This window comes from Streptomyces sp. NPDC047981, from assembly GCF_040653315.1.
GTDB lineage: Bacteria > Actinomycetota > Actinomycetes > Streptomycetales > Streptomycetaceae > Streptomyces.
Window position 1 is genome coordinate 1 of sequence record NZ_JBEZNQ010000047.1, and the last position, 55601, is coordinate 55601.

The 55601-nt window shown below is 71.1% G+C and carries 55 protein-coding genes and 1 tRNA gene (1 of these 56 running past the window's edge); 29 read left to right on the top strand and 27 right to left on the bottom strand.

Translation table 11 applies throughout. The features are described from left to right. Positions 1-105: 105 nt before the first annotated feature. Entirely contained in the window at positions 106-933 is an 828-nt protein-coding gene (locus AB0E14_RS25370; protein WP_362422384.1) for a serine hydrolase domain-containing protein, read from the bottom strand. Positions 934-985: 52 nt separating this feature from the next. On the opposite strand from AB0E14_RS25370, the gene AB0E14_RS25375 reads away from it, so the two are divergent. Together AB0E14_RS25375 and AB0E14_RS25380 are read left to right on the top strand one after the other, a co-directional pair. Then, a complete protein-coding gene (locus tag AB0E14_RS25375) occupies positions 986-1381 on the top strand; it encodes a MerR family transcriptional regulator (RefSeq protein ID WP_362422387.1) in 396 nt (131 codons plus the stop codon). Next, entirely contained in the window at positions 1378-2397 is a 1020-nt protein-coding gene (locus AB0E14_RS25380; RefSeq protein ID WP_362422390.1) for an aldo/keto reductase, read from the top strand. Before AB0E14_RS25375 ends, AB0E14_RS25380 begins: the two co-directional genes overlap by 4 nt. Positions 2398-2411: 14 nt before the next feature. Here AB0E14_RS25380 and AB0E14_RS25385 read toward each other — a convergent pair whose 3' ends face one another. From AB0E14_RS25385 to AB0E14_RS25415, 7 genes are all read right to left on the bottom strand, one after another. Beyond that, positions 2412-3608, bottom strand: coding sequence for an acyltransferase (locus AB0E14_RS25385; RefSeq protein ID WP_362422393.1), 1197 nt, complete (start codon positions 3606-3608; stop codon positions 2412-2414). After that, positions 3605-4585 (bottom strand): alpha/beta hydrolase, encoded by a 981-nt coding sequence (locus AB0E14_RS25390; protein ID WP_362422395.1) that lies wholly within the window; start codon positions 4583-4585, stop codon positions 3605-3607. The genes AB0E14_RS25385 and AB0E14_RS25390 overlap by 4 nt, the downstream gene beginning before the upstream one ends. A 217-nt stretch (positions 4586-4802) precedes the next feature. Continuing rightward, positions 4803-5489, bottom strand: a complete 687-nt coding sequence (locus AB0E14_RS25395) for a response regulator transcription factor (protein ID WP_362422398.1) — start codon at positions 5487-5489, stop codon at positions 4803-4805. Next, positions 5486-6772: a sensor histidine kinase gene (locus AB0E14_RS25400; protein ID WP_362422401.1), complete on the bottom strand. Its 1287-nt coding sequence runs from the start codon at positions 6770-6772 to the stop codon at positions 5486-5488. The genes AB0E14_RS25395 and AB0E14_RS25400 overlap by 4 nt, the downstream gene beginning before the upstream one ends. A 214-nt stretch (positions 6773-6986) precedes the next feature. Then, a complete protein-coding gene (locus tag AB0E14_RS25405; protein WP_362422404.1) occupies positions 6987-7862 on the bottom strand; it encodes a DUF4429 domain-containing protein in 876 nt (291 codons plus the stop codon). Positions 7863-7963: 101 nt separating this feature from the next. Continuing rightward, on the bottom strand, positions 7964-9175 hold the full coding sequence (locus AB0E14_RS25410) for an alpha/beta hydrolase (protein WP_362422407.1): 1212 nt from the start codon (positions 9173-9175) through the stop codon (positions 7964-7966). 302 nt (positions 9176-9477) lie between these two features. Further along, on the bottom strand, positions 9478-10107 hold the full coding sequence (locus tag AB0E14_RS25415) for a TetR family transcriptional regulator (protein ID WP_362422410.1): 630 nt from the start codon (positions 10105-10107) through the stop codon (positions 9478-9480). 126 nt (positions 10108-10233) lie between these two features. Here AB0E14_RS25415 and AB0E14_RS25420 point away from each other — a divergent pair, with 126 nt between their 5' ends. Both AB0E14_RS25420 and AB0E14_RS25425 read left to right on the top strand, forming a co-directional pair. Then, a complete protein-coding gene (locus AB0E14_RS25420) occupies positions 10234-11856 on the top strand; it encodes an MFS transporter (protein WP_362422413.1) in 1623 nt (540 codons plus the stop codon). Positions 11857-12031: 175 nt separating this feature from the next. Beyond that, a complete protein-coding gene (locus AB0E14_RS25425; protein ID WP_362422415.1) occupies positions 12032-12430 on the top strand; it encodes a peptidase inhibitor family I36 protein in 399 nt (132 codons plus the stop codon). On the opposite strand, the gene AB0E14_RS25430 is transcribed toward AB0E14_RS25425, so the two are convergent. Beyond that, positions 12411-13202, bottom strand: a complete 792-nt coding sequence (locus tag AB0E14_RS25430) for a potassium channel family protein (protein ID WP_362422418.1) — start codon at positions 13200-13202, stop codon at positions 12411-12413. The two genes, AB0E14_RS25425 and AB0E14_RS25430, sit on opposite strands and share 20 nt — an antisense overlap. A gap of 66 nt (positions 13203-13268) precedes the next feature. Beyond that, positions 13269-16001 (bottom strand): pyruvate dehydrogenase (acetyl-transferring), homodimeric type, encoded by a 2733-nt coding sequence (gene aceE / locus AB0E14_RS25435; RefSeq protein WP_362422421.1) that lies wholly within the window; start codon positions 15999-16001, stop codon positions 13269-13271. A 410-nt stretch (positions 16002-16411) separates the two neighbouring features. On the opposite strand from aceE, the gene AB0E14_RS25440 reads away from it, so the two are divergent. The 6 genes from AB0E14_RS25440 (at position 16412) to AB0E14_RS25465 (ending at position 20879) form a co-directional block, all read left to right on the top strand. Beyond that, positions 16412-16834, top strand: a complete 423-nt coding sequence (locus AB0E14_RS25440) for a DUF3052 domain-containing protein (RefSeq protein WP_362422424.1) — start codon at positions 16412-16414, stop codon at positions 16832-16834. A 122-nt stretch (positions 16835-16956) separates the two neighbouring features. Continuing rightward, positions 16957-17415, top strand: a complete 459-nt coding sequence (locus tag AB0E14_RS25445; protein WP_362422427.1) for a peroxiredoxin — start codon at positions 16957-16959, stop codon at positions 17413-17415. Between the two features lie 150 nt (positions 17416-17565). Further along, positions 17566-18141: a TerD family protein gene (locus tag AB0E14_RS25450; protein ID WP_158986948.1), complete on the top strand. Its 576-nt coding sequence runs from the start codon at positions 17566-17568 to the stop codon at positions 18139-18141. 153 nt (positions 18142-18294) lie between these two features. Further along, positions 18295-18870, top strand: coding sequence for a TerD family protein (locus AB0E14_RS25455; protein WP_362422546.1), 576 nt, complete (start codon positions 18295-18297; stop codon positions 18868-18870). A gap of 30 nt (positions 18871-18900) precedes the next feature. Then, a complete protein-coding gene (locus AB0E14_RS25460) occupies positions 18901-20043 on the top strand; it encodes a DUF475 domain-containing protein (RefSeq protein WP_362422432.1) in 1143 nt (380 codons plus the stop codon). A gap of 95 nt (positions 20044-20138) precedes the next feature. Then, positions 20139-20879, top strand: coding sequence for a Tellurium resistance (locus AB0E14_RS25465; RefSeq protein WP_362422435.1), 741 nt, complete (start codon positions 20139-20141; stop codon positions 20877-20879). Between the two features lie 9 nt (positions 20880-20888). On the opposite strand, the gene AB0E14_RS25470 is transcribed toward AB0E14_RS25465, so the two are convergent. Continuing rightward, positions 20889-21797, bottom strand: coding sequence for a TerD family protein (locus AB0E14_RS25470; protein WP_362422438.1), 909 nt, complete (start codon positions 21795-21797; stop codon positions 20889-20891). Positions 21798-21998: 201 nt separating this feature from the next. Here AB0E14_RS25470 and AB0E14_RS25475 point away from each other — a divergent pair, with 201 nt between their 5' ends. Genes AB0E14_RS25475 through AB0E14_RS25485 form a run of 3 tightly spaced genes read left to right on the top strand, consistent with a single transcriptional unit; the run spans position 21999 to position 26647 of the window. Further along, entirely contained in the window at positions 21999-23177 is a 1179-nt protein-coding gene (locus tag AB0E14_RS25475) for an HpcH/HpaI aldolase/citrate lyase family protein (RefSeq protein WP_362422440.1), read from the top strand. 33 nt (positions 23178-23210) lie between these two features. Then, positions 23211-25757, top strand: a complete 2547-nt coding sequence (locus AB0E14_RS25480; RefSeq protein WP_362422549.1) for a phosphoribosyltransferase — start codon at positions 23211-23213, stop codon at positions 25755-25757. 20 nt (positions 25758-25777) lie between these two features. Next, a complete protein-coding gene (locus AB0E14_RS25485) occupies positions 25778-26647 on the top strand; it encodes an HAD family hydrolase (RefSeq protein ID WP_362422552.1) in 870 nt (289 codons plus the stop codon). Here AB0E14_RS25485 and AB0E14_RS25490 read toward each other — a convergent pair. After that, positions 26610-27227 carry a DedA family protein gene (locus AB0E14_RS25490; protein ID WP_362422443.1) on the bottom strand — a complete coding sequence of 206 codons (618 nt, stop codon included), beginning with the start codon at positions 27225-27227 and terminating at the stop codon, positions 26610-26612. The two genes, AB0E14_RS25485 and AB0E14_RS25490, sit on opposite strands and share 38 nt — an antisense overlap. 318 nt (positions 27228-27545) lie before the next feature. Between AB0E14_RS25490 and AB0E14_RS25495 the strand changes: the two genes are divergently transcribed. Then, positions 27546-28724: a sensor histidine kinase gene (locus AB0E14_RS25495; protein ID WP_362422555.1), complete on the top strand. Its 1179-nt coding sequence runs from the start codon at positions 27546-27548 to the stop codon at positions 28722-28724. Then, positions 28715-29362 carry a response regulator transcription factor gene (locus tag AB0E14_RS25500; RefSeq protein ID WP_362422446.1) on the top strand — a complete coding sequence of 216 codons (648 nt, stop codon included), beginning with the start codon at positions 28715-28717 and terminating at the stop codon, positions 29360-29362. Before AB0E14_RS25495 ends, AB0E14_RS25500 begins: the two co-directional genes overlap by 10 nt. Positions 29363-29410: 48 nt before the next feature. Here AB0E14_RS25500 and AB0E14_RS25505 read toward each other — a convergent pair whose 3' ends face one another. The 3 genes from AB0E14_RS25505 to AB0E14_RS25515 all read right to left on the bottom strand — a co-directional run bounded on the left by AB0E14_RS25505 (position 29411) and on the right by AB0E14_RS25515 (position 31795). Next, the gene (locus AB0E14_RS25505; RefSeq protein ID WP_362422449.1) at positions 29411-29629 is read right to left on the bottom strand and encodes a zinc ribbon domain-containing protein; all 219 of its coding nucleotides are present in this window, start codon (positions 29627-29629) and stop codon (positions 29411-29413) included. Between the two features lie 10 nt (positions 29630-29639). Continuing rightward, positions 29640-30995 carry a hypothetical protein gene (locus tag AB0E14_RS25510; protein ID WP_362422452.1) on the bottom strand — a complete coding sequence of 452 codons (1356 nt, stop codon included), beginning with the start codon at positions 30993-30995 and terminating at the stop codon, positions 29640-29642. Between the two features lie 119 nt (positions 30996-31114). Next, positions 31115-31795 (bottom strand): DUF4097 family beta strand repeat-containing protein, encoded by a 681-nt coding sequence (locus AB0E14_RS25515; protein WP_362422455.1) that lies wholly within the window; start codon positions 31793-31795, stop codon positions 31115-31117. Between the two features lie 245 nt (positions 31796-32040). Between AB0E14_RS25515 and AB0E14_RS25520 the strand changes: the two genes are divergently transcribed. Continuing rightward, positions 32041-32115: transfer RNA gene (locus AB0E14_RS25520), tRNA-Val, on the top strand. 164 nt (positions 32116-32279) lie between these two features. Here AB0E14_RS25520 and AB0E14_RS25525 read toward each other — a convergent pair. Both AB0E14_RS25525 and AB0E14_RS25530 read right to left on the bottom strand, forming a co-directional pair. Next, a complete protein-coding gene (locus AB0E14_RS25525) occupies positions 32280-32708 on the bottom strand; it encodes a hypothetical protein (RefSeq protein ID WP_362422458.1) in 429 nt (142 codons plus the stop codon). An 8-nt stretch (positions 32709-32716) separates the two neighbouring features. Continuing rightward, entirely contained in the window at positions 32717-33430 is a 714-nt protein-coding gene (locus AB0E14_RS25530; protein ID WP_362422460.1) for a hypothetical protein, read from the bottom strand. A gap of 295 nt (positions 33431-33725) precedes the next feature. Between AB0E14_RS25530 and AB0E14_RS25535 the strand changes: the two genes are divergently transcribed. Then, the gene (locus tag AB0E14_RS25535) at positions 33726-34259 is read left to right on the top strand and encodes a DUF6221 family protein (protein ID WP_362422463.1); all 534 of its coding nucleotides are present in this window, start codon (positions 33726-33728) and stop codon (positions 34257-34259) included. A 405-nt stretch (positions 34260-34664) separates the two neighbouring features. Beyond that, positions 34665-35240: a hypothetical protein gene (locus AB0E14_RS25540; RefSeq protein ID WP_362422466.1), complete on the top strand. Its 576-nt coding sequence runs from the start codon at positions 34665-34667 to the stop codon at positions 35238-35240. Positions 35241-35251: 11 nt separating this feature from the next. On the opposite strand, the gene AB0E14_RS25545 is transcribed toward AB0E14_RS25540, so the two are convergent. Then, complete coding sequence (locus AB0E14_RS25545) at positions 35252-36016, bottom strand: alpha/beta hydrolase (protein ID WP_362422468.1); 765 nt, start codon at positions 36014-36016, stop codon at positions 35252-35254. A gap of 121 nt (positions 36017-36137) precedes the next feature. Between AB0E14_RS25545 and AB0E14_RS25550 the strand changes: the two genes are divergently transcribed. Continuing rightward, entirely contained in the window at positions 36138-36623 is a 486-nt protein-coding gene (locus tag AB0E14_RS25550; RefSeq protein WP_362422471.1) for a DUF4231 domain-containing protein, read from the top strand. On the opposite strand, the gene AB0E14_RS25555 is transcribed toward AB0E14_RS25550, so the two are convergent. Next, positions 36620-37378, bottom strand: coding sequence for a GntR family transcriptional regulator (locus tag AB0E14_RS25555; protein WP_362422474.1), 759 nt, complete (start codon positions 37376-37378; stop codon positions 36620-36622). The genes AB0E14_RS25550 and AB0E14_RS25555 overlap by 4 nt on opposite strands. Before the next feature lie 223 nt (positions 37379-37601). Here AB0E14_RS25555 and AB0E14_RS25560 point away from each other — a divergent pair, with 223 nt between their 5' ends. Together AB0E14_RS25560 and AB0E14_RS25565 are read left to right on the top strand one after the other, a co-directional pair. Continuing rightward, a complete protein-coding gene (locus AB0E14_RS25560) occupies positions 37602-37817 on the top strand; it encodes a hypothetical protein (protein ID WP_362422558.1) in 216 nt (71 codons plus the stop codon). Positions 37818-37949: 132 nt separating this feature from the next. Further along, on the top strand, positions 37950-38204 hold the full coding sequence (locus tag AB0E14_RS25565; RefSeq protein ID WP_362422477.1) for a DUF2277 domain-containing protein: 255 nt from the start codon (positions 37950-37952) through the stop codon (positions 38202-38204). Here AB0E14_RS25565 and AB0E14_RS25570 read toward each other — a convergent pair. The 4 genes from AB0E14_RS25570 to AB0E14_RS25585 form a co-directional block, all read right to left on the bottom strand. Further along, positions 38158-38787, bottom strand: a complete 630-nt coding sequence (locus tag AB0E14_RS25570) for a VTT domain-containing protein (RefSeq protein ID WP_362422561.1) — start codon at positions 38785-38787, stop codon at positions 38158-38160. The two genes, AB0E14_RS25565 and AB0E14_RS25570, sit on opposite strands and share 47 nt — an antisense overlap. A gap of 212 nt (positions 38788-38999) precedes the next feature. Next, positions 39000-39422, bottom strand: coding sequence for a DoxX family protein (locus tag AB0E14_RS25575; RefSeq protein WP_362422564.1), 423 nt, complete (start codon positions 39420-39422; stop codon positions 39000-39002). A gap of 177 nt (positions 39423-39599) precedes the next feature. Then, entirely contained in the window at positions 39600-41351 is a 1752-nt protein-coding gene (locus AB0E14_RS25580) for an alkaline phosphatase D family protein (protein WP_362422480.1), read from the bottom strand. A 94-nt stretch (positions 41352-41445) separates the two neighbouring features. After that, on the bottom strand, positions 41446-42132 hold the full coding sequence (locus AB0E14_RS25585; RefSeq protein WP_362422483.1) for an HNH endonuclease family protein: 687 nt from the start codon (positions 42130-42132) through the stop codon (positions 41446-41448). A 220-nt stretch (positions 42133-42352) separates the two neighbouring features. Here AB0E14_RS25585 and AB0E14_RS25590 point away from each other — a divergent pair, with 220 nt between their 5' ends. Then, complete coding sequence (locus tag AB0E14_RS25590; RefSeq protein ID WP_362422486.1) at positions 42353-43183, top strand: ABC transporter permease; 831 nt, start codon at positions 42353-42355, stop codon at positions 43181-43183. A gap of 114 nt (positions 43184-43297) precedes the next feature. Here the strand turns inward: AB0E14_RS25590 and AB0E14_RS25595 are convergent, their stop codons facing one another. Together AB0E14_RS25595 and AB0E14_RS25600 are read right to left on the bottom strand one after the other, a co-directional pair. Then, a complete protein-coding gene (locus AB0E14_RS25595; protein ID WP_362422489.1) occupies positions 43298-43948 on the bottom strand; it encodes an HAD-IA family hydrolase in 651 nt (216 codons plus the stop codon). Positions 43949-44124: 176 nt separating this feature from the next. Then, positions 44125-45336: a peptidoglycan-binding domain-containing protein gene (locus tag AB0E14_RS25600; protein ID WP_362422492.1), complete on the bottom strand. Its 1212-nt coding sequence runs from the start codon at positions 45334-45336 to the stop codon at positions 44125-44127. Positions 45337-45574: 238 nt separating this feature from the next. Here AB0E14_RS25600 and AB0E14_RS25605 point away from each other — a divergent pair, with 238 nt between their 5' ends. Further along, positions 45575-47554: an MFS transporter gene (locus AB0E14_RS25605; RefSeq protein ID WP_362422567.1), complete on the top strand. Its 1980-nt coding sequence runs from the start codon at positions 45575-45577 to the stop codon at positions 47552-47554. A gap of 18 nt (positions 47555-47572) precedes the next feature. On the opposite strand, the gene AB0E14_RS25610 is transcribed toward AB0E14_RS25605, so the two are convergent. Together AB0E14_RS25610 and AB0E14_RS25615 are read right to left on the bottom strand one after the other, a co-directional pair. Continuing rightward, entirely contained in the window at positions 47573-48052 is a 480-nt protein-coding gene (locus tag AB0E14_RS25610; protein ID WP_362422495.1) for a GNAT family N-acetyltransferase, read from the bottom strand. Next, complete coding sequence (locus AB0E14_RS25615; protein WP_362422498.1) at positions 48049-48408, bottom strand: antibiotic biosynthesis monooxygenase; 360 nt, start codon at positions 48406-48408, stop codon at positions 48049-48051. The genes AB0E14_RS25610 and AB0E14_RS25615 overlap by 4 nt, the downstream gene beginning before the upstream one ends. 51 nt (positions 48409-48459) lie before the next feature. On the opposite strand from AB0E14_RS25615, the gene AB0E14_RS25620 reads away from it, so the two are divergent. From AB0E14_RS25620 to AB0E14_RS25645, 6 genes are all read left to right on the top strand, one after another. Beyond that, positions 48460-50154 carry a recombinase family protein gene (locus AB0E14_RS25620; protein WP_362422501.1) on the top strand — a complete coding sequence of 565 codons (1695 nt, stop codon included), beginning with the start codon at positions 48460-48462 and terminating at the stop codon, positions 50152-50154. 109 nt (positions 50155-50263) lie between these two features. Next, entirely contained in the window at positions 50264-50692 is a 429-nt protein-coding gene (locus AB0E14_RS25625; RefSeq protein ID WP_362422504.1) for a hypothetical protein, read from the top strand. A 1044-nt stretch (positions 50693-51736) separates the two neighbouring features. Further along, positions 51737-52696, top strand: a complete 960-nt coding sequence (locus tag AB0E14_RS25630; RefSeq protein ID WP_362422507.1) for a hypothetical protein — start codon at positions 51737-51739, stop codon at positions 52694-52696. Between the two features lie 187 nt (positions 52697-52883). Continuing rightward, the gene (locus AB0E14_RS25635) at positions 52884-53138 is read left to right on the top strand and encodes a hypothetical protein (RefSeq protein ID WP_362422510.1); all 255 of its coding nucleotides are present in this window, start codon (positions 52884-52886) and stop codon (positions 53136-53138) included. Positions 53139-54061: 923 nt separating this feature from the next. Then, a complete protein-coding gene (locus AB0E14_RS25640) occupies positions 54062-54322 on the top strand; it encodes a hypothetical protein (RefSeq protein WP_362422513.1) in 261 nt (86 codons plus the stop codon). Next, positions 54322-55601, top strand: partial view of a peptidoglycan DD-metalloendopeptidase family protein gene (locus AB0E14_RS25645; RefSeq protein WP_362422517.1) — the start only. 3310 nt of this gene lie beyond the right edge of the window; only the first 1280 of its 4590 coding nucleotides appear in the window; it begins with the start codon at positions 54322-54324; its stop codon lies off the right edge, out of view. Before AB0E14_RS25640 ends, AB0E14_RS25645 begins: the two co-directional genes overlap by 1 nt.

Below are 55601 nucleotides of genomic sequence, written 5' to 3' on the forward strand. Positions count from 1 at the left end.
AGCTCCGCTATCGAGACGCTCCGGCGCCTTGCGATGCACCGCACCAGACGCCGCGGCCTGTCCGGCCCTGATCCACCGGACAGGCCCTAGGGCCTCAGGTGTGGCTCAGGCCCCGGCGCGCAGCTCTGCGAGGACCGCGTCCGTGAACGGCGGCCACGCCTCGACCGCCCACGTCCCGAAGGGCCGGTCGGTCAGCGCGACGCACGCCGCCCGCGCGTCCGGGTCGATCCACAGGAACGTGCCCGACTGCCCGAAGTGCCCGAAGGTGCGCGGCGAGGACGAGGCGCCCGTCCAGTGCGGCGACTTGCCGTCCCTGATCTCGAAGCCGAGCCCCCAGTCGTTCGGCCGCTGGTGGCCGTAGCCGGGCAGGATGCCGGTCAGGCCGGGGTACGTCACCGTCATCGCGTCGAGCACCGTGCGCGGGTCGAGCAGCCGCGGCGCCTGCACCTCGGCGGCGAACCGCACCAGGTCGTCCACGGTCGAGACGCCGTCCTTGGCGGGCGAGCCCTCCAGCGTCGTCGCGCTCATGCCCAGCGGCTCCAGCACGGCCTGGTGGAGGTAGTCCGCGAACGGGATGTCGGTCGCCTTGGCGACATGGTCGCCGAGCGCCTCGAAGCCGGTGTTGGAGTAGATCCGGCGGGTGCCCGGCGCGGCCATGACCCGCTGCTCGTCGAAGGCGAGCCCGGAGGTGTGCGCCAGCAGGTGCCGGACCGTCGCCCCCTCGGGCCCTGCGGGCTCGTCGAGGTCGACCGCCCCCTCCTCGTACGCGACGAGGACGGCGTACGCCGCCAGCGGCTTGGTGACCGAGGCCAGCGGGAACCGCTGCCCGGTGGGGCCGTACGACCCGGCCAGGGTGCCGTCCGCGCGGACGACGGCGGCGGCCGCGGTGGGGACGGGCCAGTTCTCGGTCAACGCCAGGCTCTGCAACGACATGGGGCCGAGCCTACTTGCTTCGAGTGCGCTCGAAGGTCCTAGCGTGGAGGTCATGAGCGTGATCGAGAACGGCGCCGCCCACTTCACCATCAGCGAGGTCGCCGCCCTGACCGGGCTGACGGCGCACACCCTGCGCTGGTACGAGCGGATCGGTCTGATGCCGCACGTCGACCGTTCGCACACCGGGCAGCGCCGCTTCTCCCAGCGCGATCTGGACTGGCTGGCGTTCGTCGGCAAGCTCCGGCTGACCGGGATGCCGGTCGCCGGCATGGTGCGGTACGCCGAGCTGATCCGGGAGGGCGACCACACCCGCGACGAACGCCGCGAACTCCTGGAGAGCACCCGGCGGGACGTCCTCGCCCGGATCGGGGAGCTGCAGGACGCGCTGGCCGTGCTCGACATCAAGATCGGACACTACGGAACCCTTTCCGGAGGCACCACCCCATGATCACCAAGATCGACACGGTACGGCTCGGCGGCCAGGACGGGCCCGAGATCGGCGTCCAGGGCTTCGGCGCCATGGGCATCAGCGAGTTCTACGGCGACACCGACGAGGCCGCCGCCCGCGACACCCTCGACGCCGCCCTGGAGGCCGGCGTCACCCTGATCGACACCGCCGACATCTACGGCAGCGGCGCCAACGAGGAGTTCCTCGCGCCGTTCCTGGCCCGCCACCGCGACGAGGTCGTCCTCGCCACCAAGTTCGCCGTCGAGCGGCGCGCCGACGACCCGGGCCACCGGGCCGTGCGCAACGACCGCGCGTACGTCCGGCGGGCCGTGGAGGCCAGCCTGCGCCGCCTCGGCATCGAGACGATCGACCTGTACTACATGCACCGGCGCGACCCGGAGATCCCCTTCGAGGAGTCGGTCGGGGCGATGGCGGAGCTCGTGAAGGAGGGCAAGGTCAGGCAGCTCGGCCTGAGCGAGGTGACCGGCGCCGAACTCCGCGAGGCCCACGCCGTGCACCCGATCGCGGCCCTGCAGTCGGAGTGGTCGCTCTTCTCGCGCGACGTCGAGCGCAGCGCGGTCGGCGCCGCCGCCGAGCTCGGCGTGACGGTCGTGCCGTACTCGCCGCTCGGCCGGGGCTTTCTGACCGGCTCGTTCGCGGACGCCACCAAGGAGCTGTCGGACAGCGACTACCGCCGGCACCAGCCCCGGTTCAGCGGCGAGAACGCCGAACGGAACACGGCCCTCCTCGCGCCCCTCCACACGATCGCGGCCGAGCGCGGGGCCGCGGCGGCGCAGATCGCCCTGGCCTGGGTCCAGCAGCGCGCCGCCGTCCACGGCCTGACGGTCGTCCCCATCCCCGGCACCCGCAAGCGCAGCCGGCTCCTGGAGAACGCGGCGGCCACGCGGATCACGCTCACCGAGGAGGAACTCGCCGCCCTGGAGCCGATCGCGGCGCAGGTCGCGGGCGACCGCTACCCGGACATGTCCTTCACCTCGGTGACCCGGGAGAAGTAGCCCCCCGCCGGGGCTCACGCGAGCCCCAGCGCGAACATCGCGAAGCCCGCCGCGAGGAGCCCCGCCACCGTGCGGCGGGCGGGTCCTGTCCGGGTCCACGGGGACTCGAAGCGGCGCGTGTACCGGCCGATCAGGACCAGCAGGCTCGCGAAGAGCGGCATCCACGCCAGCCGGGCGAGGATCCAGCCGATCGAGTCCGGCGCGCCCACCAGGCCCGGGACCTCGCCGCCGTACGAGGCGGGGATCGCGGCGGCGAGCATCGCCGTCTGGTGCCAGCAGAGGATCGTCATCGCGGACAGGTTGATCACCACGACCGGCGCCCACAGCGCGGGCCGCTTCAGGAGCCGGCCGAGCCGGTCGCGGAGCAGGATCGCCGCGCCGCTCTGCGCGGCGGCCAGGGCGAGGACGAGCAGCGACGGCGGGTGGGAGTTGGTGCGGACCTCGCCCGGCACGCCGACCATCGACGCCGGGTAGCCGAAGGCGAGCAGCAGCGCGGCGAAGAGCGCGGCGCCGCCGAGCAGCAGCCCCCAGGCGTGGCGCCGGGTGAGCCGGCCCTCGCCCCAGGAGACGCCGAGCTGGTAGGCGAAGAGCCAGCCGGGAAGGATGTTCAGCAGGCTGAGCCAGGACGGCACGGCGTCCGCGTACGGCCCGTAGCGCAGGAAGTCGACGACGGCGACGGAGCCGAGCAGCGGCGCCGCGGCCCACACGCCCGCCCGGCGGGCCGCGCGCACGCACAGCGGGGTCAGGGCGGTGACGACCGTGTACACCCCGACGAACCAGAGCGGCTGGATCACCAGCGTGGACGCCGTCCGCAGGGTGTCGCCCGGCACGCCGAACCCGTAGTGCAGCACCGGCAGGAGCGCGGCCCACACGGCGGTGACCCCGAGCACCGGCCGGCCGAGGCGGGCGAGCCGCCCCTTGAGCCAGGCGCCGGTGGAACCCTCGTGGCGCCGGAAGGAGAGAACGGAGGCGTACCCGCCGACCAGGAAGAAGATCCCCAGCATCTGCAGGATCCAGCTGACCGGCGCGAGACCGCCGAAGGCGGCGAGCGGGCTGGCGTTGTGGATGGCCCCGTCGTCGGAGAGCGTGAACCCGCCGAGCAGCCAGTGCCCGGTCGGCACGGCGAGCAGGGCCAGGGCGCGCAGACCGTCGACCGCGCGGTCGCGATGGGCGGGCGTGCGGGCCTCGATGCGTGCGACGAGCTTGTTCATCGGACGTCCCCCTGGGCGATGGCGGCGAAGGTGCGGAGCGACTGCGTGCCGGGCGCGAAGTAGCCGTTGTGGCCCTGGGCGTCGTCGGCGGGGACCCGGCGGGCGCCGAAGGCGGGGTCGGTGGGGTCGGCGCCGTGCCCGAGCCCGGCAAACTCGACGTTCGGGATCCGGTCGATCCAGTCGGTCGGGTCCTTCGCGGCCCAGACGCGGGCGGAGGTCTTCAGCTCGCCGACGTTCGCGGCGCGCATGCCGGGGGAGCCGAAGACGACGAGGTCCTTGGCCTTGAGCCGGTCCGCGGCGAGACCGCAGACGACGGAGCCGTAGCTGTGGCAGAACAGGGACGGCTCGGGCGCACCGACCGCCGCGAGCCCGTCGGTCAGCCGGGTCAGCCGCTCGGCCCCCGCCTCGGCGAGGCCGCCGCTCGCGGCGTCGACCCCGACGCCGAGGGGCGTGGTGTACCCGGCCCAGGCGATGACGGCGGTACGGCCGTGGGTGGCGCGGCGCAGGGACTCGGCCATGTCGGTGAGGGGCCGGATGTTCCCGGCGTCGATGTCGGACCCGGGTACGACGACGGCCACGTGCTCGGCGGTGGCGAGGTCGCCGTGGACGAGGGCGATCTGGCCGCGGCCGCGCGGGTCGAAGGCGAGGACCTGCCGGCCGGCGTACGCGGCGCCGAGGGCGCGGGCGTTCGCCTCGTACCGCAGCCGCGGCGGAACGCCGTCGAGGTTGCCGACGACCGAGGGGTGCTCGCGCACCAGTTCCCGCTGCCGGGCCGGGCTCAACTCGCCGAAGAACGCGGCGATCCCGGCGGGGCTCGTCCGCTCGGGGTCGGGCAGCCCGTCCGCCCGCCAGGCCTCCGCCCCGACGGGCGCCCCGGTCACGGCCTGCTGCGCGCTCCCGGACGCCCATCCCGCGGTCCCGGCCACCACGGTGGTGACGATCGCGGCGGTGACCAGGGTCCTCGTGTAGCGACGCATGGGGCGTCCCTCCCTCTTCGTGTCTCTCGTCGTTGGCGAGAGGAAGGTAGGAAGACGACGCATGACGGCACGTCACACCGGGGGGCCAAGTCCCGTCTGATACCGGGGTAGGGGGCGGAGGAGGAGCGAACCCCCGGGCGGGGGTGGGGATATCCCCAGGGGCGGTGCGCGTGAGGTGGCGGCGGCCCCGTTCGTCCGGCCCGTTCCGCCGCGTGCTCTAGCGCCCTGCGTCCCCCGGGGTGACCAGGCCCGATTCGTAGGCGAAGATCACCGCCTGCGCGCGGTCGCGCAGGTCCAGCTTGGCGAGGACCCGGCCGATGTGGGTCTTCACCGTCTGCTCGGCGAGCACCAGCCGGTCCGCGATCTCCTGGTTCGACAGGCCCCGGGCGATCAGCTCCAGTACCTCGGTCTCACGCGGCGTCAGGCCGTTCAGCCGCAGCGCCGCGCGATCGGCGCGCGGGGCCGGCCGGGACGCCGCGAAGTCGGCGATCAGCCGCCGCGTCACCGAGGGCGCGAGCAGCGCCTCCCCGGCCGCCACCACCCGTACCGCCGCGATCAGATCCGCCGGCGGCGCGTCCTTCAGGAGGAACCCCGACGCGCCCGCGCGCAGCGCCTCGTACACGTAGTCGTCCACGTCGAAGGTGGTCAGCATCAGCACCTTGGGGCGGTGCGTCACCCCCACCGGCGGGTCCAGGATCTCCCGCGCCGCCGCGAGCCCGTCCATCTCCGGCATCCGCACGTCCATGAGGACCACGTCCGGGTGCGCCGACCGGGCCACCTCCACGCCCTGCCGGCCGTCCGGCGCCTCGCCCACCACGTCGATGTCGGCCTGCGCCGCGAGCAGCGCGGCGAACCCCGCCCGCACCATGGCCTGGTCGTCGACGATGATCACCCGGATGGTCACGAGCCGTCTTCCTCCGTACGCAGCGGGAGCCGGGCCGCGACCCGGAAGCCGCCGTCCGGCAGCGGCCCGGTGTCCAGCGTGCCGCCGGTCAACCGTACGCGCTCACGCATGCCGACCAGGCCGTGCCCCGTGCCGTCCCCGCCCTCCACGGGCGAAGCGGGGCCGGGGGCGGGCCCGTTGACCACCACGACGAGCAGCGCGCCGTCCTCGGCGCGGACGGACACCCGGGTCTTCGCGCCCGCCGCGTGCCGCACGACGTTCGCCAGCGCCTCCTGCACGATCCGGTACGCCGACAGGTCCACCGCCTGCGGTACGTCGCCCAGCCGGGCCGCCATGGACAGCTCGGCCGGCACCCCCGCCCGTACCGACGCCTCGATCAGCTGCTGCACCCGGTCGAGCCCTGGCTGCGGCGCCCGTTCGCCCTCCGTGCCCTCGCTGCGCAGCACCACGAGCAGCCGCCGCATCTCGGTGAGCGACTCCCGCGCGCTCGCGGCGATCGAGGCGAACTCCTCCCGCGCGGCCTCCGGCAGCTCCGGGATCCGATAGGGCGCCGAGTCCGCCTGCACGGTGATCACGGACATGTGGTGCGCCACCACGTCGTGCAACTCGCGGGCGATCCGCGCCCGTTCCTCCAGGAGCGTGGTCCTGGCCCGCTCCTCCAGCGTGCGGCGCTCGGCGTCCCCGCGTTCGCGCAGCGCGGCCGTCAGGAGCAGGATGATCCCGCTCAGGACGAAGAGCAGGATGTGGACCCCGTCGTCGTCCGCGGGCGCGAGCGCCACGAGCAGGAACCCGGCCGCCCCGGTGAGCAGCCACACCGCGAGCAGCGCCTTGCGGGACTCGCGGAGCGCGAGGGCGAGCATCAGGGCCAGGTAGCCGACGACGACCATCGGCGTCCACGGCCAGGACCGGCCCCCGGGACCGTCGCCGCCGAGCAGCACGATCGCGCCGAGGACATCGGCGACGCCGATGATCCACCAGGCCTGCAGGGGGCGGGTGACGGCGAGCAGCAGCGGCGCGGTCTGCGCGGTGGCGAGCGCCCCGGCGAGGGCGCCGTTCACGCCGTAGTCCTGCATGAGGACGGTGACGGTGACGGGCAGGAGCGAGCAGACGAAGCCGAGCGCGACGACGTACGGGAGCAGCCTCAGCCACCGCCTGCCGGCATCGGCGAAGAGCGGGGCGCCGGGCTCGGTGGGCGTCGCGAGGGCGGCGCCGAACGACCGCACGGCCCTGCGTGCGGGCGCGATCCGTGCGACGAGGCCGGGGGAGAGGGGTGTCTTCTTCATGGCCGGTCCAGGTTAGGCAGGCCCGACCCGGCCGGACGTCATACCGAGGGGCGGTCCGGCGGGTGATACCGAGGTATGAGGCGGGACGCCCCGGGGTGCTCCGGGGTGCCCCGGCGTGCCCCGGCGTCCCGTGGGGCGGGCACTCGGAGAAGTGCCCTCACGGCTCCCGGAGCAGTTCCGCCTCGTGGGGCGCGCGCCCGGAGAAGGCGGTTGCTCACAGCTCGGCGAGCAGGTCCGCCTTCTTCGCCGCGAACTCGTCGTCCGTCACCAGTCCGGCCCGGTGGAGTTCCCCCAACTGCCGGATGCGCTCCGCGATCCCCGCCGGGTCGCGCGCCTCCGGCAGGGCGTCCACGGGGGACGGCGCCGTCCGGCCCGCGCCCCGGATCGCCGCCAGGACCGCCGCGGCGAAGGGCAGCGACTTGTGGACCGGGCCGTAGCCGAGGCCGAAGACGACCGCCGCCGGGTCGCGGTCCGCCTGGGTGGCCCGGGGCTCCCCGGAGCGCGGCAGCAGCCGCAGGTGCCCGTCGAAGACGTCCGGCGAGCGCCACTCGACCCCGCTGAGGTCCCGTACCGAGAACCTCTGGTCGCCCGCCTTCCACTTCTCCGTGGACGCGCCCGTCCAGAACCAGCGGAACGACACCTCCGACGCACCGTCGAAGCTCGCCGTGCCGTCGTACGCCTTGAAGGACTGCGGTCCCTGCCGGGCGGCGACCAGGAAGCCGTCGGCGGGCTCCTCACCGGGTCCGCCGACCAGCCGTTCCCGCAGCTCGTCCCGGTAGTACTCGGCGAGTGTCTCCCGCTCCGCCGGCAGCACGAGACGGTACGGGTCGCCCGCCTCGCTCAACTGCCCCGCGGCCGCCTCCATCAGCGGATCGGCGCCCCGGCGCGGCACCGCGTGCAGCACGACGGTGCCCCGCTTGCCGGGAGTGAGCGTCACCGACGCCAACGCCTCGTGCGGGACGCGCCGTTCGCCGAGCGCCTGGAAGAGTTTCGGTGTGCGCATCCCCCGTTCGAACCGGATGACGACCGCGTCGCTCTCGAACTCCCAGGTGGCATGAATTCCGGCCAGCACATCACCCATGCGCCTCATCGTAGGCCGCGTGCGCCCGCGCGTCGCCCCTGCGCCGGCGGTCGGCGGGCGCAGGGATGATGTGGACTACATCAGTCCGCATCGTGCCTCGTCAGACCGGGTCAGCCCTCGTCCGCGCCGGAGATCCCCCGGCGGCACGCGCTGTCGGCGCTCGCGCAGGTCAGGCTCCCGTACGAGCCCACTCCTATGGCGGCGAAGTTGTCCAGGCTCCCGGTGCCCGGCTCGAAGTAGCCGGTGTGCCCGTTCGCGCCGGCCGCCGAGAGCAGCCGCGCCCCGAACTCCGGCTCCACCGGATCCGCCCCGTGCCCGAGTTCGCCGACCTCCAGGTGCGGCACGTCCGCGATCCAGTCGTCCGCGTCCCGCATGGCCCACACCCGGGCCCGGGTGGACAGCTCGGCGGCACGCTCCACCCGCATCCCCGGGCTCCCGGCCACGACGACGTCCGTCACCCGGGAGGGCAGGCGCGCGGCGGAGACGCCGCACAGCACCGAGCCGTAGCTGTGGCAGAACAGGCTGACGCGCGCGTCACCGGGCAGCGCGTCCGTCATGCGTACGAGCCGCACCGCCCCGGCCTCGGCGAGCCGCCCCATCGCGGCGTCGATGCCGACCCCGACGGGCGCGGTGTAGTCGGCCCAGGCGATGACGGCCGTACGGCTCCCGGGCGCGGCCCTGCGCTCGGCCGCGTACAGCGACTGGGCCATGCCGACGGGGGCCGAGTACCGGCGGGCGGTCCGCTGGAAGGTGAGCAGATTGGTGTCGACGCCCGGCACGATCACCGAGACCCGCCGCGCCCGCTCCAGATCGCCGAGGACCTCGGCCATGCGGCCGCCGCCGGTCGGGTCGAAGGAGAGGATCTGCCGGCCGGGCTCCATGAGCGAGGCGAACCGGTGGGCCCGGCGCACGGCCTCGCGGCGCCCGTCGGGGGTCAGCCGGGCGTTCTCGATCCGCTGCCGCTCGGCGTCCAGGGCCCGCTCCAGGGACACCCGGTTGGCGCGGTAGCGGAGCGTGACCGGAGCGCCGTCGAGGTTCCCGACGACGAGGGGGTGCGCGTCGGCGAGGAAGGCGCCCTGCGAGGGCCCGATCGAGGCGAAGAAGGCGGCGATCGTACGGGTGGGGCCCGCCGGGTCGGGCAGCTCGCGGTGGCCGATCCTGCCGTGCGCCCAGGAGACGAGCGCGGCCTCGCGGGACTCCCCTGGCCCGCGCTGATGGCTGATCGTGGTCCAGCCGGTGGTCGCCAGCATCACGAGGACCACGGCGAGCGCGAGCAGCAGGCGCCAGACGGAGAGCGTGGGGGAGGAGTCGAAGGAAGTCACTGCGCCACACCCTAGGAGACGCGCGCGGCGGCCCGGGCGGCCGAGTGAGGGGGATCACGCCGCGAGGCGGGCCGCGGTGACGTTCCGTACGGGACGGGGCACGGCCCGGTGCGTGTACGCCGTACGGGGCGGTCCATGTCCCCGTGCGTGTGCGCCGTAGGGGGACGGTCCATGGCGCGGCGCGTGTGCGCCGTACGGGGACGGTCCACGGCTCGGTGCGTGTACGCCGTAGGGGGGCGGCCCACGGCTCGGCTTCGTATACGAACGGGGGACGGGTGGGAGTCCCGCCGGGGGTGTGGGGCTCAGCTCCGCCAGTCCCGGGCCAGCGCGGGGCCCAGGTGGTCCATGTAGTGCTCGGTCAGGGCGCGGATGCCCTCCAGGCTCAGGTCCGTGCCGCGGCCCCAGAGCTGGCCGGTCACCCGCATGACGCCGCTGAACGCGGCCACCACGATCCGGGGCCGGGGGTCCTCGTCCACGTCGACGCCCTCGCGCGCGGCGACGAGGCGGGCGACGGCCTCCTCCATCTCCATGGAGCGGCGCAGGTGCGTGGCGAGCAGCGCCGGGGTCGACTCGATCATCTGGAAGGTCCGCAAGTACAGCTCGACGGGCACGACCTCCATGATCGCCTCGCCGATGCTGTCCCAGGCGCTGAGCACCGCGTTGCGCAGGGCGTCGAGCGGGCCCTCCTCGGGGGGCCGCTCCGCCAGCGCCTGGACGAAGCGCTCCTCGACCGTCTGCTGGACGGCGAAGGCGACCTCCTCCTTGGAGGCGAAGTAGCGGAAGAACGTGCGCTGGGAGACCTCGACCGCGTCGGCGATCTCGTCCACGGTGGTCTGCTCGTACCCCTGGGTCGTGAACAACTCGAGGGCCACTCGGAGCAGCGCGTTCCGTGTGCGCTGCTTCTTCCGTTCCCGTAGACCGGAAATCGTCACCGGCTGGTCCTCTTTCCGTCACTTTCCGCCGCTTCGCGCTGCTCAGCGTACCTGTGAGCTAAGTGACAGTTACTGTCGGATGAATTGCTTTGTCAATTGTCAGTGGCTGACATTAGCCTGATTCGCATGACTAGTCAGACCACCGTGGAAAAGGCCCCGCAGGGTCAGGGGGGTGATCGGAGCCCCGTCCCGGCTCCGTCGAAAGGCCTGCGCGGCCACCCCTGGCTGACCCTCTTCGGCGTCGCCGCCGGCGTGATGATGGTCGCTCTCGACGGCACCATCGTCGCGATCGCCAACCCCGCCATCCAGGCCGACCTCGGAGCCTCGCTCGACCAGCTCCAGTGGATCACCAACGGATACCTGCTCGCGCTCGCCGTGGCCCTGATCACGGCCGGCAAGCTCGGTGACCGGTTCGGCCACCGCCAGACCTTCCTCATCGGCATCGCCGGCTTCGCCGCCGCGTCCGGGGCGATCGGCCTCTCGGACTCGATCGGGCTCGTGATCGCCTTCCGCGTCCTCCAGGGCCTCTTCGGCGCCCTGCTGATGCCGGCCGCGCTCGGCCTGCTGCGCGCCACCTTCCCCGCCGAGAAGCTGAACATGGCCATCGGCATCTGGGGCATGGTCATCGGCGCCTCGACGGCCGGCGGCCCGATCCTCGGCGGCTTCCTCGTCGAGCACGTCAGCTGGCAGTCCGTCTTCTTCATCAACGTGCCGGTCGGCGTCCTCGCGCTCGTCCTCGGCCTGGTGATCCTCAAGGACCACCGCGCCGAGAACGCCCCGCGCTCCTTCGACATCCTCGGCATCGTGCTGCTCTCCGGCGCGATGGGGTCCCTGGTCTGGGGCCTCATCAAGGCCGGAGCCGAGTGGGGCTGGGCGAGCGGCAACACCGTGGGCTGCCTGGCCGCCTCGGTCCTGCTCTTCGTCGTCTTCGCCGTCTGGCAGACGAAGGTCAAGGAGCCGCTCATCCCGCTGGCGATGTTCCGCTCCGTGCCGCTCTCGGCCGGTGTGGTGCTGATGGTCCTGATGGCCTTCGCCTTCATGGGCGGCCTGTTCTTCGTGACCTTCTACCTCCAGGGCGTCAAGGGCCTGAGCCCGATCGACAGCGGTCTGCACCTGCTGCCGCTGACGGCGATGATGATCGTCTCCTCGCCGCTGGCCGGCGCGCTGATCACCCGGTTCGGCCCGCGCATCCCGCTGGTGGGCGGCATGGTCTGCACCGCCGTCGCGATGTTCGGCATGATGACGCTCTCCGCGGAGACCGGCACGCTCACGATGTCGCTCTGGTTCGCGCTGCTCGGCCTCGGCCTCGCCCCGGTCATGGTCGGCGCGACCGAGGTCATCGTCGGCAACGCCCCGCTGGAGCTCTCCGGTGTGGCCGGCGGTCTGCAGCAGGCCGCGATGCAGGTCGGCGGCGCGCTCGGCACGGCGGTGCTCGGCGCGGTCATGTCCTCCAAGGTCTCCAGCGCGTTCGCCCTGAACTGGACGGCCGCGGGGCTCCCGGGCGCGCCCGCGCCCGGTCTGGAGGAGGCCGCCGAGTTCGGCATGGTCCCGCCGCAGCTGGCCCAGGCGCCCCAGATGACCCCGGACATGCTCGACCAGATCGGTGGCGTCATCCACGACACCTTCCTCGACGGCATGGGCCTCGCGTTCACCGTCGCCGGTGTCGTCGCCGTCGTCGCGGCCCTGGTCGCCACGCTGACCAAGCGCGGCGAGAACGCGGAGGCGGGTGCGGGCGCGGCCCACATCTGACCTCCGACCTCGCGTTTCGTGTGCGCGACCGAAAGCCCCGTCGGGTCTGCCCGGCGGGGCTTTCACCTGTCCGGGTGAATCAAGCCTTGGCCTCTTCCCAACAGGCGGTGACGTCGGCCAGAGTTCTGATTACAGAGAGTTACGAAGAGAGTGACGAATCGGGGGGTTCACCGACATGAGCGCGAAGCACGCACGACCGGCTCACCTGCTTCTTCTGACCGCACTGGCGGTCACTCTGCTGACGGCGGCCACCGCCCCACCGGCGACCGCCGCGTCCACGGCCGCGTCCAGGCTCGGTGACTGCGGGCCCGGGCAGCTCTGCCTCTGGCCCAAGGAGGAGTTCCGGGGCCGGGCGTGGACGTACGAGCTGGCCGACACCGACGTCGACAGCTGCGTCGCCCTCCCTGCGGGCGTGAGCGCCAGGGCCCTCGCCAACCGGACGGGGCGGCCGGTCACCACGTACCAGTCGGTCCAGTGCGCGGAGACGGGCGAGTTCGAGACCTACCCCGGGCGCGGGACCTGGGTGCCCCGAAGTCCGTACGAGATCAGAGCCTTCAAGATCTGGGAGCGCTAGGAAGCTCCCCCTGCAGGGGCACGGCGCTCGGCACTCCGGTGGGCGCGGCGCTCGGCGCGGGGGCGGCGGCGGAGAGACGGGACAGCTCGGCGCGCAGCTCCCGCACCTCCGCGGTCAGCGCCTCCAGGAGTTCGGTCTGCCGGCGCTCGACGGCGTCGTCCCGCTCGAAGCGGGAGATGAACCAGGCGGCGATGTTGGCGGTCACCACACCGAGCAGGGCGATCCCGGAGAGCATCAGCCCCACCGCGAGGACGCGGCCGAGTCCCGTGGTCGGGGCGTGATCTCCGTACCCCACGGTCGTCATCGTGGTGAAGGACCACCAGACCGCGTCGCCGAGCGTCCTGATGTTGCCGTCCGGGGCGGACCGCTCCACCTGGAGCACGGCCAGCGAGCCGAACATCATCAGCCCGACCACCGCGCCCGCCACATAGGTGGTCAGCCTTATCTGCGGGGCCATCCGGGCCCGCCGGCCCACGAGGAGGAGCGTCGAGACCAGGCGCAGCAGCCGCAGCGGCTGCACCAGCGGCAGCAGTACGGCCAGCAGGTCCAGGGGGTGGTGGCGGACGAAGTGCCGCTTGCTGGGAGCCAGTGCCAGCCGGACGGCGTAGTCGAGCGCGAACGCACCCCACACCACCCACTCCACGGCCAGACAGAACTCGTGGATCCAGGGGGTGGCGTCCGGCGCCACGATCGGTACGGCGTAGGCAATGCCGAACGCCACTGCCAGGATCAGCAGTGGCGTCTGGGTGCGCTTCTCCCAGCGTTCCTTCATGCCGGGAATCGTATGGGGGGTGCGGGGGCGCACATGCCCCCGCACCCGCACCGCGCGCGTGCGCCGTTACGCGTCGCCTCCCGCGGCGCCCGGGTCGGCGGCCGCGACGTCGAGCAACTGGTAGCGGTCGATGGCCTGCTTGAGGGCCGACCGGTCGACCTTGCCCTCGCGGGCCAGCTCGGTGAGGACCGCGAGCACGATCGACTGGGCGTCGATGTGGAAGAAGCGGCGGGCCGCTCCCCGGGTGTCCGCGAAGCCGAAGCCGTCCGCGCCGAGCGAGGTGTACGTGCCCGGCACCCAGCGGGAGATCTGGTCCGGCACCGAGCGCATCCAGTCGGAGACCGCCACGAACGGGCCCTGCGCCGAGGACAGCTTGCGCGTCACGTACGGGACGCGCTGCTCCTCCTCCGGGTGGAGCAGGTTGTGCTGGTCGACCTCCACGGCCTCGCGGCGCAGCTCGTTCCAGGACGTGGCCGACCAGACGTCGGCGCGGACGTTCCACTCCTCGGCGAGGATCCGCTGCGCCTCCACCGCCCACGGCACGGCGACACCGGAGGCCATGATCTGCGCGGGGATCGCGCCGGCCTCGCCCGCCTTGTAGCGGTAGATGCCCTTGAGGATGCCCTCGGCGTCCACGTTCTCGGGCTCGGCCGGGTGCTGGATCGGCTCGTTGTAGACGGTCAGGTAGTAGAAGACGTCCTCGGCGTCGGGGCCGTACATCCTCTTCAGGCCGTCCTGGACGATGTGCGCGATCTCGAAGCCGAACGCCGGGTCGTAGGCGACACAGCCCGGGTTCGTCGAGGCCAGCAGGTGCGAGTGGCCGTCCGCGTGCTGGAGGCCCTCACCGGTCAGCGTCGTACGTCCCGCGGTGGCACCGAGCACGAAGCCGCGCGCGAGCTGGTCGGCCATCTGCCAGAACTGGTCGCCGGTCCGCTGGAAACCGAACATCGAGTAGAAGACATAGACGGGGATCAGCGGCTCGCCGTGCGTGGCGTAGGCCGAACCGGCCGCGATCAGCGAGGCCGTGCAGCCGGCCTCGGAGATGCCGTCGTGCAGCATCTGACCGGTCGGGGACTCCTTGTACGCCAGGAGCAGTTCGCGGTCCACGGCCTCGTACTGCTGGCCCAGCGGGTTGTAGATCTTGGCGCTCGGGAAGAACGAGTCCATGCCGAAGGTGCGGTACTCGTCGGGGGCGATCAGCACGAACCGCTTGCCGATCTCCTTGTCCCGCATCAGGTCCTTGAGCAGCCGGACGAAGGCCATCGTGGTGGCGATCGACTGCTGGCCGGAGCCCTTCTTCACCGGGGCGTAGGTCTTCTCGTCGGGGAGGACCAGCGGCTTCGCGCGCACCACACGCGTCGGGACGTACCCGCCGAGCGCCTTGCGGCGGTCGTGCATGTACTGGATCTCCTCGGAGTTCCGGCCCGGGTGGTAGTACGGCGGCAGGCCGCTCTCCAGCTGCGCGTCCGTGACCGGGATGTGCAGGCGGTCGCGGAAGCGCTTGAGGTCGTCGACCGTCAGCTTCTTCATCTGGTGGGTCGCATTGCGGCCCTCGAAGTTCGGGCCGAGCGTCCAGCCCTTGACGGTCTGCGCGAGCACCACGGTCGGCTGGCCCTTGTGGGCCTTGGCCGCCGCGAAGGCCGCGAAGATCTTCTTGTGGTCGTGACCGCCACGGCCCAGGTGCAGGATCTGGTGGTCCGACATGCCCTCGACCATCGAGCGCAGCCGCTGGTCGTCGCCGAAGAAGTGGTCGCGGATGTACGCGCCGGTCTCCGTGGCGTACGTCTGGAACTGGCCGTCGGGCGTGGTGTTCAGCTTGTTGACCAGGATGCCGTCGCGGTCCTGGGCCAGCAGCGGGTCCCAGGAGCGGTCCCAGATCAGCTTGATCACGTTCCAGCCGGCGCCGCGGAACTGCGACTCCAGCTCCTGGATGATCTTGCCGTTGCCGCGCACCGGGCCGTCGAGGCGCTGGAGGTTGCAGTTGACCACGAAGGTCAGGTTGTCCAGGCCCTCACGGGCGGCGATGGAGAGCTGGCCGAGCGACTCGGGCTCGTCCATCTCGCCGTCGCCGAGGAACGCCCAGACGTGCGAGTTGGAGGTGTCGGCGATGCCGCGCGCCTCCATGTAGCGGTTCATCCGGGCCTGGTAGATCGCGCCGAGCGGGCCGAGGCCCATCGACACGGTCGGGAACTCCCAGAAGTCCGGCATCAGCCGCGGGTGCGGGTACGAGGACAGGCCGTTCGGGAACTTCGACTTCTCCTGGCGGAACGCGTCGAGCTGCGTCTCGCCGAGCCGGTCGAGGAGATAGGCGCGGGCGTAGATGCCGGGCGAGGCATGGCCCTGGAAGAAGATCTGGTCGCCGCCGTCGCCCTCGTCCTTGCCCCGGAAGAAGTGGTTGAAGCCGACGTCGTACAGCGAGGCGGAGGAGGCGAAGGTGGCGATGTGGCCGCCGACCCCGATGCCCGGGCGCTGGGCGCGCGAGACCATCACCGCCGCGTTCCAGCGGGTCGCGTTGAGGACCTTGCGCTCGATCTCCTCGTTGCCGGGGAAGAACGGCTCGTCCCTGGTCGCGATGGTGTTGACGTAGTCCGTGCTGCGCATCTCCGGCACGGCGACGCGCTTCTCGCGGGCGCGCTCGATGAGCCGGAGCATCAGGTAGCGGGCCCGCTCGCGGCCTCGCTCGTCGACGGCGGCGTCGAGGGAGTCGAGCCATTCCTGGGTCTCTTCGGGATCAAAATCCGGGACCTGGCTGGGAAGGCCGCCAATGATGATCGGGTTGCGATCGGATCCGGAAGCCACGCTGTTCCTTCGCTGTTCGGTGGAGCCCACGGAGGCCGGGACGCCGGCCGGGAAGTCCATCGTGTACCCCGTCGGAGTCAAACGTCATCTCTACCGAGGGGTAACCCCCGTGGGGTGCCTGGGCGGGTCAAATCGCAACCTTACGCCCAACCCGCGCATGCGTTTCGTCAGAACGTTCGGCAGACTGAAGCCGCAGAAGTCGACAAAGCAGGACGAAGCGTGTGCCATATGTCACGGAGCGGAGTGGAACCGGCCCGGAAGATGCGGCGAGACGGCCCCAAACGTCACCGTTTCGGCGGTCTCGGCGGCCGGGTACTTGCGCGATCCGCCCCGCCCGTGTGGACTACGGCCAGTGCCGCGCGTACGCGCGTGGCCGAAGCATTTTCCGATACACGATCAGGAGGCAAGCCGTGAGCGCGACCGCGGACCACGCGGAGGAGCGGACCAACCCGGCAGCGAGGCTGGGGTTCGAGCCCGGACAGGTGGTCCAGGAGATCGGTTACGACGACGACGTCGACCAGGATCTCCGTGAAGGCATCGAGTCCACCATCGGTCAGGATCTCGTGGACGAGGACTACGACGACGTCGCCGACGCCGTCCTCCTCTGGTTCCGCGACGAGGACGGAGACCTCACCGACGCCCTGGTGGACGCCATCGGCTTCCTGGACGACGGCGGCAACATCTGGCTGCTGACGCCGAAGACCGGCCGCGACGGCTACGTCGAGCCGAGCGACATTCAAGATGCCGCGCAGACTGCTGGTCTCTCCCAGACCAAGAGCATCAGCGTCGCGAAGGACTGGTCGGGCACCCGCCTGGCCGCCCCGAAGCGCTGATCCCCACGCTGCACCGGAGCCCCCGCCGACCCGTTCGGCGGGGGCTCCGTGCGTCGGGGCGCTCACCTCGGGGGCCGTAGGGTGGGATCACTGATTCGGCCCAGTGAAGGGAATCGTCCGTCATGGCGATCGAGGTCGGGACCAAGGCCCCGGAGTTCGAGCTCAAGGACAACCACGGCCGCACCGTGCGCCTGTCCGACTTCCGCGGCGAGAAGAACGTGGTCCTGCTCTTCTACCCGTTCGCCTTCACCGGCGTCTGCGCCGGCGAGCTGGGCGAGCTGCGCGACAACCAGCCCCAGTTCGTCAACGACGACACCCAGCTCCTCGCCGTCTCCACCGACTCGATCCACACCCTGCGCGTCTTCGCCGAGCAGGAGGCCCTGGAGTACCCGCTGCTCTCCGACTTCTGGCGGCACGGCGAGGCCTCCCGCGCCTACGGCGTCTTCGACGAGGACAAGGGCTGCGCCGTCCGCGGCACCTTCATCATCGACAAGGAGGGTCTCGTCCGGTGGAGCGTCGTCAACGACCTGCCGGACGCCCGCGACATCGACGACTACGTCAAGGCGCTCGACACCCTCTGAGAACTCGACATCCTCCGAGAACCCGACACTCTCTGGGAACCGGGGCGAATCGTCTGTCCAGCTCGGGAACCCGTCACTAGGATCCACTCGTTGATCCGAATGCCAACGCACGACGGGGGCGCTGCCCCTGGAAACCACATGGAGGGACTCGTGGGAGTCAGCCTCAGCAAGGGCGGCAACGTCTCGCTGACCAAGGAGGCCCCTGGCCTGACCGCCGTCACCGTCGGTCTGGGCTGGGACGTCCGCACCACCACCGGTACGGACTTCGACCTCGACGCCAGCGCCATTCTGGTCAGCGCGGAGGGCAAGGTCCGCAACGACCAGGACTTCGTGTTCTTCAACAACCTGAAGAGCGCCGACGGCTCGGTCGAGCACACCGGTGACAACCTCACCGGCGAGGGCGAGGGTGACGACGAGCAGGTCAAGGTCAGCCTGGCCACGGTGCCCGCCGATGTCGCCAAGATCGTCTTCCCGGTCTCGATCTACGACGCCGAGAACCGCCAGCAGTCGTTCGGTCAGGTCCGCAACGCGTTCATCCGCGTCGTGAACCAGGCCGGCGGCGCCGAGATCGCCCGGTACGACCTCTCCGAGGACGCCTCGACCGAGACCGCCATGGTCTTCGGCGAGCTGTACCGCAACGGCGACGAGTGGAAGTTCCGCGCGGTCGGCCAGGGCTACGCCTCGGGCCTGCGCGGCATCGCCGCCGACTTCGGCGTCAACGTCTGAGTCGCGCACCACTGACACGTCCGGCGCCGCACACCCCGTGCGGCGCCGGACGTGCCTCACGAGCAGGGCCATGAACGGCACCAGCGGCACCAGCAGGACCACGAGCAGGACCATCGGCGGGACCACCGCAGCTTCACCGGGGAGGACACACACATGGGCGTCACGCTCGCCAAGGGAGGCAACGTCTCCCTCTCCAAGGCCGCACCCAACCTCACCCAGGTGCTGGTGGGCCTCGGCTGGGACGCGCGCTCCACCACGGGAGCCCCCTTCGACCTCGACGCCAGCGCCCTGCTGTGCCAGTCGGGCCGGGTGATCGGAGACGAGTTCTTCGTCTTCTACAACAACCTCAAGAGCCCCGAGGGCTCCGTCGAGCACACCGGTGACAACCTCACCGGCGAGGGTGACGGCGACGACGAGTCGCTCATCGTGGACCTGGTCAAGGTCCCGGCCCACTGCGACAAGATCGTCTTCCCGGTCTCCATTCACGACGCCGACAACCGTGGCCAGACCTTCGGCCAGGTCAGCAATGCCTTCATTCGCGTGGTGAACCGCGCGGACGGCCAGGAACTCGCCCGCTACGACCTCTCCGAGGACGCCTCCACCGAGACCGCGATGATCTTCGGCGAGCTGTACCGGTACGGCGGCGAATGGAAGTTCAGGGCGGTGGGGCAGGGGTACGCGTCCGGCCTCCGGGGCATCGCTCTAGACTTCGGGGTCAACGTTTCGTAAAGCCGCGTACTTAAGACGATGGGGTAGACAGTGGTACTGAAAACCTTCGGCTGGTCGTTCGCCATCACGGCGCTCGGTCTGGTCGCAGCGGTGTTCTACGGGGGGTGGGAAGCGTTCGGGATCGTCGCGATCCTGTGCGTCCTCGAGATCTCGCTGTCCTTCGACAACGCGGTGGTCAACGCCGGAATCCTGAAGAAGATGAATGCCTTCTGGCAGAAGATCTTCCTCACGATCGGCATTCTGATCGCCGTCTTCGGCATGCGGCTGGTCTTCCCCGTCGTCATCGTCGCGATCAGCGCCAAGATCGGCCCCATCGAGGCCGTCGATCTCGCGTTCAACGACGCCGAGCGCTACGAGCAGCTCGTGACCGACGCGCACCCGTCGATCGCTGCCTTCGGCGGAATGTTCCTGCTGATGATCTTCCTCGACTTCATCTTCGAGGACCGCGACATCAAGTGGCTCGGCTGGCTCGAGCGGCCGCTGGCCAAGCTCGGCAAGATCGACATGCTGTCGGTCTGCATCGCCCTGATCGTCCTGGCGATCAGCGCCATGGCCTTCGCCCCCGAGGCCCACCAGCACGCCGGGCACGCCGACAAGACGTCGACCGTCCTGCTCTCGGGCGTCCTCGGCCTCATCACGTACCTGATCGTCGGCGGTCTCTCCGGCTTCTTCGAGAACAAGCTGGAGGAGGAAGAGGAGCGCGAGCACGAGGCCGAGGAAGAGGCCAAGCGCGAGGGCAAGAAGGTCTCCGCCGTGCAGCTGGCCGGCAAGGCCGCCTTCTTCATGTTCCTCTACCTCGAGGTCCTCGACGCGTCGTTCTCCTTCGACGGTGTCATCGGCGCCTTCGCCATCACCAACGACATCGTCCTGATGGCGCTCGGCCTCGGCGTCGGTGCCATGTACGTCCGTTCGCTGACGGTCTACCTGGTCCGCCAGGGCACCCTCGACGACTACGTCTACCTCGAGCACGGCGCCCACTACGCCATCGGCGCCCTCGCCATGATCCTCATGGTCAGCATCCGGTACCAGATCCCCGAGCTCGTCACCGGCCTCATCGGTGTCGCCCTCATCGGCTGGTCCTTCTGGTCCTCCGTCCGCCGCAACAGGGCCCTGGCGGCGGCCGAGGGAAACGCTGACTCCCCGGGCAAGACCGAGGTGTCGTCCGGGGTGTGACACCCCGGGCAATGAGGAACGCTTCACTGCGGGGCGGCCGGTGCACCCGGCCGCCCCGTCGCGTATGACCAGGTTTCGAGTGGGGGGTGGGGCGCATGGGCTTCTGGGACGGCCTGTTTCCGGGGAGGGCGTGGGCGCAGTTCGATTCGGGCAGCGCCGCCAGCAACTCCATCGACCTGACCAAGCGCCGCCCGACGGTCTCCCTCACCCAGCAGGGGGCCGCCACCGGCAATCTGCGCGTCAACCTCTCCTGGCGGATGCGCACCTCCGACATCGAGGGCCGCTCCCGGCAGAGCGGCCGGCTGCTGCGGCACCCCTCGAAGCTCTTCAAGCCCGAGGTCGTCCAGGCGCACACCCAGAGCATGGTCAACGTCGACCTGGACCTCGGCTGCCTGTACGAGCTGGCCGACGGCAGCAAGGGCGTCGTCCAGCCGCTCGGCGGCTTCTTCGGATCGCTGAACGCCGCGCCGTACGTGAACCTGAGCGGTGACGACCGGTTCGGCGGCTCCTCCGGCGAGACGATCTTCGTCAACCTCGACCACCGCGACGAGATCAAGCGGCTGCTCTTCTTCGTCTACATCTACGACCAGACCCCGGCCTTCGACCGCACCCACGCCAAGGTGACGCTCTACCCGAGCAACGGGCCGCGGATCGAGATCGAACTCGACGAGCGCGCCCCGCAGGCCCGCTCCTGCGCCGTCTTCAGCGTCGAGAAGGTCAAGGACGAGCTGATCGTCCGCCGCGAGGTCAAGTTCGTCTACGGCTTCCAGGCCGAGCTGGACCGGCTCTACGGCTGGGGTCTGCAGTGGGGACGCGGCTACAAGACCAAGGCCTGACCGCCTGTGTCAGGGGCGGAGGAACTGGGGGCCCATCGGCGGCAGCCGGAAGTTCGGGTCCGGGGCGTGCGCGGCGGCAGCGGCCGGCTGCGGATAGCCGTAACCCGGGCGGTCGCCCGAGACCGGCTGCGGATAGCCGTAGCCGGGCGGCCCGGAGACCGGGGGAGTGGTCGGCTGCGGCGGCACGGACACCGGTACGGGAGGTGCGGCAGGCGCGGGCCCGGCGCCGGCCCCGGGAGCCTGGACGACCGTCGCGTCGAGGTCCACGGGCGTGGCCGGATCCTGGCCCCGCGCAGGGGCGTCCTGGCCCCGCGCGGGGGCGGAGCCGGAGTCCGGCGCCGTACCGGCCCCGGAAGCCTCCTCCGTGCCCTCGTCGACGGAGATCCCGAAGTCGGTGGCGAGGCCGACGAGCCCGGTCGGATAGCCCTGGCCGACCGCGCGGAACTTCCAGCCGTCCCCGCGCCGGTACAGCTCGCCGCAGATGATGGCGGTCTCCTCGCCCGTCTCCGCCTTCACGTCGAACAGGGCCAGCGGCTCGCGGTCCGCTGCGGTCGCGTCGTAGAGCAGGATCCGCAGGTCGGAGACGCGCCGGAAGGTGTCGCCGTCCGAGGAGGCCGCGATCACCACCTGGTCGACCGACGGGTCGAGCCCGCCCAGCTCGGCCTCCACCGTGTCCGTGAGCCCCTCGGCCACACGCTTCTTCGGCAGCCGCCGCACCAGGCCCGAAGGGTGGCGCGGCTGGTTGTAGAAGACGAAGTCCTCGTCGGAGCGCACGCGCCCGTCGGCGCCGAGCAGCAGCGCCGAGGCGTCCACGTCGGGGACCCCGGGGCCCGGGGTCCAGCGGAGCACGGCCCGTACGGCCGCGGTGTCGAGAGGGACGTTGGAGCCCTTCAGCATCGCGTGCGTCATGACCGTCATCCTGCCTTCCCGCCCGCCCGCCGGACAACGCGGGGGCCGTACGGAACCGCGCGTCGCGCCGGATCGGGCTGCGCGAGGCATGTGACGGATACGGACGAGTTACCTGGATTTCATACACGCGGGGAACTAAGGACACCCGCACCTACGTACTATTACCGGCCACATGTTGTCAGGGCCCGCAGGAGCAGTCGGGGGATTCATATGCGTCATTTCGGGCACATCCCGGCCTCCACACGGGCCGGACTCTTCCACCAGGAGCCCGCCGAGTTCACGGCGGACTCTCCCGCCGGCACGCTCGCCGTGGCCCTGGGAGCCACCCTCTACAGCCCGGCGACCCGCCCGCGCCTCGCCGACGACGTGCGCAAACAGGCCGCGCGCGGGGTCGTCTCCATGGTGCTCTGCCTGGAGGACTCCATCGCCGACGCCGACGTGGAGGCCGCCGAGAGCAACCTGGTCCACCAGTTCGCCGAGCTCGCCCGCGCCGAGGCGGACGGCACCGGTCCCGACACACCCCTGCTCTTCATCCGGGTCCGTGAGCCCCACCAGATCACCGACCTGGTCAGGCGCCTCGGAGACACCGTCCGTCTGCTGTCCGGATTCGTACTGCCCAAGTTCACCGAGACCCGCGGCCGGGCCTTCCTGGAGGCCCTCACCACCGCCGAGCGGTCCAGCGGCAGAAGACTCTTCGCCATGCCCGTCCTGGAGTCGCCCGAGCTGCTCCACCTGGAGACCCGCGCCGACACCCTCGCGGGCATTGCCGCCACCGTCGACAAGTACCGGCACCGGGTCCTCGCGCTGCGCCTCGGCGTCACCGACTTCTGCTCCGCGTACGGGCTGCGCCGCTCGCCCGACATGACGGCCTACGACGTGCAGCTCGTCGCGCATGTCATCGCCGACGTCGTCAACGTCCTCGGCCGCTCCGACGGCACCGGCTTCACCATCACCGGACCCGTCTGGGAGTACTTCCGGCTCGGCGAGCGGATGTTCAAGCCCCAGCTGCGCCGCAGCCCCTTCCTGGAGGGCCGCGCCGAGGACCTGCGCACCGCGCTCATCGAACACGACCTCGACGGGCTGCTGCGCGAGATCGAACTCGACCGGGCCAACGGCCTGCTCGGCAAGACCTGCATCCACCCCACCCATGTGGTGCCGGTGCACGCACTCTCCGTGGTCAGCCACGAGGAGTGGAGCGACGCGCAGGACATCCTGTGCCCCGAACGCGGCGGGGGCGGAGTGATGCGCTCCGCGTACACGAACAAGATGAACGAGGTGAAGCCGCATCGCGCGTGGGCCGAACGGACCCTCATGCGCGCCGAGGTCTTCGGCGTCGCCCACGAGGACGTCGGCTTCGTCGATCTGCTCACCGCCGGCCTGGCCGGCTGACGGAAGGTGAACCGGAACGTGGTCCGGAACGTGATGTGGTCGGGAACGTGGGTCGCCGAGCGGCTCGGCGTCGAGCTGGAGGGCGACGAGCGGCTCCCGGACATGCTGGGCCTCGCGCTGCGCCGCAACCCCAGGCGGGCACATCTGCTGGTCTCCAACGTGCTCGGCAAGCACGTGCCGCAGCGGCCGAGCGTCGTCCACGGCTCCGGCCACGCGCTCGGTGTGCGCGTGCGCGAGCTGCTCGGCGACGAGGAGGCGGCCCGGGCCGTGGTCCTCGGGTACGCGGAGACGGCCACCGGCCTCGGCCACTCCGTGGCGGACGGCCTCGGCCACGCCCCGTACCTGCACTCCACCCGGCGGCCCGTCGACGGCGTGCCGAGCGCGGGCGGCTTCGAGGAGTCCCACTCGCACGCCACCTCCCACCTCCTGCTCCCCGAGGACCCGAAGCTGCTCGCGGGGGAGGGGACGCTGGTCCTCGTCGACGACGAGTTCTCCACCGGCAACACGGTCCTCAACACCATCCGCGACCTGCACGCGCGCTACCCCCGCGAGCGGTACGTGGTCGTCGCCCTCGTCGACATGCGCTCCGCCGCCGACCTCGGCCGCCTGGCCGGCTTCGCCCAGGAGATCGGCGCCCGCGTCGACCTCGTGACCGGCGCGGCCGGCACCGTACGGCTCCCGGACGGCGTCCTGGAGAAGGGCCAGGCACTGGTCGCCGCGCACGAGACCGCGTACGAGACCGGGGCCGGGGCAGGAGGGGACGGGGCAGGGCACGGGCCCGCGCCCGTCCGGGCGGCCTCCACGGCCTCCACGGCCCCCACGCGGGTCGAGCTCGGCTGGCCCGCCGGCGTCCCGGACGGCGGCCGCCACGGCTTCCGCGCGGACCACGCAGCCGCCCTCGACGAGGCCCTGCCGACGATGGCCGCGAGGCTGGACGCGGCCCTCGGCGGCGCCCGCCGGGTGCTCGTCCTCGGCTTCGAGGAGCTGATGTACGCGCCGCTGCGGCTCGCCGGCGCCCTGGAGGACGCCGGACGGGACGTCGCGTACTCCACGACCACCCGCTCGCCCGTCCTCGCCGTCGACGACCCGGGCTACGCGATACGGACCCGGCTCGTCTTCCCCGCCCACGACACGCCCGCGGACGGCCCCGGCGAGCGGTACGCGTACAACGTGGCCGGCGCCGGCTTCGACGCGGTCGTGGCCGTCGTCGACTCGGTCGCCGACACCCCGGAACTGCACGCCCCGGACGGCCTGCTCGCCCAGCTCGCGGGCCACATCCCGCAGGTGCTGCTCGCGGTGGTCCCGTCGTACGTACCGGCGCCCGTACCGGCGCCCGCCCCCGTCAGGGGCACCCCGGAGGTCACCGCCTCCCACGCCTCTCACGCTTCCCAGGCTCCGCAAACTTCCGAAGCTTCCGAAGCTCCCGAAAGGAGCTCCATGCTGCCCGAGCCCCTCCGCGGCCCCGCCTTCTCCTCGTACGCCCCCGAGGAGGTCGGCTGGCTGCTCCAGGACCTCTCGGACGTCGAGCTCGAGGCCCCGACCGAGGAGCGCGAGGAGGCGATCCAGAGCGGCGGCGCGCACTACGCCGAGTCGCTGCCGGTCGAGTACCAGCCGAGCCCCCAGTACCAGGAGCTGTTCCACGCCGCCCTGGAGACCTCCGCCGCCCGGATAGCCCGCGCGGTCGGCACCGTCACCGAGACCGTCCTCGCGGAGAAGAAGGGCACGCCCGTGCTCGTCTCCCTCGCCCGGGCCGGCACCCCGGTCGGCGTCCTCATGCGCCGTTGGGCCCAGGCCCGGCACGGCCTCGACCTGCCCCACTACGCCGTCTCCATCGTGCGCGGCCGCGGCATCGACGCCAACGCGCTGCGCTGGCTCGCCGCCCACCACGACCCGGCCGACGTCGTGTTCGTCGACGGCTGGACCGGCAAGGGCGCCATCACCCGCGAACTGGCCGAGGCGCTCCGCCCGTTCCCCGGCTTCGACCCCGAGATCGCGGTCCTCGCCGACCCGGGCTCCTGCGTCCGCACCTACGGCACCCGCGAGGACTTCCTCATCCCCTCCGCCTGCCTCAACTCGACCGTGTCCGGCCTGATATCGCGGACCGTCCTGCGCGCCGACCTCGTCGGCCCGGACGACTTCCACGGCGGAAAGTTCTACCGCGAGCTGGCCGGCGCCGATGTCTCGGGCGCCTTCCTCGACGCCGTCGCCGCCCACTACGACGAGGTCGCCGAGGACGTCGACACCGCGGTCAAGGAACTCCTCGCCGCCGACCGCACGCCCACCTGGGAGGGCTGGGCGGCCGTCGAGCGGATCAGCGAGGAGTACGGCATCCACGACGTCAACCTGGTCAAGCCCGGCGTCGGCGAGACCACCCGGGTCCTGCTGCGCCGCGTGCCCTGGAAGATCCTCGCGAAGCGCGGCGCGGGCGCCGACCTCGCCCACGTACGCCTCCTCGCCGAGCAGCGCGGAGTCCCCGTCGAAGAGGTCGACGACCTGCCGTACACCTGCGTGGGTCTGATCCATCCACAGTTCACAAGGGGCGCCACGGGCGCCGACGGAAAGACGGTGGTCTCGCAGTGACGTCGGTGAACAGCACGGTGATGGTCGCGAGCGACCTCGACCGCACGCTGATCTACTCCTCGGCCGCGCTCGCGCTCGGCATGCCGGACGCGCAGGCGCCCCGGCTGCTCAGCGTCGAGGTGCACGAGTCCAAGCCGCTCTCGTACCTGACCGAGGAGGCGGCAGGCCTCCTGGAGCGGCTGGCCGGCGAGGCCGTCTTCGTCCCCACGACGACCCGCACCCGCAAGCAGTACCAGCGCATCCAACTCCCCGGCCGCCGGCCGGCGTACGCGATCTGCGCCAACGGCGGGCACATCCTCGTCGACGGCGTCGCCGACCGCGACTGGCACGCCTCCGTGGTGCGCAGGCTCGCCGAGGAGTGCGCGCCGCTCTCCGAGATCCGCGCGTACTTCACCGCGACCACCGACCTGTCCTGGGTGCGCAAGCACCGGGTGGCCGAGGATCTCTTCGCGTACCTCGTGGTCGAGCGCGAGCGGATGCCGCAGGAGTGGCTGAAGCGGTTCGAGGAGTGGGCGGACGAACGCGGCTGGACGGTCTCGCTCCAGGGCCGCAAGGTGTACGCGGTGCCGAAGCCGCTCACCAAGAGCGCGGCGATGCGCGAGGTCGCCCGGCGCTGCGGCGCCGGCCTCGTCCTGGCCGCCGGTGACTCGCTCCTCGACGCGGACCTGCTGCTCGCCGCCGACCGGGCCTGGCGCCCGGGCCACGGCGAGCTGGCCGACACGTCCTGGACGGCGCCGCACCTCGACGTGCTCGCCGAGCGGGGCGTGGCGGCCGGTGAGGAGATCCTCCGCCGCTTCCGTACGGCGGTCGCCGAACACCGGGCGTCGTCGGCCACGCTGCCGGGACAGACCGTCAACGGTTCCCCCGCCGCGCTCCCCGACCAGACCTGAGCAGCCGGGTCGCCACGAAGGCCAGGACGGCGGCGGCCGCGACGACGAGCACCACCTTCGAGTAGACGGACACGTAACCGGTGACCTGGTCCCAGTTGTCACCGAGCGCGTGACCGGCGAGCACGAAGGTGGTGTTCCAGATCGCGCTGCCGAGGGCGGTCAGCACGAGGAAGGTCGGCAGCGGCATGCGTTCCACGCCGGCCGGCACCGAGATGAGGCTGCGGAAGATCGGCACCATCCGGCCGAAGAACACGGCCTTCGTACCGTGCCGGACGAACCACGCCTCGGTCCGTTCGATGTCGGAGACCTTCACCAGCGGCAGGCGGGCCGCGATCGCGACGGTCCGCTCGCGGCCGAGGAGCGCGCCGACACCGTAGAGCGCGAGCGCGCCGACGACGGAGCCGGCCGTGGTCCACAGCAGCGCGGCGAGCAGCCCCATCCGGCCGCCGGCTGCGGCGAACCCGGCGAGAGGCAGGATGACCTCGCTCGGGATGGGCGGGAAGAGGTTCTCCAGTGCGACGGCGATCCCGGCGCCGGGCGCGCCGAGCGTGTCCATGAGGCTGTTGATCCAGTCGTCCATGAACTCCACGCTAGGAACCGGGGCAGGCCCGGCGGACTGAAGGCGACCGCACGACAGAGTGCGGTTTTCCGCAGTGCGCACGGCGCCGTCGCCGGGCTAGCGTGACGGCTCATGACGAACGAACCGGACCGCCCGACGACCGCGGAGAGCGGCGACCGGTCACGGTGGCGGCGTGCGGGTGCGGGCATGGGTGCGGGCCCGGGCATAGGTATTGGCGCGGGCACGGGTGCGGGCAAGGGCATGGGTGTGGGCGCGGGCACGGGCGTGGGTGCGGGTGTGGGTGCGGGCACGGGCACCGGTGTGGGCACGGGCACGCGCATGGGCGTGGGCGTCGCGGCGCGGTGGGGGTGGCTCGCCCCGCGGCTCGGCCGGTGGATCCGATGGGCGATCGGCCTCGCGTCGGGCGCCGGGACCGCCGTCGTCGAGCTGCTCGGCAGCCTCCTCTTCGGCCTCGTCCTGCTGCCCACGTCCGCCTGGCCGCGAGGCAGGCGCGCCGTACTGCGCGCGGCCACCGCCGCCGCGCACACCCTCACCCGCGTCGAGCGGGCCCGCCTCGGCCGCCTTCTCGACGTGCGCGTCCCGCCGGTCCACCAGGAGGGCGCCGCCCTGCGTCACCTCGCGGCACGCTGGCCCGTCGGGCTCCTCGGCGGTGTCGTCCTCGGCTGCGCCGCCTACGGCCTCCTCCTCGGCTTCTTCGGCTTCCTCGGCTGGCTGGTCACCGACATCGAGCACCCCTTCCTCGTCGCCGTCAGCGGTGTCGGCGGCTTCTTCCTGCTCTTCCTCTCCGCCCAGGGCGCCCTGGGCGTCGTCGCCCTGGAGGACAGACTGGCCCGTCACTTCCTCGGCCCCAGCCCCGCCGACGCGCTGGAGGCCAGGATCGCCCAGCTCGCGACGAGCCGGGCCGAGGTGATGGACGTCGTCCACGACGAGCGGCGGCGGATCGAGCGCGACCTCCACGACGGCGTCCAGCAGCGGCTCGTGGCGCTCGGCATGCTCCTCGGCCGGGCCCGCCGCCTCCGGGCCCGCGACCCCGAGGCCGCCGACGCGCTGCTGCTCCAGGCCCACGAGGAGAGCCGCCGGGCGCTGGCCGAACTGCGCGAGGTGGCCTGGCGGGTCCACCCGGCCGTCCTCGACGAGGGCGGTCTGCGGGCGGCCCTTGAGGCGGTCGCCGAACGGAGCCCGCTGCCGGTGGCCCTCGGCTACGCGGTGGAGCGGCCGCTCCCCAGGGCGGTGCGGACGGTCGCGTACTTCCTCGTCTCGGAAGCCGTCACCAATGTGGTCAAGCACGCGGGCGCGACCAGGATCGACGTACAAGTAGCACTGGAGGGCGAGGAGTTGAGCGTACGAGTGGCGGACGACGGGGCGGGCGGGGCGGACCCGTCCGGCAGCGGTCTCAGCGGGCTCGCGAGCCGGGCGGCCGCGCTGGACGGGCGGTTCGCGGTGGACAGCCCGGCGGGCGGGCCGACGGTCGTACGGGCGGTCCTGCCGTGCGCGTGATCCTGGCGGAGGACTCCACGCTGCTGCGGGAGGGGCTCGTACGGCTCCTGGCCGAGGAGGGCCACGAGGTGACGGCGGCCGTCGGCACCGGGACCGAACTGCTCGCGGCGGTCCGCTCGGACCCGCCGGACGTGGTCGTCGCCGACGTCCGGATGCCGCCCACGCACACCGACGAGGGGCTGCGGGCGGCCCTGGAGATCCGGCGGGAGCTGCCGGGGGTCGGGGTGCTCGTCCTGTCGCAGTACGTGGAGCGGCGGTACGCCACCGAGCTGCTGACGGGCGAGTCGGGCGCGGTCGGCTATCTACTCAAGGACCGGGTGGCGCAGGTGGACGAGTTCCTCGACGCCCTGGAACGGGTCGGCGAGGGGCGGACGGCGTTCGACCCGGAGGTCGTCCGCAGACTGCTCGTCCGCACCTCGCACACCGATCCGCTCGCCCGGCTGACGCCCCGGGAGGGCGAGGTGCTCGCGGCGATGGCGCAGGGACACACGAACGCGGCGATCGCCGGCCGGCTGCACGTGTCGCGGAGCGCGGTGGAGAAACACATCAACGCGATCTTCGACAAGCTGGAGCTGACGGGCCGGGGCGAGGGGTACAGCAGACGGGTCCTGGCGGTCCTGCGCTACCTGGGCAGCTGACTGCCTACCGCCGCGAGGCGCCCTCCCGCCTACCGTCGCGAGGTGCCGCTATCCGCAGCACCCACCCCCGCAGCACCCACCGCCACCGCCACCCCCACCACCGTTCGCCGTCGGCTGGGCGGTCCCCCCGACGGCGACGGCGGACAGCAGCTTGACGGTGTCCTCGTGCCCGGCCGGGCAGGACGCGGGGGCGGAGGACTCGGCCATGGGCCGGTTGAGCTCGAAGGTGTCTCCGCAGGAGCGGCAGCGGTACTCGTAACGAGGCATGGGAACGAGGTTAGCGGTGTCCGCCGCCCTGGCCACCGCCCCGGTCCTCGCGGATCTGCTCGACGACGTGCGCGGCGGAGGCGCGGATGGCCTCCAGCTCGGTGAGGAAGTGCCAGTAGTCCGGGTGGCGGCCTTCCTCCAGCGAGTGCACGGCCCGGTCGAGCCGTGCGACGGCGTCGTCGAGGGGGCGCGCGTGGCGGGGGTCGGGGGTGTTCCGGCCCGCCATGGCGAGGCGCTGGGCGTCGCGGACGGCGAACCGGGCGCGGTCGATCTCGGCCTTCGGGTCCTTGGCGACGGCGTTCAGACGGCGAAGCCGGTCGCCGGCGGCGGAGACGGCCTCGTCGGTGGAGTTCAGGAGGGCCCGGGCGGTGGCGAGGAGGCTCGTGGCGTCCGGCCACCGCTGCTCGTCGCGGGCCTTGGCGGCCTCGGTGAGCTTCTCCTCGGCCTTGCGGACCGTCTCGGCGGCCTGGTCGGGCACGTGCTGCAGATCCTGCCAGCAGGCGGCGGAGAAACGGCGGCGGAGCTCGGAGAGGACGGGTTCGACGCCACCGGCCCGAGTGGTGAGCGCCTCGGCGCGGGTACGGAGGGAGACGAGGCGCTTGCCGGTCTCGGCGGCCCGCTCGGGGAGCCGCTCGGCCTCGGTGCGGACGGCCTCGGCGTCGCGCAGGACGCGGTCGGCGCGCTGGAGGGTCTCGGCGACGCCGTGGCGGCCTGCGCCCTCGTTGAGCCGGGTCAGCTCGGGGCCGAGGCGGGCGAGCCTGGTGGCGAGGTCGTCGGCCCGGAGCCCGGCCTCGCGGGCGGTGTCGAGCGCGGTGCTCGCGGCCCGCAGCGCCTGTCGCGCCCGCTCGACGGCCGGGGCGAGCCGGGCGAGCTGGGTCTCGGCCGTGTCGAGGAGGGGCCGCAGTCCTTGCTCGAACCGGTCGAGCTCGCCCTTGACCCGGACGAGCTCCTCCTTGGCACGGGTCAGCTCCGTACGGGCGCGGTTGGCGGTGGCCGCGTCGAGCTCGTCACGGTCGAGGTCGTGGGCGTCGACGGCGGTGATGTAGGCGTGGCTGACCTCGTCGATGCGCCGGCCGAGGGCGGCGAAGCCGTCGACGGCCCGGCGGGCGCCGGGGGAGTCGTCGACGGCGGTGATCGTCTCGATCGAGATCCGCAGATCGCGCTGGGCGGTGTCCAGCTCGTAGAACGCGGCGGCGGCGTCGTCCTTGGCGGCCTGCGCCTCGGCCCGCTGACTCTCCCCGCGCCCACCGAACCAGCGCCGGTTGCCCCCGCTGGCGAAGGCGGCGGGCAGCAGCCCGAGCACAAGCAGCGGGAGCACGAGGGCAAGCGGCGCGGCTCCCCGGCCCCCGCCCGCCCCCGAGGTCACGGCGCTCGTGGATGTACCCCTACGGTGAGTCGCCGCCACGTCCCTCTCCCGCGCTGTCGTCCGCCCTGCCCCGGTCCGGGTTCATTCTCCCACCAGGTAAGGACGAACACACGAGCCCGTCAGTTCGCGCTGCGGACGACGACTTCCCCGTTGTCGCTGCGCGCGGTCACGACATGGGGGCTGCCCTTCCGGGTGGGCACGTCGACCCGGACGCTCCCGTTGTCGCTGCGCCCGTCGACGTCGTAGTCGGCGGAAGAGGGCAACACGAGATCGACCTCCCCGTTGTCACTGAAGGCCTCGACCTTCGAGGGCACGGAGTCGAGCACGATGCGCACGGCCCCGTTGTCGGACCGGGCGACGACCCGCCCCGAGGTGGTGCCGCCCTCGACGACGACCTCGCCGTTGTCGCTGGTCAGATCGAGGGCCCCGGAGGAGCCCCGGACGAGGACGGCGCCGTTGTCGGACCGTACCTTCAGGTCCGTGTCGAACCCCGAGGCCGTCACCTGCCCGTTGTCGTCCTCCACGGTGACGGCGACGCCCCGGGGCACCTGGATCCGATGAACGGACTCACAGTCCGAGGCAACGGCATCGCACTCGACCCGCAGCGTGAGCCGCCCGTCCTCGAGCCCCCACGTCGCGTCGGGCCCGTCGCCCATGAACACCCACCCGTCGACCTGCCGGCTGACCCGCACGTCCTTGATGTCGGCGGGCTCGATCTCCAGCTCGGAGTCGTCGGAATCGACGACGAGCGTGTCCCCGGAGAAGGCGAAGCTCTTCTTCTCGACGGGAGCCCCGTCCACCTCGGCACCCCCGCACCCGGCCACCCCCAGCACGACCACCCCGACCCCGACCGCAGCCCGCACCCGAAACCCCCGACGACCACCCACGCCAACCCCCATCCCGACAACCCGACCCTCCCAACCTACGCACGGCCCCCACCCCGCACGATCCGGCGACCCACCCCCTCGATGGTGGGGCTATCCCCCGTGAACAACCGGTTTGCGGGACCCACCCATGAGCCATGTACGCTGTTGCCTCACTCCACGGGTGCGTAGCTCAGGGGTAGAGCGCTGCTCTTACAAAGCAGATGTCGGCGGTTCGAAACCGTCCGCGCCCACCAGTGCAAAGGCCCCCTACCGAATCTTGGTAGGGGGCCTTTGACGGTAGAGGCCGACGGCAGGAGTGGGAGCCGGGCGGGTCGTGGGGGAGAGCGGCCGACCGATCGAGTGGCGGTGAAACGCCTGCTCCGACGGACTCACGGGCTGCGCGGCAGTGATCAACAATTCAGCACGCCTGGGATTGTCGCCCAAGGTGATCGTTGATGAGCTTGATATCCCTTTTGTCCTTTTCTCGATTGGATCTCATCTTCCACTCCAGGACTTCAGAGAGGGGGCAGAAGGGAATCCCTTGCACCAGTTGTGCGGATTCGATCAACTCATCGGTGTCGCGCGCGCCGGGGAGCCAGCGGTCGAAGATCTCGATGTCGCCCTCGAACAGCACCACCATCAAGCCGTGACCTGAGGGTGGAACCTTCGCTTCGGCGTTCCGCAACGCGATCTTCCAGGCGTCTCCCCGTGCCACGACATCAAGGTCGCTCACGTCCTGCCTGAGGCCGTGCGCGAGCAGGGGGCCGCTCCCGGCCACTACGTAGTCGGCCGGTGGCAGGTGCAGATCCAGCAGTTCCCGAACGAAAGGGTGCTGCCTGAGCTCCAAAGACCCTCCTAGAGGACAGGTAGCCCCACTGCTGCGCGTGCAGCCACGCTCATGACCATTGCTGCGATGACGCTCGCCAGCGTACCGATGAGGAAGTACTTCGACGCGTGGTTGACGTGGTCCACCGGAGCGCGCGCCAGCGCCTTTGCCGCCAGTACCAGGGCCGCGGCCTCAGGCTGACCTGCGGCGAGAAAGGCGAACAGCAGGCCGCGTTCGACGAGGCCGATGGTTCTGCCACCGCTTCGGATCAGAGTCAACGCCGACTCTCTGTTCGGGCCGTCCGGCAGGCTGTAGACCTCCTCCACCACGGGGTCGGTCACGGCCTTGACCAGAGCACCCCCACCGAAGACGGCGATGAGCATGGCCGACAACATCACGGCGACCGTGTCATTCCGCAGCAGCTCAGAGCCGACCTGAGAGGCGGTGGACCAAGCGGTCCATACGCCCCAGAGCACCCCGGCCGTCACGGCTGCGGCGCCAATTCGTTTGGTGGTGCTTGTCGTCCCTGAGATCAGTGACGTTGTGATGGAGAAGCCAAGGGATGGCGTGGATGTCGACCGGAGAAGCAGGGTGAATCCCAGCGCCAGGAGCGCTGCCGAGATCAAGGCACTCCAGGACTTCACTCCGTCGAGATAGGGACCGACGACGTAGCCGCCGTAGGCGAGTGTGAACGCAACGGCTGCTCCAGGCCGCGTTGTGAACCACTTGCGCTCCCAGGACACGACTAACGGTGCTGCCAGCCCCAAGAAGACTCGCGCTGCCTCCAAGGCTCCCCCAACTCCCCTTGCTGTTAAGCATTTTCGGCTCGACGCAAGATCCTAGCCGCCAGCGACAGTTCGCCACCCCAGTGATGGTGCGGACGCGCAGCAACGGACGACTTCGCAGTGCGCGTGCCATCCTGGCGACGGTCTCAGAGGGGAGTCGGCGCACCGGATGTCGGCGGTTCCAAACCGTCGGCGACCGCCAGCGCGAAGGCCCCGTGCCGATCGCGGCGGGGGACTTTGCATAAGGTGAGCCATGGCTAGCAACAAGTACGGTGCTCTGTGCGCAGCTGAGTTGTGCGCGACCTTCGTGCCGCCCGGCGGTGGCATCCTTGTTCGCGGTGAGAACGGCTGGCTCACCTACTGTCCCGACGACGACCCGGCTCTCGGTCCGCGCAGGTTCTCGGTAGATCCTGAGGAAGGCGACCACGAACCGATGGTCGCCTTCCTCCACGCTCGCCTCGATGAGGAGGAGGACACTGCCGGAGCCGCGGGGGTCACGGACTGGCGGCACTGGCCGGCCCGTAGTCAGAGAGTCGTCGATGATCACGGCGAGCTGGTTGTCGCCTGTCCACTGCGGGACGTTGCCGATCAGATCGCCACCTGGGGGCCGATGTCCGTCGTGGCGAACGTCGAAGCCCGGCGCATGGTGCTTGACCTGTACGAACAGGCCACGGTCGGCCCCGTACGCGATGCCCATCGCGAGGCGGTCCGGGCATTGGTGATGGCGTACCGCGATCACGTGGACTATGACACCGCCTGGACTTTGCGGAATCGGGTGGGTGGGTGACCGCCGCGCCGAACCGATCGTGGCGCGGGCCTTCGTCCGCGCCCAGTATCACCACGGGCTGGGGCATGTGCACGCCCACGTCTTGGCGTGTGCGGCCTGATCTGCACAGGCGATCCCCCTTTTGATGCGGTTGCACGCGCTCCTTTCGGTTGCCGTGGCCTGCCCGGACGGGTTCGGAAGTGGAATCCGATAGCAGCGGTTGTCATCGCAACGTTCCTTGTTCTGAATGCGATCGTGGGGCGCGGCGCGAGCATGGGGCCGTCCCAGTTCCACATCACCTTGGAGGCGGTATCAGCCGCTTCGTTCGGCGGCGACGTCGGGTGGCCCGGGGGTGGGGTGCCGTGTGCGGAAACGTGGTGGCCAGGGCCTGGGTCGGCGTGTGAGGGTTTGGGGGTGGGGAATTCTGTGGCGTATGCCGTTTTTCAGAGCGTCGATGCGGCGACTGCCTATGCGCAGGCCAAGCGGCTCCGTGGGCTGATGGCGCGGTGTGATGGCGAAGTCGGGCTCTTCGCGGAGGTGCGGGTCGTCGATGATCTGCGGCGGATGGCGACCGTTTTGCCCGAGGCTCGCTACGACTACGAGGAGATGCGCAGGGGCGCGGCCGGGGAGTACCTCTGGTTCGACCTTGATGTCGCAGCGGCGGATGACGCGACGTTGGAGTCGCACCTGCCGATGTACCTGCTGGAGGACGCTCCTACGGGAAGCGTGGAGGATCGGTTCGTGGCGGCGCTCGGTGAGGGTATGGGCGCCATCGCCTGGCATGGATTGTGGCCCGACGAGCCCGAGTCGGAGCAGTATCCGTCGGCCAAGTACGACGGGGTTCAGGTCGTGTTCCATGGAGACGATGCTCAGTGGGACGACTGGACCGAGCAGCACACCGTCTTCGTCCATGTCGGCAAGTTCGGTGACCTGGCTCGGGCCCAGAAGCTTGCCGCGTGTATCGGGGGCGAGGTTCTGGGCGAGCCGCAGATCGGGTGGTGACGGGCCGCTGGTCAGTGCGTGGGTGAGAGGAAGTCTGCCACCGTCGCGGCGAATTGGGGTGGGGCGTCGTGGTGGACCACGTGGCCGGCGCCCAGTTCCACCAGGTGGGCTCCGCCCTTGTGGCGGGTGATCATTTCTCTGGCGTGGGCGGCGTCCAGTTCGTCGCTGCGCGTTCCGCGGATCAGGAGCGTGGGGCAGGTCAGCGACGTCCAGTCCTGCCAGTGGTCGCCGCACAGGGCCTTCTGGGACCTCACCGTGTCTTCTACGTCGAAGGAGAAGCCCCAGCCTGTCTCCGACCGGCGGAAGGCGCATGCGAGGTAGGGGGCCGCCGGGCCCAGGGCCGTCATCAGTGCCTCGTGCGACGGGGCGCGGTGCGGTAGGCCGAGGGTGAAGGACCAGTCGCAGTCCACCACCGCGCCGATGTCCTCGACGATCAGTGCGCTGACCCGATCCGGCCGCCGGGCGGCGTACTGGTATGCGTTGACCCCGCCCAGTGAGTGGCCCAGGACCGGTACCGGGCCGATGTCCAGGTGGTCGTGGAAGGCCGCGACGTCGGCCACGTAGTCGTCCCGCTCGTAGCTCTCGGCGCGGTCCGACTCGCCGTGCCCGCGTTGGTCGAGTGCTATCACCCTCCAGCGCGGCGCCAACGCCTCGGCCAGGGGCTCGAACGCGGACGCCTCGTTGTAGTGGCCGTGCAGGGCCAGCAGTGGCCTGCCCGGGCCGCCGAAGTCCAGATAGGACAGGTTCCGTCCGTCGGAGATGAAGAACTCGCGCATGCAGGGATGGTAGGCGGCTGCCGGCGGCAGCCGGCGGTTGACTGGGTGGGGTGCGTGACGGTGTACTCCGGGCATGGTTGACGTGGGGGATGCGCCTGATGCCGAGGTCGACGGTGGCGTGATGACGCCACAGCGATATGTCGACAGCAGATTGACGCAGTATCAGGAGTGGTACGACCTCAAGGCCACCAAGATGAAGGCCATGCATCTGCGCATGCGTACCCTCGCCGTCGTCGGTGGTGCGCTCGTGCCCGTGCTCGTCAATCTCGATCTCGGGTTCGCCAAGGTCACCGCCACCGTGCTGAGCCTCGTCGTCGTCGCCTCCGTGTCGTTGGAGAGCGTGTACCGGTACCGCGAGCAGTGGAAGAACTACCGCTCCACCGAACAGCTCCTCGGGCACGAGCGCGTGTACTTCGCCGCCCGCGTCGGGCCGTACCAGGGGCTGAACGAGCGGGATTGCTTCACCCTTCTTGTCGCCCGCGTCGAGAAGGCCATCGCCAGTGAGAACTCCGCGACCCTCAACGTCATGACCCTCGGCGGGCAGGTCAACGCCGATGTGCAGCAGGGCGGCGGAGTGCCCGGGGCTCGGGCGGCCGGTCAGAACTAGGCGTCGAAGTCGTACTCCAGTACGTAGGACGCCGAGTCCAGCGTCATCTCGTTCAGTTCCACCGCTGCCCCCCTTTCCGTGAACGCCGTTCGGGCGATCAGGATCACCGGCGTCCCGAACTCAAGGCCCAGACGCGCCGATTCGTCCGCCGTCGGCATGCGGCAGCGGATCTCCTCGCGGAAGTGGACCGGCTGGTGGCCGAGTTCGGCCAGGCGGGCGTACGTGCCGCCCGGGCCCGTGTCCGGGGTCGCGATCGGGGTGTCCTGGGCGAGTGCGGCCGGGAGGTACGAGACCGAGAGCAGGACCGGCTTGTCGTCCAGGACGAAGCGGCGGCTGCGCACGCACACCGGCGCGCCGGCCGGCAGGCCCAGCGCTCCCGCGACGCGCGCGTCCGCCGTCGCCGCGCCGACGGCGATCTGGTCCACGACCAGGGCGCGGTCCTCGATGTCCGCCGACCAGACTGAGCGGCCCGTGCCCCAGTGGTCCTGCGCGAGCCGCGGGATGCCTCGCCGGCGCAGGGGGCGGAACGTGCGGACGAAGACCCCGGCGCCCTTGCGGGCCTCCGCCAGGCCCTCGTTGCGCAGGACCGAGAGCGCCTGCCGGGCCGTCATCCGTGCCACCTCGTACGTCGTCATCAGATCGTTCTCACCGGGGAGCCGGTCGCCGGGGGCGAAGGCGCCTGACTGGATGGCGGTTCTCAACTCGTCGGCGATGCGCTGGTACTTGGGCCGACGACCGCTGTCCTGGTCAGTCATGGGTGGACCACTCCCTTCGTCTGCGGGACACCCTACGGCGCACTCAGGCGAGGTGCCGCACGCGTCTGCGCCGACCTGTGCGCGCGATCCATCCAACGGGGGACATCTCTAGAGATACGTTGACAGGGGGGAGCCTTCCGGCTTCTCTGGGTGTATCTCTAGAGATCTGGAATCCGGAAACTGGAGATCCTGAGTCCCCGGGACGGAGGGGTTCGTGCAGCCCATGCCCGAGGTCGGCGACCTCGTACGTGACACGGCCACCGGGCTTGTCGGCTTCTACGTCGACAGCGTCGCCGGCCGCTATCTCATCCGGCCCGTCAGCGGCGGCTGCGCGTGGGAGGCCGACCCCCGGGACGTCCAGCTCGCCACCCCCATGCGTGAGCTTCGGGCGCGTGCCGCCGAGATCAATGCCAGGAGTCGGCGCGGGCTGAGTTCGTAGGCCCCCCGGGAGGGCTCAGTTCGTAGGTCCCGGGAGGGTTGAGTTCGTGGGCCGGGCCGCCGGGGCGCCGGGCCGCCAGGGCCTGGAAGCGTGCGACCGGCCGCTGTCAGTGGGGTGCGCGACACTGGAAGCATGTGCCGCAGCATCAAGACCCTCCGGCCTCCGGCCCTCCCCGAAGAGGCGACCGAGGACGACATCCACGCCGCCGCCCTGCAGTACGTCCGCAAGGTCTCCGGCTTCCATCGGCCCGCCGCGCACAACCGCGAGGTGTTCGATCAGGCCGTCGACGAGATCGCCGCGGCGACCGCCCGGCTCCTCGACGGACTCGAAGTGCGCGGGCTCAAGAAGCCGGAGCCGGTGCGGGAGCCGCAGCCGGACGCCGTATGACGTAGGCCGCCAACGCCCCCGCGAGGAACAGGGCGAGGACGGACACGCCCACGCCCACCCAGGTCGCGCCCAGCCACAGCCCGCCGAACCAGCCGAGCGCCACGCTGTAGCTCGCCCAGGCCACGCCCGCGAGGGCCGACCACGGCAGGAAGTCCACGATCCGGCGCTTCGCCGCGCCCGCGCCCAGGGACACCACCGAACGGCCCGCCGGAGCGAACCGCGCGATCACCACCAACAGGCCGCCGCCCCGCGCCAGGGCGGTGCCGAGACGTTCCTGCGCGCGCGTCAGCCTGCGGGAGCGGGAGATCGCCCGGTCGAGGCGGGCCCCGCCGCGCCACGCCAGCCGGTACGCGACGAAGTCGCCGAGCACCGAGGCCGTGGCCGCGACGAGGAGGAGCGGGACGACGGACGGCACGTCCGGGGAGGCCGCGGTGGCGGTCGCCGCCGCCGTCGCGGCCGTGATCACCAGGACCCCGCTCGGCAGCACCGGCAGGAAGACGTCGAGCAGTACCGACGTGGCCACCGCCGCGTAGATCCAGGGGCCCGCGGTCAGCGACCGCAGTGACCCGATGCTGTCGAGCACGTTCACAGCGCTAGAGCGTACGCGGCGGAGGGCGGCGGATACCGGCAGGGGCCGGAAATCCGCCCATGTACGGATCGCGTACGGCCTTTCGTGGGCGGGCGGATGCCGTATTGCGTACGGACTTCCGTGGGCCGGTGTCGTGTGTACTCCGCAGGCGGAGCCCTAGGTGCCGTGCGTCCTCCGTGTGTGGAGGGCGCACGGCCGCCGCACGGTTACGCCACCGCCGGCTCGCGCCGCTCCTCGCGGGCGCCGCCGAAGGCGCGGTCGAGCGAGAGGGCGCCCGGGCCGGTGAAGACCAGCAGCAGGAACGCCCAGCAGAAGAGGGCCGAGCCCTCGCCGCTGTTCTCGAGCGGGAAGAGGCCCTCGGGCTGGTGGACCACGAAGTACGCGTACGCCATGGAGCCGGAGGCGACGAAGGCCGCGGAACGGGTGCCCAGGCCGACCAGCACCAGGACGCCGGCGACCAGCTGGATCACCGCCGCGTACCAGCCCGGCCAGGTGCCCGCCGTGGCGGTGGGCCCGTCACCGAGGACGCCGAAGAGCGAGGCGGCGCCGTGGCAGGCGAAGAGCAGGCCTATGACGGCGCGGAACAGGCCGAGCGCGTACGGCTGCGCCTGATTCAGGCGATCGCTCAGGGGATTGCGGGGACTCATGGGGGGACTCCTTCGGCCTAGTCGGTCCCGGGGACGGGACGCGGGGGGACGGAACCGATGAGGTCGACAGGTTAGGCACCCCTCAGTTGTACTTGCAACTTCAACATTCACTTGTAGGGTGAACTGTGGCCATGGTCACGCCGTCGCCCGCCCGCCCGCTCAACTCCCGTCGAGACTCCGCTCGTCGACCGTCGTCAGACGTCCGTTCCCGCGTGCCTGGGCGAGGGACAGCCGGGCCGAACGGGAGCGCAGGGTCAGCGTCATGAGTTGGTTGCCGAACCACGGCCCCCCGGTCCGGCGCCAGCTGATCAGGGGGCGGCCCGCCCTGCCGTGCCGGGCCAGCGCGCGCCCCAGGGCGCGGCCCGCCCGGCTCCAGCCGAAGCGGAAGCCCAGGCGCACGGAGCGCGGGATCGCGTTGTGCAGCGGCGAGCACGTCAGTTGCACCACCCGTGCCTCGGGGTGCATCGCGCCGGCCCCGTCCGCCCAATCCGGCTCCGCGACGTACGCGTGATGCACGTCCCCGGACAGGACGCACACCGTCGCCGGTGCGTCCGGGCCGCTGCCCGCCTCCGCGAGCAGCCGGGTCAGGGCCTCGAACGACGAAGGGAACGCCGCCCAGTGCTCCAGGTCCGCCCGCTGCCGCAGATCCTCCGCGAACCGCGCCCACCGGCTCTCGGGGCCGCCGCGCCCGCCCCGGCACAGGGCCGCGTTCCAGACCTCCGCGTCGTGGATCAGGGGCGGCATCAGCCAGGGCAGCGAGGTGCCGACGAGCAGGTGGTCGTACGAGCCCCGGTCCGCGAGCGCCTGCTCGCGCAACCAGGCCGCCTCGTCCGGGTCCAGCATCGCCCGCGCGCCCTCCGTGAGGAGGCGGGCCGCCCGGGTGTCGATCATCAGCAGCCGGGTCCGGCCGAGGTCCCTGCGGTAGCTCCAGCGCACACAGGCCGGATCGGCGTCCGCCTCCGCCGCGAACCGCCGTAGCCGGTCCGTGCCGTCCGGTACGGAGCGGATCTCCGCGTACAGCGGGTCGGCGGCCAGTTCGGCGGGGGAGAGGTTGCCCAGGTGCTGGTACACCCAGTACGACATCAGCCCGCTCAGCACCCGCTCGCTCCACCAGTGCGTGGCCCGCATCCGGGCGAGCCACGCGGCGCTGGTGTTCCAGTCGTCGATGACGTCGTGGTCGTCGAAGATCATGCAGCTGGGCACGGTGGAGAGCAGCCAGCGGACCTCGGGGTCGCCCCAGGACTCGTCGTACAGCCGGGTGTACTCCTCGTACTCCCCGACCTCCGAACCCGGCGGATCGCGCGGGTCGCGGCGGGCGGCGAGCCAGCGTCGGGTGTCGGCCGAGGTCTCGTCCGCGTACACCTGGTCGCCCAACAGCACCAGCAGGTCCGGGCGTTCGGCCGCCGTCGGGTCGGCAGCCAGCTGGGTCGCCAGCGTGTCGAGGGCGTCCGGGCCGACCGGGTCCCGGCCTTTGGCCGGTTTTGCCGCCCAGCGGCACGAGCCGAACGCCACCTTGACCTCTGAGGGGTCCGGGGTGCGGATGGTGCTCGGGGGGAAACGGGAGTCCGCCGGCGGCCAGACCGTGCGGCCGTCGAGCCGTACCTCGTACTCGGTCGTGGTGCCGGGCGTCAGACCCGTCACCGGTATCAGGGCGTAGTGGTGGCCCGCTATCTGGAAGGTGCGGGTGGAGCCTCCGGCCGGGCCGCTGCCGCCGGATCCGAGGCCGGAGCCGTGGCCTTCCCCGGAGGTGGCGCCTGGGGCGGCGGCCGAGGTGGCGTCTGAGGCGGCGGCCGAGGTGGTGCGGACCTCCGCCGTGCACGGGCGGTCGGTCTCGACCCAGATCGTCGCGGAGTCGCCCGTGACCCCGTCGACGTACCGCAGCAATGGTCCGAGTCTCAGTCCTGCCGCCATCGTTCTTCCCATCCCCCTCTGTCGTTCCAGCCCGTACCGTACGGAACGACAGAGGGGTGGTGGAAGCGATCCCGGCAGCCGTCTCGACTGCTGTTCAGCAGCCGTTCAGGACGGACTGGAGGGCGCTCTTCTCGGCGGAGTCGACGCTCAGGCCCCAGTAGTACTTCGTGTGCACCCACGCGCGGACGTACGTGCAGCGGTACGAGGTGCGCGAGGGCAGCCACTCGGCCGGGTCCTGGTCGCCCTTGGACTGGTTGACGTTGTCCGTGACCGCGATGAGCTGCGGGCGGGTCAGGTCGTTCGCGAACTGCTGGCGCTTCGAGGTGGTCCAGGAGTTGGCGCCCGAGCGCCAGGCCTCGGCGAGCGGCACCATGTGGTCGATGTCGAGGTCGGAGGCGACCGTCCAGGTCGCGCCGTCGTACTCGGAGAACCAACTGCCGCTGACGGCCGCGCAGCTGGAGTCCTGGACGACGCCCGAGCCGTCGCGCTTGAGGACGACCTCGCGGGTGTTGCAGGCGCCGGACTGGGTGATCCAGTGCGGGAAGAGGTCCCGGCTGTAGCCGGAGGAGGAACCTTCCGCCTTGACCGTGAGCGAGGCGAGGTACGTACGGGCGGTGGCCGCGCTCACAGGCGTGGGCATGGCCGCCTGGGCGGTCGGCGCGGTGGTGAGGAGGCCGGTGACGGAGAGGGCGGCGGTGGCGGCCAGAACCGTTGCGCGGCGGGCTATTCGACGCGCGTAGACGGAGGCGGTGGGGGTGCTCGGTGCGATGGCGGCGGGCATGCGAACTCCCTGGAAGGTGGGGGTGGGGTGGGGTGGGTCGTGGACGTGGGGGGTGCGTTGTCGGCCGGTGCCTGCGCGGGCGGGTGCCCGGCGCCCGGTCATCGTGGCGGCGCCAGGTTTCGGTGGGGGGTGCGCCAGGTAACAGGGTGGCGACATGGGCACGTCACATCAAGGGGTGTGACGGAACGACAGTTCCGTTTTCTGGCCCTAGGGTTGGCGTGTGCTTCTGGAAGTGAACGTCACCTTTGCGGTGGTTCTCGCCGTTCTGCTGCTCGTGGCCGCGGGCGTCGTCGCGTTCGCCCAACTCGGCCGCGCCCGCGACTCCCTGGTCGCCGGCGGGCGGGCGGCCGTTCAGCTGATCGTCGTATCGCTCGTGATCGGCTGGGTCATGCGGTATCTGCCGCTGCTCCTGTGTTTCCTGGTGGTGATGTACGGGGTCGCCGTCTGGACCGCGGGGCGCCGCGTCGTCCCCGGCGCCGGGCGCGGCAGGTGGTGGGCCGCGGTGCCGATCGCGGCGGGTGTCTGGCCGGTCGTCGGGGTGCTGCTGGTCACCGGGCTCGTGCCGGTACGGGGCGTGGCGCTCATTCCGGTCACCGGCATCCTCATCGGTGGCGCCCTGACCGCGACCGTCCTGGGCGGGCGTCGCGCGCTGGACGAGCTGGACACGCGGTGGGGAGAGGTGGAGGCGGGGCTCGCGCTGGGACTGCCCGAACGGGAGGCGCGCCTCGAAGTGGCGCGGAAGTCCGCGTCGGACGCGCTGCTGCCGGGGCTCGACCAGACCCGGACGGTGGGTCTCGTGACACTGCCGGGCGCGTTCGTGGGGATGCTGCTCGGCGGGGCCTCGCCGTGGGAGGCGGGCGCGGTGCAGCTGTTCGTGCTGGTGGCCCTGATGGTGGTGCAGGCCGTGGCCGTCGCGGTGGTACTGGAGCTGGTGGCCCGGGGGGCCTTCGTGCGGGAGCGGGAGGGCGGTGCGGGGGTGGGTCCGGGGTCCGGTTCGGGTGCGGGGGCCGGGTCGGGGTCGGGGTCCGGGGCCGGGCCGGGTGGTCGGTGACCGTGTGGGGGTACTGCGCCTAGGGCGCCTGTCCCGCCTGCTGCCTCGCCCTGTCTACCGCGCCTGCGCCTCGCCTGCTGCGCCCGCCCGCCTACGGCGCCTGTCCCGCCCCGCCTACTCCGCGAACGTCAGGCGGATGCCTTCCTCGGTGGCCTCGACCGTGATCTCCGTGAGGTCCATGACATGGACGTCCGGGGCGAAGGCCGCCGCCCTCGCGCCCACGCCCACCACGCGCATACCCGCCGCCCGGCCCGCCTGGATGCCGGCCTCGGAGTCCTCGAAGACCACGCAGTCCGCCGGGTCGAAGCCCAGTTCCGCCGCGCCCTTGAGGAAGCCCTCCGGGTCAGGCTTGCTCGCGCCGACGCGCTCCGCGGTCACCCGGGTCACCGGCATCCGCAGCCCCGCCGCGCCCATCCGGGCCTGGGCGAGGGCCTCGTCCGCCGAGGTCACGAGGGCGTGCGGGAGGTCCTCGATGGCGGCCATGAAGTCCGGGGTGCCGGGGACGGGCACCACGCCGTCCAGGTCCGCGGTCTCCTCGGCGAGCATCACCCGGTTGTCCGCGTAGTTCTGCTCCATGGGGCGGTCCGGCAGGAGGACGGCCATCGTGGCGTACCCCTGGCGGCCGTGGACGACCTTGAGCGCCTCGTCCGGGTCAAGCCCGTGCCGCTCCGCCCAGCGCCGCCAGCAGCGCTCGACGACGGCGTCCGAGTTGACGAGGGTGCCGTCCATGTCGAGGAGGAGGGCCTTGGTCGTGAGCGCGGGCATCAGGGGTTCTCCAGAGGGGTGGGAGGAGAGCAGAGCGGTCCCGCCCGCCGGTCAGGGGGTGCGGGCGGGGCCACTTTGTTCCTTGACGATACAAAACGAGGGGCCCTCTCCGCCAATCCGTCCCGCATCGCGGGACCGAGTCCGTCTCCCGGCGGCCTCAAACCGTCGTACCGGCCTCAGCCCGTCGTCTGCGCCTCCAGCGCGCGCCGCGTCTCCGGGCCGTACACGCCCTCCTCGTCCTCCTCGATGTACTGGTACGACTGGAACCACTCCACCGCGCGCCGCACCTGCCGGGAGTACCTGCCGTCGATGTTGCCGTCGTAGGCGTACACCTGCGTGAGCCGCCGCTGCAGTTCCTCGACCTCGGGGCCCGTGTCCCCGTAGCGCAGGGTCGGGCCCGGTGCGTCCTCGGTGGGCGTACGGGTCGGGGTGGGCGTCGATGTCGTCCGGGTGGCCGTCGGCGTGGTGGTCGGGCCCGTGGTGGTGGCCCGCGGCGGCCTGGTGGAGGCGGACGGCGAGGCGGAGGGGGACGCCGAGCGCGAGGCCGAGGCCGAGGCCGTCGGGGACGGCGGGGGTGAGGACGAGGGGGAGGACGGGGCCTCCGACACGACGACGTTCTCCGAAGCGCTCGTCGTGGGGGTGGGCACGGCCGCCCGGTCGTCCGTTCCGTCGTCGCCGAGCAGCCCCGTCGCGACCGCCGCCGTGGCGACCACGGCGACCGCGACCGCCGCCGCCAGCGCCACGAGCGCGCCGCGCCGCCGGGTGGCCGGGCGCTCGGGCTCGTAGACCTCCTCGTCGTCGTACGGGTCCGTGTCGAGCAGGTCCATTTCGTACGGCTCGGCGGCGTACGGCGCCTGGGTGTACGGCTCGGCGGAGTGCGACGCGGCGGCGTACGGCTCGGCGGCGTACGGCTCTGGGGTGTACGGACCCGGGGAGTACGGCCCCGCGGCGTGCTGAGCCGCCCCGTGCTGCTCCGGGGTGAACGAGCCCTCCTGGTGGACCGGCTCCGCGCCCTTCGGGGCGTCGGTGATGCCCGGCAGGAGCAGGGGCATGGTCGCCGTCGGGTCCTGCTCCGCCGCCGGCCCCGCCGCCGGCACCGGTGCGGGTACCGCCGTCGGCGGCGCGGTCACCCGCGCGTCCCCGGGCGTGCCGGCCTCGCTCCCCGGCGCGTCCCCGGGCGTGCCAGGCTCGCTCCCCGGCCCGTCCCCGGGCGTGCCGCCCTCGTCCCCCGGCCCGTCCGGTGCCGTGTCCGGCTCACCGGTGGCGTCCAGGGTCACGTACGGACGGATGCGCAGCGGATCGAAGTCCTCCGCCGCCGCGACCTCCGCCTGGTAGCAGGCGCAGCCCGGTCTCTGTCCACCGCATTCAGGACATGGGTGTCCGGTCATGGTGGGTCCCCTCCCCAGTTCAACTGGCAGCGATTATGCAGCCCGCTCGCTCGAACGACGCGAACAGCTGTGCTGCTCCGCAGGCCGTAACCGGACATTCCGCTCAGGATGGTGAGGAATGGAGAGGGACGGAGCGGGACCGAAGCGAGGAGATGCCATGGCCCAGGACGAACGCGCGGCGGACCTCGGCGGTGGCGGGGGCCCGGTGCCGGGGGAGGCCGGGGGCCATCGCTCGGTGATGGTGGCGATCGGGGCCCTGCTGCTCGGCATGCTGCTCGCCGCGCTCGACCAGACCATCGTCTCCACCGCCCTCCCGACGATCGTCAGCGAGCTCGGCGGCATGGAGCACCTCTCCTGGGTGGTCACCGCCTACATGCTCGCGTCGACCGCGGCGACCCCGCTCTGGGGCAAGCTCGGCGACCAGTACGGCCGCAAGAAGCTCTTCCAGGCCGCGATCGTCATCTTCCTCATCGGCTCCGCGCTCTGTGGCATCGCGCAGAACATGCCGCAGCTCATCGGCTTCCGCGCTCTCCAGGGCCTCGGCGGCGGCGGGCTCATGGTGCTGTCCATGGCGATCGTCGGCGACCTCGTCTCACCCCGGGAACGCGGAAAGTACCAGGGGCTCTTCGGTGCCGTCTTCGGTGCCACCAGCGTCCTCGGGCCGCTGCTCGGCGGGCTGTTCACCGAACACCTCTCCTGGCGCTGGGTCTTCTACATCAACCTGCCCATCGGCGTCGTCGCCCTCTTCGTGATCGCCGCCGTCCTGCACATCCCGGTGCGCGGCACCCGGCACCGCATCGACTACCTCGGTACGTTCCTCATCGCCTCGGTCGCCACCTGCCTGGTCCTCGTGGCCTCCCTCGGCGGCACGACCTGGGACTGGGGCTCCCCGCAGATCATCGGGCTCGCCGTGCTCGGAGCCGTGCTCCTGGTGTGGTTCGTGTACGTGGAGGGGCGCGCGGCCGAGCCCGTGCTGCCGCTGAAGCTCTTCCGGATCCGGACGTTCAGCCTCGTCTCGGTCATCAGCTTCATCGTGGGCTTCGCGATGTTCGGCGCGATGACCTATCTGCCGACCTTCCTCCAGGTCGTCCAGGGCGTCACCCCGACCGCGTCCGGTGTGCACATGCTGCCCATGGTCCTCGGCATGCTCATCACCTCCACCGCCTCCGGCCAGATCGTCTCGCGCACCGGGCGGTGGAAGGTCTTCCCGATCGCCGGCACCGGCATCACGGCTCTCGGTCTGCTGCTGCTCAACGAGCTGACGGAGACCAGCTCCACCTGGGAGATGAGCGCCTACTTCTTCGTCTTCGGCGCCGGTCTCGGCCTCGTCATGCAGGTCCTCGTCCTCGTCGTGCAGAACGCCGTCGCGTACGAGGACCTGGGCGTCGCCACCTCCGGCGCGACCTTCTTCCGGTCCATCGGAGCCTCCTTCGGCGTCGCCGTCTTCGGCACGATCTTCACCAACCGGCTCCGCACCAAACTCGACGACGTCCTCGCCGGTCAGTCACTCCCGCCCGGGACAGGACCCGAGCAGATCGCCGCCGACCCGCGCGGTATCTCCGCGCTCCCGCCCGATCTGCAGCAGCCGGTCGTGCACGCCTACGCGACCTCCATCACCGACGTCTTCCTCTACGCCGCGCCGGTCGTCCTCATCGGCTTCGTCGTCGCCTGGTTCCTCAAGGAGGACAAGCTGCGCGGCTCGGTCACCGCGCCCGACACCAGCCAGACCCTGGCCTCCAACCCCGTGGAGCGCTCCTCGTACGACGAGTGCGCGCGGGCCCTGTCCGTCCTCGGCTCGCGCGAGGGCCGCAAGGCGATCTACGAGAAGATCACCGCGCGGGCGGGGCTCGACCTGCTGCCGGCCGCGAGTTGGCTGGTGCTGCGGATCCGTCGCCACGGCACCGTGGAACCGGCCCGGCTCGCCGAGACCACGCCCGTACCGCTGCGGGCCATCACGGAGGCGGCCCGGCAGGTCGAGGAGCGCCATCTGGCGCGCAGGGAGGGGCTGCAGCTGATCCTCACGGAGGAGGGGGTCGCGACCGCGACCCGACTGGCGAAGGCGCGCGAGGAGTCGCTCGCCGAACTGCTCGGCGACTGGTGGGGCCCGGACCGGCCCACGGACCTGGTGCGGTTGGTGGAGGAGCTGACGGCCGAGCTGTGCGGCTCGGACGCGGAGCGGCCCCACACACCGGAACCGCCCCGCGACCACCACGCGTGAGCCTTACGGCGCGCGTGCCTACAGCTCCTTGCCGTACCAGATGTCCATGTACGGCCCCTCGCAGTACGCCGGGATCTCCCCGTACCCGTGCCGGCTGTACAGGGCGCGCGCCTCGACCAGGTCGAGCCGGGTGTTGAGGACCATCCGCCGCGCCCCCAGGTCACGCGCCGCGTCCTCGAGGCGGTCGAGGAGGGTCCCCGCGCCGCCCGTACCGCGGAACGCGTGGCGCAGGAACACCCGGGTCAGCTCGGCGCGTTCGGCGTCGAGGAGCAGCACGCCGCCGCACGCGGCGGGCTCGCCCCCGTACCGGCCCACGAGGAACTGGCCCGTGGGCGGCGTCAGCAGCTCCACGCCGTCGCCCGCGAGGCCCTCGTCGACCTCCGCCTCGGTGGCGGGCCGCTGCCAGTAGCGGCTCGCCACGTCGTCGTAGTAGGCGCGGCGCAGGGCCGTGGCCTCGACGGTGTGGACGTCCTCGGGCGAGAACGACCAGCCGCTCACTTCGGGGAGGCCTGCTGAACGACCTCGAACGACCAGAGGGTCGACCCGGTCGCCGCCGGCTTGGGGCGCTCACCGCCCGCGGCCCCGCTCGCCGGCCCACCCGCCGAACCCTCGGCGCCGCCGCCCCCGTGCGCGGCCTTCATCGAACCGCTCATCCAGTTCTGGAAGTCCTCCTCGCTGCGCCAGCGGGTGTACACCAGGTACTGGTCGGTCCCCTCCAGGGGGCGGAGCAGCTCGAACCACTCGAAGCCGTCGGAGCCCTCCACCGCGCCCGCGCGCGAGGCGAACCGCTGCTCGAGGACCTCACGCTGCTCGGCCGGGACGGTCAGCACATTGATTTTTACGACACTAGGCACATGACACCTCTCACCAAACGGGGCCCCGGATGGGTCCCTAACCTGGACCACGTGCGAGCAGTCTCCTATATCAGGCAGTCGAAGCAGCGGGAGGACGACTCCCAGTCGTCACCGCAGGCCCAGCGGACGAAGTGCGAAGCGCTGATCACAGCTAAGGGCTGGGACGTCGCTGGCCACTTCTCTGACGTGGGTAAGTCCGGATGGGACCCGAACACGGCCCGTCCAGCGTTCGAAGAACTGATGAGCGCAGTTCGTGGCGGGGAGGTGGACGCGGTCATCGTCTTCTCCCTCTCGCGGCTGACGCGTCAGGGCGCGCTCGACGCCATGCTTATCAACGACGAGTTGCAGAAGCACGGCGTCCGTCTCGTCTCGGTGGAGGAGCCCTACCTCGACACGTCGACACCGATGGGGGTCGCCATCTTCGGTCTGATTGCTGCGCTGGCGCAGCAAGAGTCAGACATGAAGTCCGCGTACATCTCCGCAACCAAGGAAACGCTGCGCGCCGCCGGGAGCCACGTGTCCGGCATCCCGCCGTTCGGTTTCACGTCGACACGTGAGCAGCGTGGAGAGCTCACGATCGTCAAGCTCGTTCCGCACCCTGTGGAGGCTGAACACGTCCGGGCCATGGTCAAGGCGATCCGGGAGGGGAAGACGAGCAACGCGCTTGCTCGCGAGCTGAACGCCCTCAGGGTCCCCACGAAGAGTGAAGGGCTAGGGGACAAGGGTCTGAAGCGAATTGCGGCCCGACGTGCTCACGGGCACTCCACCTCCTCTCGCGCTGCCTGGACGGGATCGACGGTCGTTCGCGTGCTCCGGGATCCCCGGCTCGCTGGGTTCGCTGCGGTATGGGAGGGACGAGTAGCGCCGACGAAGGACGCGCAGGGGATCCGAGTCGCGGGCAAGGTGGGTAAGCGTGTGATCCTCCGTGATGACACAGGTGCACCCATCGTGTCTCACGAGCCGATCATCAGCCCTGACGAGTGGTGGGCTCTCCAGGACGTCCTAGACGGTAGGACCAAGGTAGTCACGCGCTCAGGGCGTCGAGTTGCGACTTTGCTCGCGGGCCACGGGTTTCTGCTGTGCGACGTGTGCGAGTCGGTGATGGTGGCTGACTTGCGCGGAGGCGTGCGCTACTACAAATGCAACCGAGCGTCCGGAAGCGTTTCAGGACACGGTGGCCTCACGATCAACATGGAGCAGGCGGACGACGAGGTCAGCCGGCGCGTGTGGTCCCGCCTCACGGCGCTGGACCCGTCGCAGCCCGACGAGTTGGAATGGCTCGCTGAGGCCGCTCGTCGGTTCGCCATGCAGCAAGAGACCGCGGAGCGAGATGCCGAAGTGTCGGCGGCACGCGCTGAGCTGGAGCACGTGAGAGCGGCGCGCGCCACGCTCTACGACGACCGCGAGGCCGGTGACTACGACGGAGAAACCGGCACCCGGAGATTCCGCGAGGCGAATGCGCGCCTTCGCGCTCATGAGGACAGGGTCCTGGCGCGAATCGACGAGCTGACTGCGAGCGTCTCGACGAGCGTTGCTATTCCCTCGGACTGGACGGGCGTGGAAGGGGACCCGATCGGCCCAGGAACTCCGTGGGCTTCGATGTCTCTGGAGGACCGAAGGAGCTTCCTAGCGTTCTTCGTGGACACGGTACGCATTGCCAAATCAGTTGGCCGTGGTCGTCACGCCAACACACGCGACCGCGTGTTGATTCGCTGGGCTGAAGCCCCGAACATCACTGACCGATAGACGCACTGCCAGACGTACAGCGCCGTGCGAGCGCGCGGCGAACAAGGCACAGCCCCGGCATCAACTTGGCGGAAGACCCGGGGCTGTGTCCTCAACAGAGGAGACACCAATGTACGACACCCACACCACGCCCCGCGTCCTCGTCGTCGGCGACACCACCACCCCTGACGGACTGGCCATCGTGACGGCCCTGGCGCATGAGGTCGCCGACCGGCTCCAGATGCCGGCCGTTGTCGCCATGGGCCGCGAGTACGTCGTCATGGACTTCGAGGCCGTCGTCTACGACGAGCTCTCCGTCCTGGACAGTGTCTCGTCCGTCGTCCTGTGGGTGGAGGCCACTCAGGCGGACATGTGCGTCATGAACGCCCGCGAGCTGGAGGCGTTCGACATCGCAGCGTCGTGCCGGTGGTGCGGCGCGGACGACGAGGACGAGCCGCCGACCTTCATCGAAGGGGTCTTCTGGCCGTCGGACCTGTGCACCCCCTGCCTCGACGGCGCCCGTGACGAGGCGCGACGTCAGGCGCGTGTGAGCGCGTAGCTTCCCACCGTCGACCGGCCCGCTTCCCGCTTCGGTGGGGGCGGGCCGTCGTCGTCTCGTCCGCCGCCCCGGGGGCGTTCGACGTCAGGTAAGGAGTCATGGGGGCTGTGCCCATTACTGGCTAGGCAAACTGGCCGCCGCGAGTGTCAAACTGTGCAGCGGTTTGGTCAGGGTATTTCCACAGGTCAGGTGGCCCTTCTAGCCCTCTCTCTCTTCTCTTGGGGTCAAATTAGAGAGAGTTTCAGAAAACCCTATAGACCTCCTTAGGGCTTCCTGAAAGTGCCGTCCAGTTCGATGGTTCGTCGCAGGTTTGGCACTCGCGGGTGGGGCGGACGATGGCGACGACAGGCGACGCAACACGAGCCGTATCTCATACTTCGAGACGAACGGCCTACTTTGTAACAGTCTTGGGCTCAGAGGCGCAAAACTCCTGGTTTCGCGTCACACGCCCCACATAACCAACATAGGAGGGCCGGAGCCGGCGACTGGCGCGGCGTCCGGCCCTCCTCACTTGCTGCGCCGCCCGTCCTCCTCTCGCGGGCTTGGCGCATGGCCTCCCGATGTTGAGCAGCCTTCGTTGAGCGCGCACTCTCCTCCGCGCTCCGTCGACGTGCTCCGTCGGGAGGCTCCGAACTTCAGGCGCTGCCCGTCGGGCGGCGCTTCTCTTTTTGCCCTTCATTCGCCAGGAAGGCGAGGACGACAGAACAGGATCACCATGGCCGACGTGCCCACCCTGTACTCAGGTGACCGCCCATGCACGTTGTGCGGGCGCCTGCTTCCGCGGGACATCCGTTTCTTCAGCCGCGATGCCATGGGGCGTCAGGGACTCTCGGCCCGGTGCCGGGAGTGCCGCGCAGCCATCGAGCGCGAGAGGTACGCCCGCACGTCGGCTGACGTTCTGGAACGCAAGCGTCAGGCGCGTATCGAGCGCGCCCAGATGTTCCGCGACTCGCCCCAGTGGAACGCCGCTGAGGCGCCCGTACAGACCCCTTCCTGAGCCCCTGCCGACCGGCGGGGGCTTTCGTGTATCCCCGAGAGGACAACATGACAGCCGAGAATCCCGAGCTGACGGCAGCTCTGGCCGAAGTCCCAGAGATCAAGCGCACGGAGGACGCCCACGAGGCCGCGACGAAGCTCCTTGCCAGGCACCCGGCAGGCGAAGAGCCTGACCGTGCGCGAGCGCGTGTCGTCGACGAAGTGGTCCACGGGTTCGCAGCTACCGGCAAGTGGCCGGCCGACGTCGGCACGCGCGTCGCATCCGCGTACACGGAGGCGCTCGCGTGGGAGGCGGAGCGCCTGGCGTTGAAGGCTGCCGTCGACTACACGAGGGAGCTCGCCGCGGACACGCGGGAGGCGCTCGCGGGTGACGCTCTGGCGCACCTTGGGCGACGTCTGAGCGACGTCCTGAGCGATGCCAGGAGCGCCGCTGAGAGCCTCGTGGGCGTGGCCACGGCGGAGGAGGCTATCCGGGCCGGGGGCGACGCCCTGAGCGCCTGGAGCCGCCTCCAGAGCCTCACTGTGGACGTGGCCAACATCCGCGAGGCTCAGTGGGCGGTCCATCTTCCGCCACTCCGTCGGCACCAGCGCGCCGGCGACGATCCCCGACGCGCGAAGCTTCAGAGCTGGAAGCGAGCGGGGCACGGCGAGACTCGCGGTTACCGGCCGGACGATGTTCCGGAGTTTGCCCTTCAGGCGATGCGTCATCAGCGCTACACCGTCAACTATGTGGTGTGGCTTGCCCAGTTGGGCACCGCCTACGTCCCAGAGGGGTACGACGACCTAGCGGACGAGGTGGAAGCCTCCACGCCAGCACCCGTCATGTTCAACGACGCCGGCCCCGTTCGCGACATGTCCCCGATTGAGACGCGGATCCCGGAGGCGAAGCGCTCCGACGTCTACCCGCACTCCCGCGTCGCGCACGTTGACTTCAGTGCGCCGATCCCCGACGCGCCAGAACCCAACGCGACCCCGGGCGACCCTGCGCCGCCCGTCTGGCGCTACTAGCAGAGAGGTACCGAAGACGATGGTTGCCCCCGGACCCCGACGCGACCCCACCCGCATTCACAGTCGAGCCCACCGGGGGCAGGCACGGTCACTGGCGACAGGCCCGATCGTGCTTCCCCTCGCTGGCTGCGACCTACCCGTTCCCGACATGCCGACAGGGCGCACGTGGACAGAGGCGGAGCGGGAGATGTGGGCCGACCTGTGGGAGAGCCCGCAGGCGACGCAGTGGAACGACAGTTACGCGCCGATCGTGGCTCTCTACGTCAGGGTGGTGTGCGACTCCCTGACGGGCCGCGTGACTGCTGGCCTGGCTCAGGAAGCGCGTCACCTGGCTGACCACCTTGGGCTCAGTCCCGCAGGTCTGAAGACGCTGGGCTGGGTGATAGAGAGCGTGGACACCGCCACGGGCGAACTGCACGCCCTGCCGGGTGGAGCAGCGTGAGCGCGCGCAGACGGGCTCAGTTGGCCAGGCTCTCGCAGCGCACGCCGCAGGATGAGAGCGGGCGCTATGCGTGCCCCGCGGAGCTACGCGCACCGTGCGTCGTGTGGGACTGGCTGAGTGCCGACGAGCGCGGCGCCGTAGAGCGCTCCGGACTGAGCGCGCCAGAAGCCGTCAGGGCTTGGCGCCGCTGGCTCGACGCCCGCCAGGCACACGCCGCTGACGCCGGCTCGTCCATCATCAGCGTCTGCGGCCCGTCAGGACGCCCGACGCTGGGCTGACGTCGCAAGCCTCTGACCTGCATCGATACCAGGGGGTGATCCCCGGCCGGGAAATCGTCCGGCCCGGAGAGGTGCTAGTCCACGCGGTCCGGCAACCGGTTAGAGGTCGACACCCGAGGCGCTTCAAGCGCCCCTCAGGGGCGTTTGAAGCGGCCTCTACACCGCCGCTCCTGCGGCGGACACGGTGGACCGAGCTCCGGGGACGATCAAGCGACAGGCGAAAGATCATCCCCGAAGTGTGACAACGCGCAGGTCAGAGCGCGTTTAGTCGTTACCGATTTGCCTTGCCTTTACCTTCCAACTTGGAGGAGCTTTGAGCCCTGAGCCGCTCTACACGAACTGCCGACGTTCCGGATGCCGCTTCCCGCGCAGTCGGCAGACTCGCGGGAAGCAGGTCGGTCGGCTCCGGCGCGAGTGCAGCGCCGAGTGCACGACGTGGTGCATTCGAGCCCGCCATGCCGTCGCAGCGAACGACGGGGCGGAGGCCGCGGAGCTCATGCGCCTGAGTGCCGCGCTTGACGCGCGCCGACGTCCGGGAGAGCCCGTAAAAGGGCTCACGCTGGCGGACTGACACCCGACACCGCACACCACCCCACAAGGCCCGTAGCGCCCGCTACGGGCCTTTCCCATGCCCCTGGAGGAGCAATGACGACAGCCCTCAGCGACCGGTGCCCGCGCGACGGTTGTGACTTCCTGCCCATACTGGTCCTGATCGACGGCAGCGCGCTGCCCGCCGTGCACTGTTCCGATGCGTGCGCCGATTTCACTTGGTTGGAGCGTGCTCTCGCGGACGCTCCGTCGACGTCCGAGACAGCGGCAGCCCTGGAAGGGCTTGCCGGCCTCCGTCGACTGCTAGACCTGCGCCAGGACCCATCCGACATCGGCCCACTTCTGGGCGGTGAGTGATGGCAGACCTGGACATCGTCGGTAGTGCTGGCGTCGACGTCGTTCCCGTAGCGCCAACGTTCCACCCACGCCTGAAAGCGATGGTTCTCCCTGTCGCGGACCGCGTTGGGCGCGAGGCGGGAGAGCGGTTGGGCGACGCCATCAGTCGCCACATCGTCGTTGCCATCCCCAACGCGATCACGCAGGGAGGCAACGCTGCGCAACGCTCCGCAACCAGGCAAGGATCCGACACGGGAGGGGCGTTTGCACGCTCCTTGAAAGCCAAGCTCGAAGCCGCATTCCGCGCCATGCCGCGACTCGACGTCCGGCTGTCAGACAACGGCGTTGATGCGGAGCTTGCCCGCCTCCGCGCTCGCATGGAAACGCTCTCCAACAAGCGCATCGGTATCGACGTGGACGCCGGAGCGGCCGAGGCGGAGATCCGGCGTATCGAGGCTGAGCTCCTCCGTCTGGGTGCTTCCCACCCGAATGTGGCGGTACGCGCTGACACAGCCGCAGCGCGCGCCGCACTGGCGGAGATCAGAGCCGAGATTGCCGCTGTGGACGCCTCCGACCCTGAGGTGAGGGTCGACGTTGACACGGCCGGAGCGAGTGCCGCACTGCGCTCCCTTGGGCTTCAGATGATCGCCCTGACGGCGATTCCCGTCGGCCCAGTCATTGCGGCTGGTCTGGGGAGCGTCGTCTCCATGGCGTCAGCGGCCGGCGCAGGTATGGGAGCCTTCGCGCTTGCGTCGATTCCCGCCGTGAAGGGCGTGGGCGAGGCACTGAAGGCGCAGACGGCGGCGCAGGAGGACAGCACTCGCGCGTCAAACGCAGCTGCCGCAGCTGACGCCAACGCGCGCGTGCAGTCGCAGCAGCGTGCAACTCAGATGGCAGCCGCTCAGCAGCAACTCGCCTCGGCACACCGCCAGGCGTCCGCAGCAATCGCCAACGCCAGCGACGGTGTGAACCGCGCGGAGCGGTCCCTCGCGGACGCCCAGCGCGCAGAGCGCCAGGCACAGGAAGACCTGACGTCGGCGAGGAAGACGGCTGCACAGCAGCTTCGCGACCTGAACGACCAGCTGACGAACGGCGCGTTGGACCAGCGGGAGGCAACCCTCCGGGTCCAGGAGGCGGAGCAGCGACTTCAGGAGGTCCGGAAGGACCCGAAGGCAACTCGGCTGCAGATGGACCAGGCGAAGCTCGCCGTGGATCAGGCGCGCCAGCACGCGCGCGAGCAGCTCCAGGACTACAAGGAGCTGCAGAAGTCTGCTGAGGCGCAGCGGAAGGCGGGAGTCAA

Bases quoted from the DNA above. Each gene is read 5' to 3' on its own strand.
- AB0E14_RS25505 (WP_362422449.1), bottom strand. From the start codon at position 29,629: ATGCCTCGTTACGAGTACCGCTGCCGCTCCTGCGGAGACACCTTCGAG.
- AB0E14_RS25480 (WP_362422549.1), top strand. From the start codon at position 23,211: ATGTGGTCGGGAACGTGGGTCGCCGAGCGGCTCGGCGTCGAGCTGGAG.
- AB0E14_RS25625 (WP_362422504.1), top strand. From the start codon at position 50,264: ATGTACGACACCCACACCACGCCCCGCGTCCTCGTCGTCGGCGACACC.
- AB0E14_RS25550 (WP_362422471.1), top strand. From the start codon at position 36,138: ATGACGCCACAGCGATATGTCGACAGCAGATTGACGCAGTATCAGGAG.
- AB0E14_RS25565 (WP_362422477.1), top strand. From the start codon at position 37,950: ATGTGCCGCAGCATCAAGACCCTCCGGCCTCCGGCCCTCCCCGAAGAG.
- AB0E14_RS25455 (WP_362422546.1), top strand. From the start codon at position 18,295: ATGGGCGTCACGCTCGCCAAGGGAGGCAACGTCTCCCTCTCCAAGGCC.
- AB0E14_RS25420 (WP_362422413.1), top strand. From the start codon at position 10,234: ATGACTAGTCAGACCACCGTGGAAAAGGCCCCGCAGGGTCAGGGGGGT.
- AB0E14_RS25560 (WP_362422558.1), top strand. From the start codon at position 37,602: ATGCCCGAGGTCGGCGACCTCGTACGTGACACGGCCACCGGGCTTGTC.
- AB0E14_RS25425 (WP_362422415.1), top strand. From the start codon at position 12,032: ATGAGCGCGAAGCACGCACGACCGGCTCACCTGCTTCTTCTGACCGCA.
- AB0E14_RS25595 (WP_362422489.1), bottom strand. From the start codon at position 43,948: ATGCCCGCGCTCACGACCAAGGCCCTCCTCCTCGACATGGACGGCACC.
- AB0E14_RS25485 (WP_362422552.1), top strand. From the start codon at position 25,778: ATGGTCGCGAGCGACCTCGACCGCACGCTGATCTACTCCTCGGCCGCG.
- AB0E14_RS25390 (WP_362422395.1), bottom strand. From the start codon at position 4,585: ATGCGTCGCTACACGAGGACCCTGGTCACCGCCGCGATCGTCACCACC.
- AB0E14_RS25380 (WP_362422390.1), top strand. From the start codon at position 1,378: ATGATCACCAAGATCGACACGGTACGGCTCGGCGGCCAGGACGGGCCC.
- AB0E14_RS25405 (WP_362422404.1), bottom strand. From the start codon at position 7,862: ATGAGGCGCATGGGTGATGTGCTGGCCGGAATTCATGCCACCTGGGAG.
- AB0E14_RS25375 (WP_362422387.1), top strand. From the start codon at position 986: ATGAGCGTGATCGAGAACGGCGCCGCCCACTTCACCATCAGCGAGGTC.
- AB0E14_RS25640 (WP_362422513.1), top strand. From the start codon at position 54,062: ATGACGACAGCCCTCAGCGACCGGTGCCCGCGCGACGGTTGTGACTTC.
- AB0E14_RS25635 (WP_362422510.1), top strand. From the start codon at position 52,884: ATGTGGGCCGACCTGTGGGAGAGCCCGCAGGCGACGCAGTGGAACGAC.
- AB0E14_RS25430 (WP_362422418.1), bottom strand. From the start codon at position 13,202: ATGAAGGAACGCTGGGAGAAGCGCACCCAGACGCCACTGCTGATCCTG.
- AB0E14_RS25535 (WP_362422463.1), top strand. From the start codon at position 33,726: ATGGCTAGCAACAAGTACGGTGCTCTGTGCGCAGCTGAGTTGTGCGCG.
- AB0E14_RS25555 (WP_362422474.1), bottom strand. From the start codon at position 37,378: ATGACTGACCAGGACAGCGGTCGTCGGCCCAAGTACCAGCGCATCGCC.
- AB0E14_RS25545 (WP_362422468.1), bottom strand. From the start codon at position 36,016: ATGCGCGAGTTCTTCATCTCCGACGGACGGAACCTGTCCTATCTGGAC.
- AB0E14_RS25585 (WP_362422483.1), bottom strand. From the start codon at position 42,132: ATGCCCGCCGCCATCGCACCGAGCACCCCCACCGCCTCCGTCTACGCG.
- AB0E14_RS25400 (WP_362422401.1), bottom strand. From the start codon at position 6,772: ATGAAGAAGACACCCCTCTCCCCCGGCCTCGTCGCACGGATCGCGCCC.
- AB0E14_RS25465 (WP_362422435.1), top strand. From the start codon at position 20,139: ATGGGCTTCTGGGACGGCCTGTTTCCGGGGAGGGCGTGGGCGCAGTTC.
- AB0E14_RS25490 (WP_362422443.1), bottom strand. From the start codon at position 27,227: ATGGACGACTGGATCAACAGCCTCATGGACACGCTCGGCGCGCCCGGC.
- AB0E14_RS25600 (WP_362422492.1), bottom strand. From the start codon at position 45,336: ATGACCGGACACCCATGTCCTGAATGCGGTGGACAGAGACCGGGCTGC.
- AB0E14_RS25495 (WP_362422555.1), top strand. From the start codon at position 27,546: ATGGGCGTGGGCGTCGCGGCGCGGTGGGGGTGGCTCGCCCCGCGGCTC.
- AB0E14_RS25445 (WP_362422427.1), top strand. From the start codon at position 16,957: ATGGCGATCGAGGTCGGGACCAAGGCCCCGGAGTTCGAGCTCAAGGAC.
- AB0E14_RS25580 (WP_362422480.1), bottom strand. From the start codon at position 41,351: ATGGCGGCAGGACTGAGACTCGGACCATTGCTGCGGTACGTCGACGGG.
- AB0E14_RS25475 (WP_362422440.1), top strand. From the start codon at position 21,999: ATGCGTCATTTCGGGCACATCCCGGCCTCCACACGGGCCGGACTCTTC.
- AB0E14_RS25470 (WP_362422438.1), bottom strand. From the start codon at position 21,797: ATGACGGTCATGACGCACGCGATGCTGAAGGGCTCCAACGTCCCTCTC.
- AB0E14_RS25385 (WP_362422393.1), bottom strand. From the start codon at position 3,608: ATGAACAAGCTCGTCGCACGCATCGAGGCCCGCACGCCCGCCCATCGC.
- AB0E14_RS25605 (WP_362422567.1), top strand. From the start codon at position 45,575: ATGGTGGCGATCGGGGCCCTGCTGCTCGGCATGCTGCTCGCCGCGCTC.
- AB0E14_RS25630 (WP_362422507.1), top strand. From the start codon at position 51,737: ATGACAGCCGAGAATCCCGAGCTGACGGCAGCTCTGGCCGAAGTCCCA.
- AB0E14_RS25370 (WP_362422384.1), bottom strand. From the start codon at position 933: ATGTCGTTGCAGAGCCTGGCGTTGACCGAGAACTGGCCCGTCCCCACC.